The following is a 57671-nucleotide window of genomic DNA, read 5'->3' as shown; positions in this document are numbered from 1 at the left end:
CAGGGCGGGAGTCATGTCGGTTGGGTCTTCGGCGATCTTCCACAGGTAGCTCGTGCGGGCGATCGTCACTGCCGCGAGCATGTGGTCCAACACGAAACAGGCATATATGATCGGCAATCCGAGAACGACTCCTGCCAGTGTTACGTTCGCGCCCAGAGCGTACCCAAGACAGATCAGGATGAGGAGCGCGGCCTCACCCATCAAGACCTTCCGTTCTCCAAGTGTGTCCACGAGCCGTCCGAGAACGGGGCGGAACCCGATTCCCAGGAACGAGGAGATCATCCAGAGCATAGCAATGGTAGAAGCAGGCTGTCCGAACACGCGAACGATCACCCAGGGACCGAAGGTTAGAAAGACCTGTTTGCGTGCTCCGAATAGGATGTTCAGTAAGTAGAAGAGGCGGTACTGCCTCTTGGAAGCCACTCTGCGCGGACTGGCGGCTGCACGTGGCGCAGGGGCGACTCTCATGGGCAGAAAACACAGGGCCCCTAGGAACGCGAAGCCTGCAGCGGCTGTGAAAATCACGGAGTATCCCACGCCCAGAAACCTGGTGCCGAACCAGACGAACGCGGCCCCCAGGATGGTTGCAGCGGTGGTTGCCCCTGCAAGCTGCCCGAGCCTCCGACCCACCCGTTCATTTCCGGACACCGCCACCCCCAGGGACTGAGTGAGTGGCAGGTAAACGTGGCTGCCGACTGATACGGCGATCATCCACACGACCATGGCCCCGAGGGTCGGAGAGAATAGTGCCATTCCAAGCAGGCCGAGACCCCAGACGACCACTGCGAGTGATGCGACGCGTGTATCGGGCAGGAATGCAAGTGCTCCGGACAGAAGGGCGATCACGCACCCCGGGCCCTCCCTTGGGAACTCCAGGAGCCCGCGGATTGTCGGCGAGACATGATGCACTTCGCTCAGGTAGTTGTTGAAGGAAGGGTCGTGCAGCCCGACAGTGAGGCCGAGGAGCGCACTCCCCAGCAAGAACAGGTACCAGTTCCGACTCTTTGAGGTCACGTTGGATTGTCGCCTCCAAACCGGGACGGAATCAAGGCATGAATGGGATAGAGCAGTTCTTTCGAGGACGCTCGCCACATTCCTCCAAGTCAAGGATGGATTCCTGAGGTTTCGCCGGGGGTTGCAGGTGTGCTAACATGAACATATGACGTACGAATCGAACTACGGCAGCAATGATGGTTGAAGCTTTCGCGGAACAGCTGGTTCCGCGTGTGGAGGCGAAAGCAGGTTGAATCGAAGCACTAGGCTCGCCCTGATCGTGGCGGTGATCGCGGTCGTGGCAGTCGGCTGGGCAGTGGGAACGCGCCGGGACTCCAAGGCCGTCCTGGCGGAAGCCACACCGCAGGATCTCAGCCGCGCGGCGAAGAGCGGTCTTCCTTACGTGGTCAAGGTAGGTTCGAACACCTGCGCCCCCTGCAGGGCCATGAACCCGGTGATAGACGCGCTTGCCGAAGCGTACAGGGGGACGGTTGGGTTCTACAATGTCGATGTATACCAGTATCCGAATATAAGTACTGGTCACAACGTCAGGGTTATACCTACCTTATTGTTCTTCAGCCAGGGTGGGAAGCTCGTCCACAGAGTGGAGGGCTACATGAGCCAAGCACAGGTTACTTCGGCCATGAAGTCCCTGGGTATGATAGAATAGTCACGTAGAGTTAGGCCCCGCGGGAGGCCAGGATTCATGGAGGAACTCGACCTACACGGGCTGAGAATGGCGGAGGCCCTCGAGGCCTTCGTCGCGCACCACAACTCACTCGCAGCCTCGGGAGGCGGAACCGGGTTCAAGGTGATCCACGGATACGGCTCGTCCGGTTCCGGAGGAGAGATCCGGGCAGGTATCAGGTCCTTGCTCCATTCGAACCCGGGATGCGCAGACTATGTGCCGGGGGAGGATATGGACGGGAACCCCGGGTACACGGTTGTGTACCCTCGCAGGCGGCTCCCGACTGGATCGCAGAGGTTATGGGATGCCATGGTCGAGTTCTGTGCGACCCCGAAGACTCAGGCAGATGTGGTGCACCGGTTTGTGAGGCGAAACGCTGAACCCGAGATAGTCCAGGGCCTCCGGGAACTTGAGAGGCGAGGCAGGCTCCGGTCGTTTGTGAAGAACGGGAAGAAGCACCTCGTGGACGCAAGAATCCGGCCGCGGGTATAGTCAGAGAAAGGGCGGGTCATATCCATGGCTGATCTGGAGAAACTCACCGGGACTTGGGATCACGAGGGCAGACTTTCCTTTGTCACCCCGGACGGGGAACATCGGGATGGCATAATGCGTCCTCTGGAGTATCTTCTCGCCTCGATCATAGAATGTGCTGGGCTCACAATCATCGCTATGCTTGACAAGATGAAGATCTCCAGGCAGGGCGTCACGATCGAGGGAACGGCTGCAACAGCAGGTGAGAAGCCGAACTACGTAAAATCCATGGCCTTGAGCGTGAGTATTGCCGGGGCTGAACTCACCGGTGAGCAGCTTGCCAGGCTCTCCGAACTCACCGAGAAATACTGTGTGGTGGCCCAGACCCTCAGGCGAACGCCGGAGGTTGCCATAGAAGTGAGGACGGCCGACAAGTAAAGCTGGATCACGAGGCGCAGGTGCGAGGAACAGCGAGGGGAGAGCGGTGCGACCCGACAAAGAGACGGTACTCCGCAGGCTGAGACGGATAGAAGGGCAGGTCAAAGGCCTCCAGCGTATGGTGGCAGAGGAGAGGCCTTGTGCCGAGGTCCTCGACCAGTTTGCTGCTGTGAAGACCGCCCTCTACAGTGCTGGCATTCTGATGCTAGAGAACCACACACGCGAGTGCATCCGGAATGCCCGCGAGGGGGATGGCGGGGAGGACGCTTTGGATGACCTCGTGAGGGTAGTACGGAAGTTCGCCCGGTAGGGAGAGCCTGGTGAGCGGGACCCGGGCGCCAGCCCCACACAACGTGGAGCGGATAGGTGCGTGAAACAAAGGTTTCCTTCCGGAAACAACGGGAGCTTCACGTCTTACCCTATCCGCCGCGACTAGTGTAACCGGAGCCGCTGTGCGTATTCGCACAACGTGATGGTGAATCATGGGAACATGCGGCTAGGTTTCCTGCCTCGGGCGCGAATTGCGGCGGGCTCGCTTGTAGATGGTGTGGACCGCGATCCCGAGTAGCGTTATCCCGAACGTGATCCATCCGAAGTACTCGCCGATGAAGTCGACGACTTGCGGGCCGAAGAGAGCTATGAGCCAGGCCTCCAAGAAGAACCTGGCCCCACGGCTTACGAACGACGCGAAGACGAACCGGCGGAGTGGGAGTCTGAGGACGCCGCTTATGACAGTGACCAGCTTGAACGGGATGGGGGTGAACCCTGCGACCCCGACTGCCCACATGTCGTACCTGGCAAACAGGGCACGCGCTGCGGCTATTCGGTCGCGAGAAGCAAGCCTTGCAAGAATAGGCCTTCCGCCTTTCAGCCCCAGGGTGTAGCCGAGGACCGCCCCGATGACCGACCCCACCGTCGTGACTGCCGCATAGACCAGAGCAAGGGCTGGGCGGGCCGCAGACATCGGGATCAGCAGTGTGTCGGGCGGAACGGGGAAGATTACGGCTTCGACCACTGACAATGCAAAGAGGCTAGCGATGCCGGCACGAGTGAGCAGGAAGTCCACGCGCCCACCTCCAGACCAATTCTAACACGGAACGCGCGTGTGGAGCAGGCAGGGTACTCAAACGAGATGAATGTTGGAGGCAGCAGCCGCCATGGCCGGGACGATCATGAGACGCATGCGCACCTATCTCTTGGCTGGACTTATCGTCCTCATCCCCGCCGTGGGCACATTATACATAGCTTACCTGATATTCCGAGTGGTCGATGGGTGGCTCGGAAGCCATCTGATAGGAGTCTTCGGCCTGTTCATCCCGGGAGCAGGCCTAATCGCCACGCTCGCGATCATCATGTTCGTCGGCCTTGTGGCCACGAACTTCATCGGAAAGCGGCTGATCGGGTTCGGGGACCGGATCATGTCGCGGATCCCGATCATCCGTGGGTTGTACGGGACGATCAAGCAACTCACCGACGCCATGTTCATGCAGAACAGCTCGCTGTTTAAGAAGGTCGTCCTAGTAGAGTACCCGCGGAAAGGCATCTACTCGGTGGGACTGCTCACCGGCAACGGGGCCTACTCGCCGGTGAGACGAGAATTCGATTCTCCAATGGTTCCGGTCTTTCTGCCATCTACACCCAACCCCACCACTGGATGGCTCATCTACGTTCCGCGGGAGGACCTGGTCGAGCTGGACATATCAGTGGAAGACGGCCTCAAGCTCATCATATCCGGCGGGGTAGTTGCTCCTAACAACGTGGGCAGGGCAAGCGAAGCCAAGGCCACATTGCGGGACACAGCCAAGTGAACGCGTATGACCAAACTAGAAGCCCTGGGCAATTGAGAGCCCAGGGCTTTTATATGAGCGGGGGACCCCGCGTTTCTGGCTCGCGACACCCATTGGCACCGGCCGGAGGGTCCCGCGCTGCGTTTGTCCGTCATTCTGAAGGGGTCTCGCCCAGCTGGACAGAGACATACAGCCGCTGTGAGTCTCTCCACACCCAGAACATGACTCGGTCTCCGATGTTCATCTTGGCGATCTCGTCTGCCAGGGACAGTTCCGAGGTGACCTTCTTGCCGTTCATCTCCCGGATAACGTCCCCCCGGCGCAGACCGGCCCGGGCTGCGGGGCTGTCGTCCACCACGTCAGTGATGAGGATCCCGTCCGCGTCAGGCAGCTTGAGCTGCTTCGCAATATCCTCGGTCAGTTGCTGGTACCAGATGCCGATCCACGGTCTCTTGACCTTCCCGTAAGCCATTAGGTCGTTCAGGATGTCGCTAACAGAGTCAACCGCGATGGCGAAACCTATGCCCTGAGCGTACGGCAGGATTGCGGTGTTTATCCCTATGACCTTTCCATTCATGTCGATGAGGGGTCCGCCGGAGTTGCCCTGGTTGATTGCGGCGTCCGTCTGGATCAGGTTTCCAGTGGACAGGGTCCCGCCTGCGCCATCACCAAGCCTTCGATTGAGAGCGCTCACGATGCCTGCGGTCACGGTATGTTCAAATCCGTACGGGTTCCCGATGGCGATCACCCAGTCGCCCGGCCGGAGGTCGGATGACTTCCCTAGCTCGGCGACGTGAAGGTTCTTCGCCTCGATCTTGATGATGGCGACGTCCGATGCCTTGTGCGATCCGACGAGCTTCGCATCAAACTTACGCCCATCGGGCAGGGTGACCTGGATTTTCTGAGCGTTTTCAACTACGTGGTGGTTGGTGATAATGTGCCCCTCCGAGCTGATCACGAAGCCCGATCCGGTGCCGGGCTGCTCGTACTGTCCGCCGAACCCTTTGAAGAAGTCACGAAAGAGAGGCCCGAAGAAGGGATCCTGCGGAACACTAGGTCCGTAGCTCACTACCCTGGTCGTGTCCACCCGGACTACCGCTGGACCCACGGCCTCAGCCACGTCAGCGAGGGAGGGCAAGACCGCGGTCTTGCGGGGCTCAGACACGGGTGCCGCCGGGCTTACCGCCGCGGCAGCGTTCCCCTGGCGCTCGGGGAACACGTAAGAGACTACCACGACCGAGGTGACGATGCTGCTCAGAATCGCCACGGTGATCAGGGGTAGGTAGAACTTGCGAAAGCTCGAGGTGCTCATGTCTTTCTCCTCCTATCCTTGTAAGACTGGGATTCCTGTTATCTTGAACCTCGCATCGTGACGAAGGTTACTCGTGGGTGGTCCGATTCCAGCCTAACCCACCGGAGGAATTCCTCCGTCCGCATGAGGGGTTCGTCCTGCAACACTAGCTCCAAAGCTTCTCTCGACTTCAGAGCCCCTGTGGGCTGAACATACGCTGCTGCCGGGGGCGCGGAGCGAGTGACGGGCGGCGCTGCCCGGTTTGCGGTCACCCCCAATGGGCCGATTCCGAAGATCATCTGGACGAGGGGAACTGCGATCGCCGTTCCCGCCAGAGCCGCGGGAACCACTAGTTTCGCGAAAGAGAAAACGTGCGCGATAGAGTTGACCCTCTTTGCCGGCTGAAGCGGCAGTGCCCTAAGCCTCAGTTCCACGTTGTCCCATAGATCTTTCGGGCACTCAGGTTGGCTTGTGCACTCAAGAGCCGACTTGACTTCCTGCATCAGCTTGTAGATGGCGAAGCACTCAGAGCACATGGCCAGGTGCTGCCTTACGCGGTTTCTCTCTTCCTCGGAGAGCTCGCGGTCGATGTAGGCGGAGATCAGGCGCTCGACCTTGCTGCACGTCATTTTCGGCTCACCTCCCCAGCACGGGCCCCAAGATACGGCGCAAGGAGGTCCCTCAGCGCCCGCCTGGCCCGGTGGATCCGCGACCTTACAGTGCCGATGGAAGTGCGCATTATCTGGGAAATCTCCTCATAGGAGAACCCCTCGATGTCGCAGAGGATGATTGCCATTCGAAAATCGGGAGGCAGAGATGCCAGCGCGCGTTGGATGCTTTCATCGATGTGATGCCGGTCGAATACGACTTCGGGGCTGTCTGAGAGATCCGGCACCTCCCGCTCAAACTCGCCTTCGTCGGTGGCGATTCGCTGGTCCAACGACTCCACGTACGGGGTGCGCTTGCGCCGGCGAACTTCGTCGATGTACAGGTTGGTGATGATCCGGTAGAGCCACCTGTCGAAGGAGGTGCCCCGCCGGTAGCTGTCGAAAGACCGGTACGCCCGGACGAACGCCTCCTGAGCGAGGTCCTGCGCTTCCTCGGGGTTGCCGGTCATCCTGAGAGCTATACTGTACACAGGCTTCTGATACTGCCGGACGAGGGATTCGAACTCGCCTATCCTCGATGTGGGCTGCACTGCTCGCGTGAGAGCGTGTTCGTTGGCCAATTCAACCACCCGTTTCGGCACTGACTTCGCCGTCTCAATCCCTACTAACGAAGAGGCTGGGATTGGAGTTCCCTTTCGATTATACCTTTCCCCCCTTCGAGCCGCGAGTGTTCAACTGGCCCTGCACCGGCATGAACTGGGAGTTGGAGTGAGAGCGCATGCGAAGAGTCAGGGTTCCGCAACACGTCCTGGAGATTGTGGAGAAGCTCAAGAGCCTTGGCCACAGTGCTTACGTGACCGGGGGGGCCGTCAGGGACATGTTCATCGAAGGCAGAGAGCCAAGTGACTGGGACGTGGCAACCTCCGCGACTCCGAGAGAAGTGACGGACGCCTTCGACCGCGTGTATCCCTCCGGCATTACCCACGGCACCGTCACCGTAGTAACTGAAGACGGACATGTGGAGGTGACCACTTACCGGCAGGACGGGCCTTACCGGGATGGTAGACACCCAGAGTCAGTGGAATTTGTCAACGACATACGGGGCGATCTCTCGCGCCGTGATTTCACCGTCAACGCCATGGCCTACGACCCATCCACGGGGGAGCTGGTCGACCCCTACGGGGGCATGAACGACTTGGAGGCACGGATCATCCGGACTGTCGGACGCCCTCATTCCCGGTTCTCCGAGGACCACCTGAGGCTCCTGCGAGCGGTGAGGTTCGCGGCGCAACTGGGGTTTTCGGTGGATGCGTCCACCATGGCGGCCATCCGCGAACACGCCTGTGACATTGCCGATGTGTCGGCAGAGCGAATCACTGGGGAGTTCCTCAAGCTGCTCACGGCCCCGGCTCCATCGAGAGGGCTGAGGCTCCTAGTAGAGTCGGGATTGGTCCGATACGTCCTGCCAGAACTCGTCGAGCTTTCAGGATCTGACAGCGGAAGCGAAGGCGGTGTCCACGGCGGGAGTTCCGAACCCGGCCGGTCTGCCTGGCACAGATACGAATGGGCATCCGCTGTGTGTGATCTTGTTCCCGCAGATGAAGGACTGAGATTGGCGGCACTGTTCTGCGCTTCCCCCGGGCAGGACCCGGCGGACTCCGCGTCGCGCGCGCGGGAGGCTCTGACCCGGATGCGGTTGCCTCGGGCGGTTGTGGATAGAGCCGTATCCCTCGTGAGGCTGTCAGGGTCGTTGCCTGCGAACCCTGACGATGTGACCTTCCGGCGGTTTGCAGCCTATGTGGGCAAGCATAATATTCTGGACCTTCTCCAACTGGAGCGAGCCAAGCGACTTGCATCGGGGGATCAGGACAGTGCACTCGAGGTGGACAGCCTACTCAAAAGGGCTACGGGACTCCTTCAGTCGGACGCTCCTCTTGCCGTCTCCGACTTGGAGGTGAACGGGTCCGATGTCATCGAGCTCACCGGGATAGCCCCCGGACCTGCTGTGAGGGCTGTTCTCCTCAACCTGCTCGACCAGGTTATTGAATTGCCTTCCCGCAACCAGCGCGACACCCTTCGTGCGCTGATTCCCCGGGTCTGGGAGGAGCTTGGTATGCCCGGCAGGAGGGAATCGCACCGTGTGGAATAAGGGGACCGGGACTGGGTTCATCGGGTATCGGGCCGAGGATAGGACAATGGGATTGGAGGCCGGCAATTGGGACCGGAAGGGCAGCTCTCTGACTGCCAACGTTGCGTCGGACTCGCGAGCGCGTGGACCGCGTTCCTTTACAGCTATACAGTGCGTTTCGTCTGGTCTGTGATGATGGAAGGAGCCGGGGACGAGCTTGGACTCACCATGGCTCAGGCTGGAGCGATGATGAGCGCGTTCTACGCGGGCTATGTTCTTGCTCAGATCCCTTCAGGGATTGTCGCGGACAGGATGAACAGCAGGCTGCTTCTGGTGTCAGCTATCTTTCTTTCGAGCCTCTGCACCCTGGCAAACGGGGCGATGAGGACCTTCGGTTCCGGCCTCGCGTGGAGGTTCCTCTCCGGCCTTTCCGCTGGGGCGATATACCCGTCGAGCCTCAAAGTCATATCCTCCTCCTTCGGCCGGGAGCAACGTGCGACCGCCGTGGGCATCTTCATGACCGCAGTCTCCGCTGGGATGATGATCTCCAATGGGCTGGTGCCTGGAGTGGTGGCACGTCTGGGCTGGAGAAGCGGGTTTGTGGTGACTGGCTGGGCCGGGCTTGCCGCGGCCGGTGTGTTGCTTGTGATCGGTTGGCCCGCCATTTCCGCGTGGCCGGCATCAGAAGCCAAACGGTCGACGGGGAACTATGCCTCACCTTCAACGCAGCGTGTCGGCCCTAGGCCCTTGCGCGTGATGTTGAACCGGAATATGGTCCTTCTCTGCCTTGCGGGATTCTTCGGCATGTGGGGGACCACAGGGTCCATCCCATGGCTCTTCAGCTCACTTACCCGCGGCCGGGGCATCTCAGCGGCGAATGCCGGCATCATGCTGATGGTCTTTTCCGCCGCATCGGCTCTGGGTGGCCCCGCCGCCGGATGCATTTCCGACCGGGTCTTGCGATCCAGGAAGCCCGCGATCGCCTTAGGCCTATGGATCTTTGCTGCCCTGCTCACTGCGATGGCGCTCTTGCCCGGGACGGGCGTGACGCTGTGGGTCGTCTCTGCCGCACTCGGTTTCTTTGTCCTCTTTCCCGACACCCCCAGAAACACAATGGTCTCCGAGACCGTAGGGCCTGAACTGGGCGGCACTGCAATCGGCATCGCCAACACGCTGTGGCAGGGAGGGCTCATCATTTCACCTCTGGTGGCCGGGAAGATACTCGATGCCACCGGGGGCAGTTTCCGTCCAGCCCTTTTGTCGCTGTCCGCCACGGTCTCGGTGGGGGCGGTTTGTGCCGTTCTCCTGACCGAGGTGAGGTTGCGGCCGGCCGATGCTGCGCATGGGGAGTCTGTTCAAGGCTAGGACATTACTTCCACAGGGGGGATCTTCATGTCGAAGCCGTTGCGTGTGGTCGTCGCTCCGGACTCGTTCAAAGGCAGTCTTACAGCTGCTGAGGCGTGCGAGGCGATCGAGAAGGGAATCAAGAGAGTGTTTTGCGAAGCACGGGTTGTGTCTGTGCCCATGGCTGACGGGGGCGAGGGTACAGTCCGGTCCCTTGTGGACGCGACCGGGGGCAGAATCGTCGAACGGGAGGTCACTGGACCCCTGGGTGAGCCGGTCCGAGCGTTCTTCGGAATCCTGGGGGACGGAACCACGGGCGCGATCGAGATGGCCTCCGCCTCGGGTCTGCCACTTGTCCCGAAGGATAGACGGAACCCGCTCGTCACAACGACTTGGGGGACGGGGGAACTCATCCGGGCTGCGCTGGACGAGGGGTGTACCAGGATCATAATTGGAATCGGGGGCAGTGCCACCAACGACGGGGGTGCCGGCATGGCGCAGGCGCTTGGGGTGAAGCTTCTGGATGCCACAGGTAGCCCCATCGGTCCAGGAGGGGCGGAACTAGAGAGGCTCTCGAGAATGGACATGTCGGGAATGGATCCGAGGGTCGCACATACGGAGTTCATTGTCGCATGTGATGTAGACAACCCGCTTACTGGTCCAAAAGGGGCGTCGGCCGTCTACGGGCCGCAGAAAGGTGCAACTCCCGAGATGGTTGCCCGCCTCGACGCTGCCCTTGCGAAGTTTGCGGCAGTAATCCGGGAAGACTTAGGTCTGGATGTGAACGACATACCCGGGGCCGGTGCTGCCGGAGGGCTCGGCGCCGGTCTTGTAGCGTTTGCATCGGCCACCCTGAAGAGGGGCATAGAGATTGTTGTGGAAACCACTCGACTGCGCGAGAAGATGGCAGGTGCGGACCTGGTCATAACAGGCGAGGGCCGCATTGACTTCCAGACACTGTTTGGTAAGACCCCGATGGGCGTCGCCCGGGTCGCGCAGGAGCTGGGTATCCCAGTGGTGGTCATCGCTGGGTCGGTGTCAGAAGACGCACGGGGGCTATATGACCACGGAATAGACGTACTGATGACCATCGTCAAAGGCCCGTGCACCGTGGACGAGGCCATCGAGAATGCGAGCAGCCTGATGGCGGACGCCGCAGAAACCGCAGCGCGCCTTATTGTGCTGGGAACCAGGATGTAGGATGTGCTCCGGAGGTCTTGGGAATGCAGAGCGATAGGCAGCAAGAGGTGCTTTCACAGCTCAGAGGCCGGCGGGCTGCGGTCATTGGGCTTGGGGTGACGAACCTGCCTCTTATCAGGTTCCTTGTGAAGTGCGGCGTGCACGTGACCGCGTGTGACAAGAAGACCCGGGAGGAGCTGGGATCCGCGTTCGAAGCTCTGTCCGGACTCGGAGTCGACTTCTCCCTCGGCCCGGGCTACCTGGATGACCTGGTCGCACACGACCTCCTTTTCCTTTCCCCGGGTGTCAACCCCAATCAGCCAGAGTTCGTGGAAGCCCGGAACGGAGGAGTCGAGTTCAGCTCCGAGATCGCGCTCGTCCTGAGCCTCGCCCAGGCGCCCATCATCGGCATCACGGGGAGCAGTGGGAAGACCACTACCACGACTCTGACAGGCCTGATCATGCAGAAAGATTCCGGACGGTCGCATCCGGGCCGCCGGGTGCTGGTGGGCGGGAACATAGGAACGCCCCTCATCGAGAACATCCTGGACGTCCGCGCGGAGGATCTCATAGTCCTGGAGCTCTCCAGTTTCCAGCTGAAGCCGGTCCGGATGAGCCCGCACGTCGGCGCGGTGCTGAACATCACCCCGAACCATCTGGATTATCACCCAGACATGGACGACTACATCCTCTCCAAAGAGAACATCCTGAAGTACCAGAAAGAAGACGACTACGCAGTCCTCAATGCAGACAATGAACCCACAGCCTCGATGGCGGAGCGCGTGCCGGGCCTGGTGCTTCTCTTCAGCTCGCGGCACCCGGTGGCGAGGGGGGCGTTTCTTTCGGGAAACGCACTTACCTTCCGCTGGTCACCGGATGAGGACGGGGTTGTGGTCGTCCATCGCGCAGATCTCAAGATCCCCGGTCTGCACAATGTGGAGAACGCTCTCGCGGCCATCGCTATCTGCGCCGCCATGGAGGCCGACTTCGAGAGCATGAGGCAGGCCCTGCGGGTTTTCGAAGGTGTTGAGCACCGACTGGAGCCTGCCGGCGAGGTGGGGGGCGTGCTCTTCATCAACGACTCCATAGCCACATCCCCCGCGCGGACCATCGCCGCCTTGCTCGCGCTGGACCGGCCCATTGTGCTGATTGCGGGCGGGTACGACAAGCACCTGCCTTTTGACGAAATGGCTGAGGTCGCTGTTGACCGTGTGCGCGCTGCCGTGCTCATAGGCGTTACTGCCGGGAAGATCGAGGACTCGCTCCTGAAGGCTGCAGAGGCCAAAGGCGCGCCCGGGCCCCAGATACTGAGGCGTGGAACGTTCTACGAGGCCGTGGCAACCGCAGCGGAGGTCGCGGCCCCGGGTGACGTGGTGCTGCTTTCCCCGGCTTGCGCAAGCTACGACATGTTCAGGAACTTCGAGGAGAGGGGGAGACTGTTCAAGGAACTGGTGAAGAGGATGAGGGACAGCGAGAGCCCCAGCCCCCGGGCGGTATAGTCCATCCCCGGAATCTCGCCCCCGCGGCCTGCGTAGGATTGTGGTGAGCGCAGGTGGGGGGGGGTGCTTATGCACAGGCATGACAGGCGTCTCAAGCGTGTGCGAGGGAAGCGGTTCGCAGCCGGGTTGACCAGGCAGGCAGCCGCCGCAAGCCTCGTCTTAGTGTGCACCGCTGTTCTAGTTGTTGGAGTATGGGCAACCCGGTACGCAAGGCAGACCTGGTCGGTGCCATCGGGCGCCGGGGACCAGGCCACCGGCGGGGTGAGCCTGGAGATAGACATCACGCCTGACCCTGGGAACGAGATTGCCACGACGCGCACGGTGTCAAGGTATCAGGGTTACATTGAACTGCACACGAAAACGTCCCGTGGCTACAGACTCCTGGGCTCAGTGGAATCTGGACCGGTCACGCGACTCTCCGCCGTGCATATGCGCCCTGCACGCTCGACTGAAGGCGCGGCGCCAGGGGCGGAAGGAGGAGGGCAGGAACTGGGGCCTATCTGGGCCACCCTCATTCTCGCCGAGGCAGAGTATGATCAGAGTGTCGGTGCACTGTCGAAGGCGACTGTGTCCACCGCATATGCGTGGAACGGGCGGCAACTCGTCGAGGTGTGGTCGGCAACCACCCGCTCGGAGTCGGTCTGGAACACAGGTTGGAGTGAGGGCGGGGGTGATCTTGCTCGGTCTGCGTGGCGCGTCGCAGCCGCCAGGGCAAGACCTGCACGCGTGCCTGATGAGGCAACCGTGCCGGCCACCGCGGTCTCGGCCCCGGCGGAGTGGGTCAGGGTCGTGAGCAGAACCGAAGTGGAGTTCCAGGGGGCAGAAGTACCCTGTATCGTGACTAGGTCCGTGCAGGAGTACCAGAAGCACGTCGAGGAGGAAGACACTTTCGTGACCGTGGCCTCCCGAGAGGTCTCCCAGAGGTTCTGCTGGAGCGACCGGTGGACTGCTTTCGTATTGTCGGAAGGCAAAATATCACGGGAAGGCGCGGTGGCCTATGAGTATCCCGGTTCGGACGTCACCTGGACCCTCGCTCCCGGGCTGGACGTGGCGGTTCTGGAATCCGAACGGAATGCCGTCGAGGGCCTTGTGCACGACCCACCCTACCTTCTGCGTGTCAGAACCCCAGATGGGAAGGGTTGTTATGTGAACGAAACGTGCGTGCTGCCGCACGGCACAGGCGGGGCTTTGGGGAAGTTGAGCTGTGTGGAAAGTCAGAGGAGAGGCGCCACATAGTGGACCTCTCCCCCTAGAGTGTAAGTACTGGTGCCATCTTACAGGATCACGCCTCTCATGGCGAAATCGGCAATTGCCTTGTCCCGCTGCATTTCAGCCTCCGCAAGTGCCTTGTGGACGGCGTATTCCTGCTCGACGCGGTCTGTGCCCTTCCGAACCCGCTTGATCTCGACTTTGACGTTTCCGATCATCATGATCATTGCTGTACCTCCGTTCCGCGTTGCGCCCGCCGGTCGTCGATTCCTAGTATAGGGGGCGGGCTTAAGAATGTCAACAAGCAAATTAACAGAGTCAACATCGGGATTGAACATCACGATATTCCTCAGGGGTGTATATTAATGATCTCAATACCACCCTCCCCGCCCGTCCTATCTGGTGCTATCGGGAGCCTGTGATGGTATAATGTTGTTCGGCGGCCGGAACATGGACAAGAGGCGCCAATTCGGCAGACAGGAGTGGTTGGATGTCCGCGACGATCATTGACGGCAAGGCCGTTGCTGCCTCCATACGGCAGTCCGTGCATGAAGAGGTAGAGGCTTACCAGGCCGCACACGGCAGAGTCCCCGGGCTCGCCGTGGTCATTGTCGGCAACAACCCGGCGTCGAGGGTGTATGTCAACAGCAAGAAGAAGGCATGCGCGGAGGTTGGCATCTATTCGGAAGAGCATGCCCTGCCCGAGAAGGCGACACAGGAGGAACTGATGGGTTTGGTCCGCGCGCTCAACGAGGACCCGGCTATCGACGGCATACTTGTGCAGCTGCCCCTACCGGACCACCTCGATGAGGACCAAGTTATAGAGACCATAACCCCAGGGAAGGACGTTGATGGGTTCCACCCCGTCTCCGTAGGGAATCTTGTGATTGGGAAACCCGGTCTCCGCCCGTGCACTCCCGCGGGGATAATGGAGTTGATTCACCGCACAGGGATCGAGGTCCGGGGCAAACGCGCCGTGGTCGTTGGGCGTAGCAATATCGTGGGGAAGCCGGTGAGCCTCATGCTTCTCGCGGAGCACGCCACGGTCACCATCTGTCACTCCCGCACGCAGGACCTGCCCGCGGTGTGCCGCGAGGGAGATATCCTAGTTGCCGCGGTGGGCAGGCCGGAGATGATAAAGGGCGACTGGGTCAAGCCGGGTGCGGTTGTCATAGATGTGGGCGTGAACAGGCTCGAGGACAAGAGGCTGGTGGGCGATGTCGACTTCGCCCAGGCATCGGAGGTCGCGGGATACATAACCCCCGTTCCTGGCGGTGTTGGCCCCATGACCATAGCCATGCTCATGAAGAACACTCTCGAGGCAGCCTGCACCAGGAGGAGTTGAAGTTTCCATGGAAGGGCGCGCGTTCGACGTGGTGGTCGTGGGAAGCGGTCCTGCGGGACTCTCCGCCGCTCTGAACGCCCGGGTAAGGAACAAGTCCGTGGCCGTGCTCTCGCGCAGGCTTGGAAGCCAGAGCCTTGAGCGTGCGCCCGCTATTGAGAACTACCTCGGGGTCGAGAAGATTCCCGGGCGAGAACTCATCACGCGGTTTCTGGACCACGCAAGGAAGACAGGCGCGAACCTTATCGAGGAGGAAGTCATCGGCATATACAACCTCGGCGATTCGTTCTCGCTGCTCACCCCCTCGGGTGATTACTCTGCCAAGACACTGGTTCTTGCCACTGGTGCTGTACAGGCAGCAACGATCCGTGGTGAAGCAGATTACCTTGGCATGGGTGTGAGCTACTGTGCTACCTGTGACGGCCCGCTCTACCGCGGGAAGCGCGTCGTGGTGATCGCACTGGCGCCCCACGCGGAGGAGGAAGCGAACTTCCTCGTAGAGATATGCTCGGAGGTAACCTACGTGATGCTCCACCGGGCCGGCACGGAAGGGGCACCCAAGCTTAAGCCAGAGATCCGGGTCACAAGGAGCAAGGTTCGGGCGATCCTGGGAGAATCCACCGTGACTGGGGTGGAGCTCGAAGACGGGACCATCGAGGCAGATGGGGTCTTCATCATCAGGGAGTCAATCCCCGTTGAGAGGCTCCTCGACGGACTTGAGATGGCGGAGGGTGTGATACGCGTGGACCGTGACATGGCGACGTCGGTCCCGGGGGTCTTCGCGGCGGGCGACTGTGTAGGCAGGCCCTATCAGGTGGCAAAGGCTGTCGGCGAAGGGCAGGTCGCCGGACTGAGCGCTGCGAGATTCCTGGACCGGGAGGGGCGCTGAATGCAGCCGGAGGTGATGAGAGGCGCTGAAACTTTCACGATCCCGGCTGGGGACGGCAGGGTTGCGGCGCTCATCATCCATGGATTCGCAGGGTCGCCCTCGGAGGTCAGGCCCATCGGAGAGCATCTCGCATCGAGAGGGATTTTCGCGTACGCGCCCCGGTTGCCTGGCCATGGAACGTCGGTGGAGGATATGAGCCGGACGCGTTTCACCGATTGGGTCGGGTGCGCCGAGTCCGCTCTGGTTCGCATGAAGAGCGAGCACGACCTCGTCTTCGTAGTGGGGTTCTCCATGGGAGGGTTGATTGCCCTCTACCTCGCACAGAGGCATGAAGTGGACGGGATCGCGGTCATCAGCTCGCCCATGCGCATCCGAGACCCGAGAGTCGTGTTGCTCCCGATACTCAAGTTCTTCCAGAAGTATGACCCGCCCGCCCCGGTGCCTCCGGAGGTGTCGAGCGGCGTAAACAAGGTGGCGTATACTCAGAAACCTCTCGTATGTGCGGAGAGCCTGATCCGTTTGATGTCCATCGTGAGGCGAAACCTTGCCAAGGTCACCACCCCTGCACTCGTAGTGGCGGGGGCTCAGGACCGGACCGCGCCTCCCGAAGACGCTAGGTACATTGCCGACCACCTGGCCTCTGTGGACAAGCGGTTGGTACTCCTACCCAATTCCAGGCACATGTGCATGTTCGGTGAAGACCAGGAAAGGCTCTTCGAGGAACTCTCCAGCTTCGTCACCGCACGAAGTTCCACTCATCGCTGTTGTACTTAGCCACCAACTCCGCCGCTAGGGCCTTCTCGCCCCCTGTGAGTTCCCCTCGTTCACAGGCTCCGAGCACCTCACGGATGAGCCCGCCCGCGAGCGCTTCCCCGAGTTCACGCGGCTCGATTCCCCGGCCGAGCAGTTCACTGACAGTGACGACTCCTGAGCGGAGAGTCTCTTTCATTCTGGGCTCGAGCCCGAGCACCGCCGTCAGGAGCTGGAAATCCATGGAAATAGGGACTGAACCGTGCTGAAGGAGGACCCCACCCCGCCGGGTCTGGGCGGACCCCACGACCTTTCGACCTCCAGAGACCAATTCGTACGAGGACGGGGTGTCGAAGCATGCCGCGGACTTGGCATGCCCTGGACGGTCTCCTCCACGGGGCGCAAGCTCCACCTGTGCCCCAAGTGCGAGCAGGCCGGAGAGGAGCCCTCGGCTGATGGTGAGGTAGGTGTCGAGCACGCTGCTTGGGCCCGGAAGCAGGCTGACGGGCGCAACCACGCTATAGGTGAGTTCATCGTCGTGGAGTATCGCCCTGCCGCCGGTGGGACGGCGGACGAACCCCAGCCCGCGTCTTTTGATCTCCGCCATGTCTGTGGAGGCCGCGGCGCACTGGAAGTACCCGATCGAGACGCACGCTGGGCTCCAAGTGTAGAACCGGAGAGTGGGCGGCGCAAGCCCCTGCTTGACCGATTCCAGGATTGCCTCGTCGACTGCCATGTTCTCCGGCCCGGGCAACGCCGGGCTCCATACTATTCTCCAGACCGTCGTGTTCTCGTTCGACATTCTGCTCAGTCTCCCAATTCTACTCCGATGAGCGCGGTTTCTGCAGCGGTCTCGGCGTCACGCGCTTCAAGGGGTTCAGGGTAGTTGTACATGGTGCCACCAGGACGTTCATTGTAGAAAGGGCGGTTGCAGTCAGGACACCCTGATGTCCTGAACGGCTCACCTGATAGGGCCGCCTTCATTACGGTCTCAGCAGGGATCGCAATCCTCCGAACCGTCCCTCCACGGAAATCAAAGTCCCCAACCAGGGCCAACCCTTGTCTCATGAGGTAGAGGCATAGCTGGACACGACGGTAAGACCCGATGTCTGGAGGCGGCGCCCCGGCAAGCCTGGTGCCGGGAAGAGGCGTGAAGGCAAACAGGCCGACGCCGACGCCTGCGTCGAACATCCTGCTGGCAAGGCGGATCAGATCCTCTTCGCTTTCGCCTAGCCCCGCGATGAGATGAGTCCCAATCCTTCCCGGAAACGCCCGTGCGCACCGAAGGATCAATTCAAGTGCCCTGGACATATCGTGCCCCTTGACTTTCTGGTAGATGGAGGCCTCACACGCGTCCAACGGGAGAGCCACCCGGTCGGCCCCCGCTTCCAGAAGCGCCTCAACATCCTTCTCGCCAGAGGTGGCACTGAACGACACGCTCACCGGAAATCCTGCTCCGCCCGTTTGTCGGAGGAATCGGACTGCCTCAACCGCGGCCGCCAGGGCATCCAAGCCCCCTACTACCTGAGCACATGCCCTGTGGACCCGCCCCGAGCGCGCAGCCTGGGCAAGCGCGTTGGCGAAAGCGTCTCGCGGGACCTCGGGCCACGTCACTCGAGACAGCTTGCCCTCTCCATCCGTGCTGCTCCTGGCCTGTGCGCAGAAGGCGCAGTCCCTCGCGCACTTGTCGCCGACCATTACGTAGGCCGTTGTTGGGGCGGCGAGTGACTTGAGGGGAAGAAGCCCAAGGGCCGCCGCAGTCCCGGAGGATGCTCTGATCTTCAATACCCCGGGGGACCTTGTCGGCTCAAACACACAGCATTCATAGGTCTCGATAACACGTAGTCCCTGCAGCCGCGCCTCATCGAAAGCCCCGGCGCTGGGCTGTACGATCAGGTTGACTCCGCACCTGATGGCGAGGGTATCGACCTGGGTGCGGTAGTCACCCGTCGGACGCATGCACCCCAGGTTGATAGGGATGTCAGGGAAGACTTCGCGCGCCCTGGCGAGAACCGCACCAACTAGGGCGAGGGAAGGGGGCGGCTTGCTCTCGAACCTGGTGCCCCGGGTCGGGGTGAAAATGATGAAGACAAGCGCGGGCGGGAGCGGGGCCCGGCCGGAGTCCACAAGCCCTCGCAGAGCCTCCACAGCTCCTATCTCAGAATCAGGGTTACCACTATGCAGGGATCCACCTGTCTCCAGTGCTTCCGCGAGTCCAATGCAGATGTGTGGGACGGTGCGGACGCGGTTGGACAGGGCCATGTAGGTGTCGATGTAGTCCTCGGGCGACCGTGAAAGCCCGTATACCTCCTGGATCACACGAGGATCCGAAACGAAGTCGAAAGAGACAATATCTGCCCATCTCGCAATCTCCGCGGCCTCATCGGCTGAGACGAGCCCTGCGTGGCAGTTGAGCCTGACCCCGTCGGGGGAAGCCTCCCGCAACTGCCGGAGCCAAGTGCTGAGAGGAACGCGGCCCCCGGGGTCGCATCCGCCGCTTACGAGAAGGGATCGGGGAGTCCGCGCCCCAGACGTGAGAGCAGCCAGGGCCTCTGCCGCCGGGCGCATGCCCACCAGGTACCTGCCGCCACAGTGGGCGCAGCCGAGGGCGCACTCACTGCCTGTGACGGAGACTGTCAGCGTCTGGGATGGTCTTGCAAAAACTATCTCAGGTGCGAAATTTGCGGTCCGTATGGACCAGGCTCGATCCTCAGCTGTGCTCAATTCGCGTCCTCCTGGCTCCTTGGGCTGAATTGGTATCTCATGCCAGTCTCCGTCATGATAGAGAGGCGGGCGGCGCAATTGGAGCGCCGCCCGGGCAGCAACGGAGATAACCCCGTTCCTGCTTAGCTCTCTCGGCTGTACCTCAACACAGGTCTTCTTGCCGCTTGTGTTTCGTCCAACCGCCCCACCGGCGTTGTATGAGGCGCGTCGTGCAGGACATCCGGGCATTCCTCCGCCTCATGCGCGATTCTGGTCATGACCTCGATGAACGCGTCGAGTGTCTCCCGGCTTTCCGTCTCCGTAGGCTCGATCATCATTGCTTCGTCCACGATGAGGGGGAAGTAGACCGTGGGAGCATGGTACCCGAAATCCAGCAGGCGCTTGGCCATGTCGAGGGTGCGGACCCCGTGGGCTTTCTTCTGCTTTGTGCCTGAGAGGACGCACTCGTGCTTGCACGGGCGGTCGTAAGGCAGATCGAACAACGGCATCAGCTTGCGCATTACATAGTTGGCGTTGACCACGGCATGTTCGGACGCGGTTCTAAGCCCGTCGGGGCCCATGGATCGGATGTAGGCCCAAGCGCGAACCATGACCGCGAAGTTGCCGTTCCATGAGTGGACGCGCCCTATGGACTGGGGCCGCTCGTAATTCCACCGGTACATCCCGGATGCCTCATCGAACTCAACGAGGGGCGTGGGAAGGAATGGCTCGAGGAACTCCTTGACCCCGACCGGCCCGGAACCCGGCCCACCCCCTCCATGAGGCGTGGAGAACGTCTTGTGAAGGTTCAGGTGTATCACGTCGAACCCCATGTCCCCAGGCCTCGACTTACCGAGGATAGCGTTGGCGTTGGCCCCGTCATAGTAGAGGAGTGCTCCTGCCCCATGCACGATCTCATTGATCTCCTTGAGGTGCTCATCGAAGAGCCCCAAAGTGTTGGGGTTGGTGAGCATGAGGGCGGCGACCTCGCCAGAAATCTTCGCCCTGAGGTCGTCGATGTCGACATTGCCCGAAGAATCGGACTTCACCTGAACAACCTGCATTCCGGCGCCAGCAGCGCTTGCGGGGTTGGTGCCGTGAGCGGAGTCCGGCACCAGGATCTTCGTGCGGTGCTCTCCGCGGGACAGGTGATAGGCCCGGATGATGAAGAGCCCGGTGATCTCGCCGTGCGCCCCGGCCACGGGTTGGAGGGTGAACTTGTCCATTCCTGTGATCTCCGACAGATAGCGGCCGAGAGAGTAGAGCAACTCCAGAGCACCCTGCACCGAAGACTCGGGCTGCGCGGGGTGTAGACCGGTGAAGCCTGGCAGCCTTGCGGCGTCCTCGTTGACCTTGGGGTTGTACTTCATCGTACAGGACCCGAGAGGGTAGAACCCGGTGTCGACTGCATGGTTGAGTTGCGACAGGTTCACGAAGTGCCGGACCACGTCGACCTCGCTCACCTCAGGCAGGCCCGGCGGGTCAACTCTAAGTGATTTTGCAGGAAACAGCGTCGATAGATCAGAGGTGGGCACGTCCGGTTGGGGGAGATCCACCGCGGCACGCCCGGGGGCACTCAGTTCGAAAATGAGGGGTTGGGGGCCTTTCATCAGACCAACACCTCCAGTTCCCGGACGAGGGTGTCAAGTTGCTCGCGGGTGCGCTTCTCAGTGACCGCCCAGAGCGTGCACCCAGAAAGCTCAGGATAGTCCCCACGCAGAGGCTTGCCGCCGATGATGCTCTTTCGTAGGAGAGCCTGGTTGCGGTCGACAGGGCATCCGGGCGCCCTCACCACGAACTCATTGAAGAACGGACCGTTAAACGGGATCTCGTAGTTGGGGATTGCCGCGATCCGGTCCCTGACGTAATGGGCTTTCCAGGTGCAGAGTTCCGCGACACGCCTGAGCCCTCCCGGCCCCATGAGGCTCAAGTAGACTGCGGCGGCAAGGGCACACAGAGCCTCGTTGGAGCAGATGTTGGAGGTCGCGCTTTCGCGTCTTATGTGCTGCTCCCGCGCCTGAAGCGTCAGTACGAACCCGCGCCTGCCGGATGAGTCCTGAGTTTGCCCCACGAGGCGTCCTGGCATCCGCCTTATCAAGGCGTTAGTGGTGGCAAAGAAGCCGAGAAGTGGCCCGCCGAAGTTCATGGGGTTCCCGAGCGCCTGCCCTTCACCGAGGGCGATGTCGGCCCCGTAGGATCCGGGAGGGGCAAGAATGCCCAGTGAGATGGGGTTCACCACTGCGACGAACAACCCACCGGAGGAGTGGACGACCGAGCCCAAGGACTCCATGTCTTCTACACACCCGAAGTAGTTGGGGCTCTGTGCAACTAGACACGCCACGCCTGGCCCAGCATACTGGGCCACGGTCTCGGCCAGGGTCACACCCATCGCTGGGCAGTAGTCCACCAATACGATCTCTATACCCCTGGGCTTTGCGTAAGTGACGAGGACCTCTCGGTACCTTGGGTTGGTGGCGCGTGTCACCAGCACCTTCTTCCGCCCCGTGGCCGAGCACGCCATAATGGCAGCCTCCGCCACAGCGGTCCCCGCGTCGTAGAGAGATGCATTGGCGACATCCATACCCGTGAGTTCACAGACCATAGTCTGGTACTCGAAGATGACCTGGAGCGTCCCTTGACTCACTTCAGCCTGGTAGGGAGTATATGCGGTGTAGAACTCGCCACGTCTCAGGATGTGATCCACGACGCTCGGCACATAATGGTCGTAGATTCCAGCTCCGAGATAGGATGCATTGGCGTCTGAGGCTGAGTTCCTGGAAGCAAGCCTGGAAATTTCAGCCATCAGCTCCTGCTCAGACAGAGCGGAAGGCAGATCGAGAGGCCTGTCCAGCCTGAACTCGGGTGGGATGTCTGAGAACAGATCGTCCACACCGGACACGCCGATGTCCTGGAGCATCCCCTCGATGTCTTTCTCGGTATTGGGGATGTACCTGTGGGGAGATCCCATCAGTCTCCTTCCTCCTTCAGGAACGCCTCGTATTCATCAGCGTCCATGAGGCCGTCCAGTTCCCCCATATTGGCTATTTCGAGCTTTGCAATCCAGGCCTCGCCCATCGGATCCTCGTTGAGCAGATCGGGCTTGCCTGTCAGAGCATCGTTGACACCAGTTACAACTCCCCCTACCGGGGCGAAGACGTCAGCGACAGCCTTGACTGATTCGACCACCGCGAGCTTTTCGCCCTGATTAGCCGAAAGGCCAACTTCAGGCAACTCTACGAAGATGACATCTCCGAGTTCATGCACTGCGTGTTCGGTGATGCCGACGGCGGCAGTGTTACCTTCTACGCGCACCCACTCGTGATCCCGGGTAAACTTGACGACGCTGGCCATTCTGTCATTACTCCTTCCTGTACGCCTTCTTATAGAACGGGGTTTTCACTACCACGGCCTTGTGCGCACGGCCCCTTATGTCGATGGCGAGCTCAGTTCCTGCTCGAGCGTGTTCTACTGGCACCAGAGCGAGCGCCAGCCCGCGGTTGAACGTGGGCGAGTGGGCACCAGATGTGACGTGGCCCACGACGGTGTCTCCCGCGAGCACCGGATACCCCTGTCTCGGAATCCCTCGCTCTAGTATCTCCAACCCCACCTGCTTGCGGGCGAGCCCCCTCTCCTTCTGGGTCAAGAGTGCATCGCGGCCGATGAAACTGTCCTTGCCGAGCTTGACGAAGAACCCGAGGTTCGCCTCGAGAGGCGAGATGTCGGGCGAAAGCTCGTGCCCGTAGAGGGGAAGACATGCTTCGAATCGAAGCGTATCGCGCGCACCCAGGCCAGCGGGAGAAAGGCCTAGAGGTTTCCCGGCATCCAACAGCGCGTTCCAGATATGCTCGGCGTCCGCAGGAGCACAGTAGATTTCGAAACCGTCTTCACCGGTGTAGCCTGTCCGCGACACGAGGCACTTTCTATCGGCAATCGGGCAGTCGGGCACAGCGAAGAAGAACTTAATCGAGCGCAGGTCGACCCGGGTAAGGGCCCCGAGTATCTCTTCGGCTCTCGGGCCTTGCAGCGCGAGCTGCGCGGTCTCCGCAGATATGTTCCTCACGTGTACGTTGAGAGAACCCAGGTTCTCCTGAACCCACGCGAAGTCTTTCTCCGTGTTGGACGCGTTTACGACGAGTAGGTAGTGGTCTTCCGCCAGCTTGTAGACGAGGAGGTCATCCACTACCCCACCGTCAGGATAACACATCGGGGTGTAGATGACCTGGTGTAGGGACATTCCGGAGCAGTCATTTGTCACCAGGTGATCGACAAGTCGGAGCGCGTCCGGACCTTCGACGTCGATCTCACCCATATGGGACACATCGAACAGGCCGGCGCGCTCTCTGACTGCTTTGTGTTCATCTAGGATCCCGGTGTACTGCACCGGCAAGGCCCATCCTCCGAAATCGATCAGCCTTGCTCCCAGTGCCGCGTGGGCGTCATAGAGAGGCGTCTTACGCAGTTCGGACATCTGTCCACCCCCCTGAAGATTGAGCGGAGCCTGGTCCGCGATGCCCCGCACCCAATTGTATTCAGCATACGCGCCGAAAGTCCTGCCCCCAGTCACGCGAGTAGCTGAGTTGACCGGCGTTTTTTGGTGGTATGGGAGGTGACAACCCATCTGAGGCATTGCCAGTCACCGAGGCTGCCCGGGCGACTGCCTGTTGACGTCGGGGAACGCGAGCCGTATAATAATGGTCAATACAGGAGCTAAATGCAATGATGGGGAAGAGTACCCCGGCCGGGCGCGGTTCAGAGAGCCTCCCGAATGGCTGTGAGGAAGGCACCGGGCACCCGGGAGAACCCACCCCGGAGCAGCAGGCGATGAGCCTGGCCGGCGCCCGCCCGTTAGCATGCGGGGCGGTATAACCCGTGCCCCCGGTTGGGGGCAGGGCGTACCGGGCAGAGGGCGCGCCGGCATGGCGTGCCGAGCAAGGTGGTACCACGGAAGCAACGCCTTTCGTCCTTACGGGCGAGGGGCGTTTTTGCTTTCCGGGGCGGAAAGGACGGAGTTGGGCACAGCATGAAGGGACTGAATATGAAGATCGGGTTCGTGGGGGCTGGGCGCATTACTTCGGCTCTGGTTCGAGGGCTTGTGAGCGGGGGATTCCTCGAGCCCGGCGATGTCATGGTGAACGGCCGGCGAAGGTCTGAGAAACTCCGGGAGGTCGTAGATAGGTGGGGGGTCCGCTCCACGATGTCCAAAGCGACCGTCTTCCGTTTCGCGGACGTTGTCATCATGGCTGTCAAGCCCCAGGACATGGGGATCGCGCTCGAGCAGTGTGCGCCCCACGTAAAACGACGCCACGTGATCATAAGCCTCGCCGCCGCGATCCCCACGACATACATCGCGGGCAAGCTTGGGCCGGATGTTCGAATAGTCAGGGCCATGACCAACACCTCATGCGTTGTGCGTGAGTCAGCGACTGCGATTTGCCTCGGCGCCGGGACAGATGACACAGCCAGAGATGTGGCGTGTTCCGTGTTCTCATCGGTGGGCAAGGTCTGGGAAGTGGACGAGGCATACTTCGACGCAGTCACTGGGTTGTCCGGGAGCGGCCCAGCCTTCATTTATTACATTGTCGATGCGATGCAGGCAGCGGGGTCGGCCGCGGGGTTGCCCCCGGATGTATCCAGACAGCTCGCAATACAGACGCTACTTGGTGCAGGCAGGATGATGGCGGAAACCGGCCAGGAACCCGGACACCTCGTGGACCAAGTGGCGTCGCCCCGGGGCACTACCCTCGAAGGCCTCCGCGTTCTCCGCTCATTTGACGTAGCTGCCACTTTCCAGGCTGCGATCCACGCTGCGGCGAAGCGATCAGCGGAGATCGAGCAGGAGGTGTGCGGTTCCGCCCGGAGCGTGACCCGGGGGTCTGCGCAGGCAGGAACCGCAGGGCGGTAGCTAGAATACCCAAAGGATGTAGAACGGGACAGGCAAGGGGGATATTGTGCATGTACGATCTGGTCATCCTCGGCGGTGGACCGGGTGGGTACGTCTGTGCTATCCGTGCAGCCCAGTATGGGCTCAGGTGTGCCCTGGTGGAGAAGGCAGATCTCGGCGGAACCTGTCTGAACTGGGGATGTATCCCCACCAAGGCGCTTGCTCATACTGCGGACATGGTGGCCGACGCCCGGCGCGGGGCCGAATTCGGCATATCCATCCCGGCTGTGGACATCGACTTCCCGAGAGTCATGTCCAGAAAGGACCGGGTGGTCGCGAGACTCAGGAACGGTGTGGGGTTTCTCCTCAAGAAGTGGAAGGTCGACGTGATCTCGGGGAGAGGAAGGATCGACACCCCTGGGGCAGTCCTGATAGAGGCGGCGGACGGCAGCCTGAGCCGGGTAGAGACCCGCAACATCGTGGTAGCTACTGGGTCTGTGCCCATCGCCCCCAAGATGCTCGGGCACGATGGTCGGAACGTCTTGACTTCCGAAGAAGTCCTATCGCTCACCTCGATCCCGTCGAGCATTCTGGTGGTAGGTGCAGGAGTCATCGGGTGCGAGTTCGCAAGCATCTTCCGGACGTTCGGGTCCGAGGTGACCATGGTTGACATAATGCCAACCATCTTGCCGATGGTAGATTCGGATGTCGCTAGTGTGATCGCAGCATCTTTCCAGAAACGCGGAATCAAGATTCACACCGCCACCAAGATCACAGAAGTCGACGTCTCCGATGGGCTGGTCCAGGCCAAGACCGACACGGGAGAGGTCTTCAGGGCCGAGAAGGTCATCCTGTCCATGGGACGAAAGCCATACATCGGGGGTTCCGGGGCCGTCGAGGCTGGGCTGGAACTCGGCCCGGCCGGAGAGATCGTGGTGGACTCGCGCCTGCGCACGTCCGAGCCGGGCATCTGGGCCATCGGTGACGTGACCAACAAGAACCCTCTCGCCCACGTTGCATCCGCGCAAGGGCTTGTGGTTGCGGCTAATATCGCCGGCCGAGACACCGAGATGGAGTACCACTCCGTCCCCTCCTGCATCTTCACAAGTCCCGAGGTGGGGACGGTCGGGTTCTCAGAGGTCGGTGCCAGGGCATCCGGCATCAGTTACGTCGTGGGCAAGTTCCCGTTCGCCGCCTCCGGGAAGGCAGTGGCCATGGGGGAAGTGGAAGGGTTCGTGAAGATACTTGCGGAACAGTCCGGACGGCGTGTCATCGGTGGACACATAGTGGGACCTCATGCGAGCGACCTCATAGCCGAGCTGGCCCTGGCGGTCCAAAACCGGCTCACCATCGAGGATGTCGCACACACCATACACGCCCACCCAACGCTCGCCGAGACCGTGATGGAATCGGCCGAGGCTGCGATGGGGCTTGCCGTTCACATCTGAGGTTGTGAGGTGAAAGGCGTGAGAGACAGAGTCTTCTTCGGTTTGGTGCTGTTGATCATAGGCGTGGTCTGGCTGGCCCGAAACCTTGGCATAACTCTCATCCGCCTCGGATTCCCATGCATACCTAACATCTTTCGGGGGCTCTACTTCTTCCGGGTCGGAACCGCCCACTTGATTCCCGTATTGTTGATAGTCGTCGGCATTCTTCTCTTCCTCGATGCCACTCGCAGGCGCGGATAGTCCCCTTCCGTGAGGTGGCTGCGCCGGTGCAAGATCTGGTGCAGTCACCCTGCTTTTTTGCAGGTCTTTTGCCGGGTTTTCTATGCATGGCGTCTAGATGAATCTACAAGGTTTGCGCGTCGCCCCATGCTACAATTGCTCTGAATCTTTGCTTCTTGCAGGCATGAGAGCAGAGGGGTGGAACGCGTGGCGTCGAGGGACGGCATACCCGCCTACAGCAGGAAGAGTGGGCAAGTCCGCTGGACTAACGGCGTGAGGCTCAAACCCAAGGGACCTCGACCCGTGCGCCGGCAGGGGACAGGCTACCGGGGCGCGGTCCGCTCGGCGCTGAATGTCATGTTGTCTCTCAGGCATCTCCTTTCCGCCAGATCCGCGCTGTTCGCCGGGGTCGGCTTCGCTGCTGCGTCGGCAGTCTTATTCGGTGCATATGTGCCTTTCGGGATTGTTGCAGTAGCCTCTTCGCTGGTGGCGTGGAGAATCCCGTCCGGGCTCTCCACCCTGTCCGGCGCGCTCGCCGCATCATGGGTGTTCCGGGGACGATCTGGTGTACTGGCTCTCGGAGTCTCCTCAGTGCTTTTCTTCCCCATGCGAAAACCGCTCAGGAATCAATTGGTGGAGGAACGAGCGCCACAGGCGTCGTGGGCGGTTGGGGCGTCCGTGCTCATCTGCTCGTTCGCAGGGACTGTACTGTCTGAACTCTTACTCGGTTCGGGGATCGATACCGCTACGTTTGCCCTGGTAGAATCGGCGGTGGCCGGGATTGCCTCTGCCTTCGTCATCCCGGCCACGCTAGCATACGCGAGACGGGGGATGTCGCGGGCTCAGACGGCGATGGAATCGACGTGCTTTCTGATAGGGCTCTCTGCAATCTGTGCCGGTCTGGACTCATTGTCGGTCTTCGGTGTATCCCCGGGCAGAATCGCGGCCCTATTCACGTCAGGCTTCGTCGGGTTCGTCGCCGGACCCGGAGCCGGCGCGGTGGGCGGCGCTGCGCTTGGGCTGGTTCTCTCCATGTCACGGACTGGGTCCGTGTTGTCAATGGGAGCTCTGGCTCTTGCAGGCCTCATGGTTGGCTCCGTCCGTGGGCAGGGGCGGGCAGTGGCCGGCTTCATTCTTGTCCTGTCGGCGGTGGTGGTAGGGTTTCAATTCTCCTCTGAGGCAGCCTTCTCGTGCTCACTCATTGAGGCGGCCGGGGCCATGATCCTGTTCTTGGCTATACCCAGACGGTTGTTTTCGAGTGCAGCGCGGTTCGTTCCTGACACAGTCGAGGCTGCACGGCGAGAGAGAGCGTACACCCAGCGTGTTCACTACATCATCTCCCAGCGCCTGGCTGAACTGGGGAACGCCTTTGGAGAGCTGGCTGAGGCATTCGCGGTCGGAGTAAGCCGTGCTGGCAGCGGAGAGGCCGCGCACGAGATATCCCGCGGACAGCAAGGACGGGTTCACAGCGGGGCAGCTGCGAATACTGGGGAACCCGATTCAGAGCGGAGTCGTTGGCTGCTGGAGGTCGAGGGCTCTGGGCCCACAGGCTCGATGCCCATGAGGGTGGCACAGATCGTGTCTTCGGTGCGCGAGAGGGCGTGCAGTGGTTGCCCTCGTTACTCCACGTGCTGGGGCGATCTGTTCTTCAAGACCTGCCGCGACCTGGTGGACGTTCTTGCCCTGTTCGAGTTGAATGGGGAAGTGAAGCCCGAGGATCTTCCCGCGGCCTTGACAGGTCGGTGTGCGAGGACAGGCCCGCTGGTGGAGGCCGCAAACGAGGTGGCCGGATGCACTCTGCGCGCCGGATCGAGGGTTCATGTGGGGCAAGAAGCAGGAAGCGGCGCCGGGTTCAGCCTCAGCGCGGCGGCGGAGGTCTTTTCGCTTCAGATGGACGGAGTCTCGCGGGCTCTCAACAGTATGTCTGAAGACATCGGAGTGGGAGTTCGGTTCGAGGAGGACATTGAGAGGGAGATAAAGGAGAGGCTTGGCAGGCTCGGCATCAGTGTCAGCAGGGTGAGCGTGTCCCGTTCTGGCGGAGAGGCACTCGAAGTGCGGATGTGGAAGAGGCCCTGCCAACGAGATGGTGAGTGCGTCAAGTCCATCGCGCCCATCGTGGCGCGGGTGGTGGGGCGCCCACTCTCAGTCTGGAGCGCTTGCTGTCCCCACGCCGTTGGGGGTGCTGGCGAACTCACCGAGTGCTCGATCAGGCTTCTTCCCACTCGCAAGTACGATCTGGAAACAGAGGTGGTCAAGATCGCCCGCCACAACCTGGAGGTATCGGGCGACACCCACCTTCTGAGGAATCTCGGAGACGGCAGAATGGCCATCATCCTGGCTGACGGGATGGGGGTGGGCACTCGAGCGTCCCAGGAGAGCGGGGCTGCCGCCGCGACTCTGGCCAGGCTGCTCGAGACCGGTCTCGAGGTGGATTTCGCGGTCCAGGCGGTGAACATGTTGATGCTCCTCCGGTCGCGGGATGAGAGTTTCACCACCCTCGATCTCGCAGTAGTCGACTTGTACACCGGGGAAGTCGAGATGGTCAAGGCCGGCGCACCCCCCAGCCTCATAAAGCACGGCAAAGAAGTGGTCCAGGTGGGCGCCCCGTCGCTTCCAGCGGGAGTGAAGGCCCCCATGCCGGTCAACAGGTTCAAGCGGGCCCTTCGTGCGGGCGATGTCCTGATAATGGTCACCGATGGGGTGATCGAGGCCAGGAGAGACATGGCCGACCGAGACCAGAGGTTGATCCGGGCGGTTCAACAGTCGAAGGGGAACAAGGCTTCCGACGCCGCGAAGGCGATCCTGGATTGGGCTCAGGGTTCGAAGAAGGCGAGGGTGAACCCAGCAGACGACATGACCGTGCTGACAGCCAGGCTCATTCCGGTTGGCGGTGAGAGTAGCATACCCGGACTCCATCTCTCGATGGCAGGATAGACAGAGTCTGTGTTGAAAGGTCCACCCTGTATGCGGCATGCTAATACCGGAGGTGCTGGCAGTGGGGGACCTCGTCAGGAAAGTGAGGGAGACTTTGGGCCGCCACAGGATGGTGGAACGGGGCGATGGCGTGGTCGTAGGAGTGTCGGGCGGCCCGGATTCCGTTGCTCTCCTCGTGTGTCTCGCGGATCTCCGTGAGATGCTGGCGCTCCGTCTGCATGTCGCTCACCTCGACCACATGCTTCGCGGGGCCGATGCCGAGCAGGACGCACAGTATGTCCGAAACCTTGCCGAGAGTCTTAAGATCCCCTCCACAGTTGACCAGGTGGATGTAGCGGCACTGTCCCGATCCCTCGGAACATCGGTAGAGGAAGCGGGCAGGTCAGCGCGGTACGCCTTTTTCGCCCAGGTTGCCAGGTCCCTGGGATTCACCCGAGTCGCGGTCGCACATCACCTGGATGACCAGGCAGAGACTGTGCTCATGCGGATTGTGAGAGGGACCGGGGTCCGTGGGCTCGCCGGGATTCCCCCTGTTCGCCCTCTGCAGGGCGGCTTTTCCGTGATTCGGCCGCTTGCCCACGTGACCCGTGCTGAGATCGAGGAGTTCCTTCGCGAGCGGGGGCTCTCACCCCGGCAGGACGTATCCAACCAGGAGACTGTATACACCCGGAACCGGATCAGGCGTGAACTCCTCCCGCTTCTTGAGGCACGCTACAACTCCGGTATCAGAGAGGCCCTGGAACGGCTGGCATGTTCGGCTGCGGAGGATGACGCTTTTCTCACCTCTCTTGCCCGGGAGAAACTGGCCCATCTCCGGTCGCTTTTACCGCCTGGGTCTCTTCCCAGAGACCTCGCCTCCGCGCTCCCCGCATCCTTACTCGCCCGAGTGTTGAACCTTTGCTTCGCTGAGGTGGCTGGGGACAGGCGCGACCTCTACCACGTCCACATCGGCAACCTCATCCGCCTGCTCAGTCTGGGCACCGCAGGAGATTCCGTGGACCTGCCCCGAGGGGTCCAGGCTACCCTGACCTATGACCGGCTGGTGTTCGAGTTGAGGGAACCGCCGGAAGGCGCAGAGGAGGTGGGCTCAAGTCCCGGCGCGCCGCTTCCCAGGGTCCGGCTTGCTGTGCCTGGAATCACGGTCCTCTCCGACCTTGGTTGGGCGATCCTCGCGGCAGTGGATGAGACAGATGGGGAAGAGCGACGGGAAAAAGACCTTGATGCCCAAGGGGTTCAGGGTCTGGCCGCGGTTGCCCGCGCTGCTTTCGCCCGGTGCGGGCTGGGGGACATTCGGTGTGACCCCGATGATATCGGAACAGAATGGGCCGTATTCGATCAAGACGAACTTCCGGGCGAGTTGAGCGCAAGGCCCTGGAGCTCGGGAGATCGGATGGCCCCGTTCGGCATGGCAGGGACCAAGAAACTCTCGGACCTCTTCTCCGATCTCAAGATCCCCAGACGCGACCGGTCGTCATACCCTGTGGTTCTGTCGGGGGACCGGGTGATCTGGGTCGCGGGCCTGCGCGCAGGCCGAGACGCGCCTGTCGTCGGACAGACGAGGCGTGTCCTGGCGCTCGCCCGCGAGCGCGCGTGCGAGCGCGTGGCAGATGGGTAATCTCAAATCGCGTCGCACGCCTGACGCCGGGTGCCCCGGGGCGCAGGCGCCCGGATTCCCGCGGCGTCAAGGGTGTTTCAGGCACCCGGGCCACGCGCCGGGGGGTTCCGTGTCAGCGCAGCGCCATTATCTCCTCAACCGCCCGTTCGAGCGCGGGGTCTCTGCCTGCCACTACATCAGCGATGGTCGGATACACCACTATGTCGGGCTGAATGCCGTTGCCAGACAGCGGCCTGCCGTCAGGCAGGAGGTCTCTCGTGACGACGATTCTGGCCGAACCGCCGCCCGGAAGCGGGAACCCCAAGGGTTGGCCTGTGCTGCCCCCGGTCGGGGATCCCACTAGGGTTGCGCGTCCTGCTTCTTGAGGGCCGAGACGAAGTCTTCAGCCGCGCTGAACGTGTCCTCCCCCACGATGAGGACCAGGGGCCCATGATACTGCCCGAACAGCCCGGCGGGGAAGACGACATCCCCTCTGCCCTTTATCCAGGTTTCTTCACGCCTCCAGGCGCGGTAGACTGGAACGTAGCTTCTGGCCGTCCAATTGGACGAGCCCCAGACCGGCACCGCGATCGGTCTTGCGAGGATCTTGTTTGCGATCGGGGTGTCGCCTCCGCCGTTCTTACGGAGGTCGATGATGAGCCCTCGCACTCCTCGGAAGCCCGGAAAGGCCCTGTTAAACTCCTGCGCTACGCTCATGTCGCCGAACGTGGACAGCTCAACCAGGACTATGCCTCCCCCGAGATCCCTCTTGGACAACTTCGGCCCTGGAACCGGGCGCAGGTCCGGCGGCACCTGGGAGCTGCGCGTCAGGTTGACCTGGCGGACCTGCCCCGCCGTGTCGGAGATCGTCAGAGCGACGGAGGTCCCGGCCCGTCCCACCAGGAGTTCGCGGCAGCTTCTCTTGAAGAGATCGCGGTCTGTGGAGGCGCTGATGTAGGGGGCCACCTAGTCCCGCATGTATTCGACTGCGTCTCTGCCGTCTGCTTCAAGAATCCTGTCTCCTACTTCGATCCCGGCCTTGATGATCTCGGGGACCGCTGCAGCCCACACCACAACGACTTGGTCCTCGATCCAATCCAACCCGAGCGGAGGCCGATCTAGGCCCTGCATAGCGCCTGGAGGGGGAAACACGTTTGAGTGGCCGTCGCGCAACAGGGCGACGAACCTCTGCAGGGTTCTGTAATAGTCGATCTCGTCTTGAGCTGAAGCGACCTTGGGAATATACTCGCGGAAAGCCTCGTCCCAGTCGAGATCGGGGACCTGATCCCAAAACGGAAAGGCGAAACGGGCCTCAGCCCAGATCGTGGCGAGCGCCGCCATGCGATGTGATTCAGAAGGGAGCGCGGCTGATGCGGGGGCAGCCAATGAAATGATGATCGCCGACATGACTGCGGCCGCGAACCATCCGCGTCCCCTATTTCGATTGGACATGCGGGTACCTCCTTGAATGCTTGGGGATCCTGGCGATAGACGAGCGCCCCCGGGCGTCCGTTCGTCGGTTAGCCCCATAGTTTGCCAATTTGGGGGCATACTAGTATATGAGCGTTCGCTTGCAGCGTCCGCCAGTCCTGCTCGGCCCATCCGGAGGATCTTACCCGGGTTCAAACGCGGAGATACAGGCCTCGGAGGAACGCCCTGACCGGTCCGTTCGTTTGTCTTGTATAGGGGGCTGTGCTATAATGAGTTGGCGCATTGAGGGTATTGCCTTTGTTAGGTTTCACATAGCACTGGTTATGCCCAGGCGGGAGGAGGTTTGCCGTTGAACAAACTCATGAAAAACCTTGCCCTCTGGCTCTTACTCGGGTTGATAACCGTTTCTATCACACAGTCTCTGTTCATGAATAGGGCGCGTCCCGATGAGATAACCGCCAGCCAATTCATGAAGTACTGGCAGGAGCGCAAGGTCACTGAGCTTCAGATTGTCGGAGAGAATTCAATACGGGGAACCCTCTCTGACGGCCGGCAGTTCAAGCTGTTCTACCCTGACGTCAAAGGCCTGATCGAAGACATCCGCAATGACCCTGACCTCGCGTCCAGGATTGAGTTGTCGATGGAGCCTGAGGGTCCGGCGCCGTGGTGGGTGGCCTTGGTGCCCAATCTCATCTCCATTGTGCTTCTGGTTGCAGTGTTCTTCTTCATCATGAACCAGATCCAGGGCGGCGGGAATAAGGCGATGCAGTTCGGCCGGAGCCGCGCGAAGCTGCATACAGACGAACGGGGCAGGGCAACGTTTCAGGATGTCGCCGGGGTCGAAGAGGTGAAAGAGGAACTTCAGGAGATTGTCGACTACCTCAAGCACCCAAAGCGCTACATCGAGCTGGGGGCACGTATCCCCAAGGGGATCCTGCTTGTCGGGCCACCGGGGACAGGGAAGACCCTCCTTGCCAGGGCAGTAGCCGGCGAGGCCGATGTGCCCTTCTTCAGCGTGAGCGGGTCTGACTTCGTCGAGATGTTTGTGGGTGTGGGCGCGAGCCGCGTGCGGGACATGTTTGAGCAGGCCAAGCGGAATGCGCCGTGCATCGTATTCATCGACGAGATCGACGCGGTAGGGCGGCAGCGTGGCGCGGGCCTCGGTGGAGGGCATGATGAGCGTGAGCAGACCCTCAACCAGCTGCTCTTCGAGATGGACGGGTTCGATCCGAACTCCGGGGTCATTGTACTCGCGGCCACGAACAGGCCCGATATCCTCGACCCGGCACTTCTGCGTCCCGGCCGGTTCGACAGGCATATTGTTGTGGACGCTCCAGACCAGGCCGGCCGCGAGGCTATCCTGAGAGTCCACAGCAAGAACAAGCCCCTTGCGGCGGACATCGACCTTCGGGCGCTCGCCCGCCGTACCCCTGGGTTCACTGGGGCGGACCTGGCGAACGTCCTGAACGAGGCTGCGCTGTTGGCCGCGCGTCGCAACAAGAAGAAAATCGGCGCCGAAGAGACCGCCGAGGCCATTGAACGGATCGTGGCCGGTCCAGCCAAGAAAGGCCGGATCCTGAGCGAGCGCGAGAAGACTCTCGTCGCCTTCCACGAGGCAGGGCATGCACTGGTTGCGCGGCTCATCCCCGGAGCGGACCCCGTAGTCAAGGTCTCAATCATCGGCCGCGGCAGGGCTGGTGGGTACACCCTGATGGTACCGGAGGACGACCGGAGGTACCGGTATGCCACGAAGACCGAGATAATGAACGAGATCATCGTGGCCCTGGGAGGCAGGGTCGCTGAGGAGCTCATGATAGGCGAGATAAGCACGGGCGCACAGAGCGATCTTGACCGTGCCAGCAAGACCGCCCGCAAGATGGTGACTGAGTACGGCATGAGCAACCTCGGCCCCCTCACCTACGGGCGGAGCCAAGAGGAGCAGGTGTTCCTCGGACGCGACATATCTCGTGACCGCAACTACAGTGAGGAAGTTGCCGCAAAGATCGACGAAGAGATCCACCGAATCGTCGAGGAAGCCTACGCCCGAGCGCATGAGCTTCTCTCTCAGAACGTCGACAAACTCACGAGGCTCGCGGAGGCTCTCAAGGCACAGGAGACTGTTGAGGGCGAGGATCTCGACCGGATTCTCGAAGGCCGGGACGCACCCGAGGATAAACGCTCAGAGGAGCAGCCCGACGGGGAATCTGGGCCCAGGACATCCCTTGCCGCCATCGATGAACGCCACGTGGGGGCCAAGCGCGACGTCACCAAGACGAACCCTGAAGGCGCGCCCGCGTAGGAGGGCACGGAAGGCCGGCCCGGCGTAGATAGGGCGAGATAAGTGAAAGAAACCCCGGCATCACAGACTGATGCCGGGGTTTGCTTTGTTGACTGAGATGTTCCTTTCATGGTAAATTATTGATACACGAATGCATAATCGTACCTCCAGCTTAACGCCAAACACGGGAAGAAAGGGGAGTGGACAGGTGAAACGGTTGCTCAGCATGTTCGGGATCTTTCTGCTCGTGGCCGTCTCGAGTTCGGTATCGTTCGGAGCGAAACCCATAATCATCGGCGTCAACGCCGAGCTGACCGGGAGCATCCCGGTGGTGGGAAGGTCCTGCAGGAACGCGGCGGAGATGGCGGTGGAGGAGATCAACAGATCTGGTGGCCCGGAAGTCGGCGGCGTGAAGTACGAAGTGAGGATCGTCATCGAGGACAACGAAGACAAGGCGGAGTCCGCCGCAGCAGCAGCCCAGAAGCTCATCACGCAGAACCAGGTCGTGGCGTTGATAGGCCCTAACGCCAGTCGCAACGCCATCCCTGCGGCCCAGATCGCTGAAGACGCGAAAGTCCCGATGATCAGCCCGTGGTCCACCAACGTCAAGACGACCCAGAACAAGCGGTACGTCTTCAGAGCATGCATGATCGATGACTTCCAGGGAGTCGTATGCGCGAAGTTCGCTCGTGAGAACCTCAAGGCGTCTCGGGCGGCAGTCCTCTATGATGTTGCCAGTGAGTACAACAAGGGCATCGCCGAGGTGTTCCGGAAGTCCTTCGAGGAGTACGGCGGCAAAGTGGTGGCGTACGAGAGCTACACCACCGGTGACCAGGACTTCTCTTCCCAGCTCACCAGGATCAGAAGGGCTGATCCCGAGGTGCTGTTCCTGCCGAACTACTACAGTGAAGTCCCGCTCCAGGCACAACAGGCGCACAGGCTCGGGTACAAAGGGGCCATCCTCGGAAGCGATTCATGGGGCTTCCCTGACATAATCAAGCTCGGTGGGCGTGACATGGAAGGCCATTTCTTCAGCACACATTACGCCCCGGACATCGCCACCCCCGTCGCCCAGAAGTTCATCACCTCATACGAAAAGCAGTACAGGGAGAAGCCCGACGACGTTGCTGCCCTTACATATGATGCGTTCGGCATGCTCTTCCTCGCCCTCAAGACCGCTGGCAGAGTGGACCGTGAGGCGGTGCGCGAGGGGCTTTCCAAGATGAAGCTGTACGAAGGTGTCACAGGGAACATGAGGTTCGAAGGTACCGGCGACCCCGTGAAGAGTGCCGTGATCCTCCAGATCAAAGACGGCAAGTTCCAGTACTTCGCGAACGTAGGGCCATAGGCTTACCCAGGCCGCTGGGTGAAGCATGACCGGCGAGGACCCGTGGCCGCCAATCAGCCGGGCTCAAGGCTCACGGACCGGACTATGACCCCGGACCCTGGTCCTACATGACACGGGGCCGGGGTCAACTTAAGACCATCGGGGGGATGGCGAGTTGGACCTCATTCTCCAGCAGATCCTGAACGGTATCCAGCTTGGGAGCGTATATGCTCTGATAGCATTGGGTTACACAATGGTCTATGGGATCCTACGGCTGATCAACTTCGCCCACGGCGACATATTCATGATTGCGTGCTACATAGGGTTCTTCAGCGCGGGGGTTCTCCTTTCGGGGACTCTCCCCGATTGGGCTGTGTTCACTGCCACCATGGCCGTGACCATGGTGCTCACCGCCTCTCTTGCTGTCCTGATAGAGCGAGTAGCCTACCGGCCGCTCCGCACAGCGCCCAGAGTGTCTGCGGTCATCACTGCCCTGGGCGTCGGGCTCTTCCTCGAGAACTTCACTCTGGCCACTTTGGGACCTGCTGCCCGTGGAATGCCCCCCCTCCTGCCGACAGACAGTCTCAGTGTCGGGCCGCTGACTACGTCAGGGCTTCAATTGCTCATAATCGCAATCTCAATCCTGCTCATGCTGATCCTTGATACAGTGGTTCGAAAGACCATGACCGGCATGGCGATGCGGGCGATCTCCTACGACAAGACCGTCGTACCTCTGATGGGGGTGCCGCTGGACAGGATAATCTCCATCACGTTTGCCATTGGGTCGGCGGTCGCGGCGGCGGGCGGGGTCCTGTACACGCAGGCCTACCCGATAATCAACCCCTACATGGGAGTGCGCATCGGGTGGTGGGCATTCATTGCGGCTGTGGTGGGAGGGATAGGTAACATTCGAGGCGCGATGCTCGGCGCATATATCCTTGGGATGATAGAGGTGTTCACTCCCACGGTTCTACCATCCTCCACATACCGAGACTTTGTGGCGTTCACCGTCCTTCTCATCGTCCTGATAGTGCGTCCAACCGGAATCCTGGGCAGAGTGACTGCCCAGAAGGTATGATCCAAGTGAACGCGGAAACGAGGTGCATCCGGTGGGGATCAAGTCCTGGCGCACATCTGTGCTGATTCTGGCGGGCCTTGCGTGCACCTACGGACTGGAGAAGTCCGGGCTTGTGAGCATGTACATTCTCCAAGTGCTCATGTATGTCGGGATCAACAGCATACTCACTCTCAGCCTGAACCTGGTAAACGGGTACATGGGAGAGTTCTCTGTGGGGCATGCAGGCTTCATGGCCATCGGGGCCTACACAGCCTCCATCGTGACGGTATGGTGGTTCCGAAACAGCCTCCCCCTCCTGGCTTTCCCCGTTGCCACTCTGGCAGGAGGGATCATGGCGGCTGCAGCTTCCCTCATCGTTGCGTTCCCGTCCTTCCGAACCCGCGGTGACTACCTTGCCATAGTCACCCTGGCCTTCAGCATGATAGTGAAGAGCCTTCTTGAGAATATCGAGGCGCTCGGGGGGCCCCGGGGGTTTCTGGGGATGAACCGGCTGACGAGTCTCACCTATGTCGCCTTTTGGACCGGGCTTTCGGTGTACTTGATCCGGAACTTGATCTACTCCAATTTCGGCAGGGCAGTTCTCTCAATCCGCGAGGACGAGGTGGCCTCCAACTTGGTGAGCGTGGACACGCGGAAGACCAAGATCATCGTGTTCGCTACAGCCGCGTTCTTCGCCGGAGTAGCGGGCGCCCTATTCGCACACCTCATTCAGTTCATCAACCCCAGGACCTTCGACATCCGCAAGTCCACTGACATATTGGTCATGGTCTATCTGGGCGGGATCGGAAGTATCGCCGGGTCTGTGCTGGGCGCTACTGTGTACACTGTGCTTCTTGAGCTCCTTCGCCCGCTCAACGTGTGGCGGTGGGTGGTCGGTCCGCTGATGCTAGTTGCACTCATGCTGGTAAGGCCAACTGGGATCATGGGTTTACGGGAGTTCAGGTGGTTCATCCCGCCCGAGGAGAGACAGCCTGCGCGGAAGGAGGGTGGGGCACTTGTCGGTGCTTCGCGTTAGCGGCCTCTCGCACAGGTTCGGGGGGCTTCGTGCTGTATCAGGTTTCAACTTGACCCTCCAGCAAGGGGAGATAGTGGGGCTGATCGGGCCGAACGGCGCCGGGAAGACCACCGTGTTCAACCTTATTACCGGCGTTTACCGGCCGGCTGAAGGGGAGATAGAGTTCCTCGGCAAGAGCCTCGTGGGAAGACCGTCCTCGGACATAGTATCCATGGGTGTCGCCCGGACCTTCCAGACCATCCGTCTTTTCCGGGACCTCTCGGTCCTCGACAACGTGAGGATAGGGCACTTCTCCCAGGCGCGGTATCGCATCATCGACGCGCTTCTCCGCACCAAGCGGTTCCGGGCAGAGGAGGACAGAATCCGCGAAAAGGCCTATTCGCTCCTGGAGACCTTCGGCCTCCTGCAGTATGCTTCCACCGTGGCCAGGGCGCTCCCATACGGAGAGCAGAGAAGGCTGGAGATCGCCCGGGCCCTCGCCTCCAATCCACAAGTGCTGCTCCTGGACGAGCCCGCGGCTGGGATGAACCCCGCGGAGGTTGATAGGCTGATCGAGACAATAGGCTGGATCAGGAAGGAGTTCAACCTCACGATCCTCCTGATCGAACACCAGATGCGCGTGGTGATGAGGATCTGTGAGCGGATACTCGTCCTGGACTTCGGCGAGACAATAGCTGAAGGTACCCCGGAGGAGATCCAGTCGAACCCCAGAGTGCTCGAGGCCTATCTCGGAAAGGAGGCGTCCTGATGGCTGACGTTCTCCTGTCCGTCCAGGGTCTTGAGGTCGCATACGGCGGCATCCGTGCGCTTCGTGGGATCTCGCTCGAGGTCAGACGCGGTCAGATAGTCACACTTATAGGCGCGAACGGGGCAGGGAAGTCCACAACGCTCAGGGCGATCTCGGGGATGGTGAGGCCGTCGGCAGGTACGGTCGTGTTCGACAACCGGTCACTCACCCAACTCCCCGCCCATAAGATTGTGGAGGCGGGGATTGCTCACGTACCGGAAGGTCGCGGGATATTCGCGAACCTGACTGTGGGCGAAAATCTCAAGCTGGCGACGTACGCGCGCCGTGACCGGGAGCGGATCCCCGAGGACCAGGAGAGAGTGTTCTCCATGTTCCCCAGGCTCCGCGAGAGACTGGGGCAGCTCGGAGGCTTGCTCTCCGGCGGGGAGCAACAGATGCTTGCAGTTGCCCGCGCCCTCATGACCCGTGGCAGACTGATGCTCCTGGATGAGCCGTCGATGGGCCTTTCCCCGATTCTCGTCAGGGAGATATTCCGGACCATAACTGAGATTAACCGCGCGGGCACCACCATACTCCTTGTGGAGCAGAACGCCAACATGGCCTTGGGGATAGCCGATTACTGTTACGTGCTTCAGACAGGAGAGATCGTGTTGCACGGCCCTGCTCGGGAACTGGCGGATGACCCAAGAGTCAGGGAGGCGTACTTAGGGGGGTAGCAGCGAAAACCCGTTGCCACCTGCAAGCGTTCGGTCGAGGAGGATTGCGGTTCCTTGAGGCGAATTGTCCCATATGGGGGAATTGGCCATGGGACCATTCGCTGAGCGGATGCCAGGTCGAGTCTATAGGGAGTTCGTGTCTCCCGGCAGGGACGGACTGAAGTTCCTCAGGTTCGGGCTGGTTTCGCTCCCCTCAGGGAGCGAACAGGTCATAGTCGGCACGCCTGAGGAGTTGGCCCTGGTCATAATGGGCGGGAAGTGCGACATCACTTGCCTTGGGTTCAAATGGGCGGGCCTTGGAGACAGGTCGACACCTTTCGACGGCAAGGCATCGGCCGCGTATATCCCGGCCGGTATCGGGTTCACCATTGCCGCCCAGACACCTCTCCTGATTGCCCTCGCGGCCGCGCCTGGGAGTCCCGGCGGTATCCCCCAGGTTGTCCATCCGAACGACGTGGAGGTCTCCACATCAGGCATGGGCAACTTTCGGCGGGAAGTGCACACCATAATCGGGCCGAACATAAGCGCGCGCCGGCTTTTCTTCGGCGAGGTCTTCGGTCCCGAGGGGAATTGGATCACCTACCCTCCACACAAACACGACACCACGAGCGAGCGAGAAGCTAACCTTGAGGAAGTTCGGTACTATTTGAGCCTCCCTGCCGGAGGCTTCGGATTCGAGCGCGTCTATGCGGCTGACGGGTCATTCGACCATGTCAAAGTGGTGGAGGACGGGTCGGTCTCGGCAATTCCCTGTGGGTACCACACTGCAGCGAGCGCTCCCGGGTACCAGTTTTACTACCTCTGGGCCATGGCCGGCCCGGTTCGGGACTGGAAGACCGTTGACGATCCAGATCACTCTTAAATCTAGAAGGGCGAGGCTGGGGCCAATGACTGGTGACGAAAGACGCCGGGGGATACTGGAGGTACTCACCAGACGGAACGGGCCCGTGACTGGACAGGACCTGGCCAGCATGTTCTCAGTGAGCCGGCAGATCATAGTCTCCGACATAGCCCTCCTCCGCGCATCAGGCGCCGACATAGTTGCGACTCCCCAGGGGTATTTGATACCCCGCGCCACCCGGGCCAGCCAGCGTTGCAGGACCTTGGTCGCGTGTTGTCACGGCCCGGAAGGGACGCAAGGAGAACTCGAGCTCATAGTCGATCTCGGCGGCACAGTTGAGGATGTCCTGGTGGACCACCCTCTCTATGGCGAGCTCAAGGGGACCCTTGCGCTATCATCCCGGGAGGACGTCAGGAAGTTCATGGCGAAGATGTCCGGCGCTGGAGCTAGGCCTCTCTCCGTCCTGACGGAAGGTGTCCATTTGCACACTATCACGGCGCGAGACGAGGAAACACTGCAGCGCATCGTTGGGGCCCTCGGCGAGGCGGGCTACCTGTGCCGCCACGGAGAATGACGGATGAAGCAGCGGTGGCTTCACAGAAGGCAGGGACCGGAGTGCAAGTCTGTGTAGATGGGAAGAGTCTGACTGTCGAGGACGTCCGGGCGGTGGCACGCCAGGGCGCCCCCGTATCTCTCGCGCCGGGTGCGGCGTCCAGAATGGCTGCATCCAGCTCGGTGGTGGACTCACTGCTCGGGGACGACCGGGCGGTCTATGGCATAACCACGGGGTTCGGCAAGTTCGCCGATGTGCGCATACCATCCGATGCCCGGGCCGCACTTCAGGTGAACCTTCTTCGGTCCCATGCCTGCGGGGTGGGCGAGCCTCTGCCAGATGAGGTGGTCCGAGCCGTCCTGCTGCTGCGGGCAAACGCGCTGGCATGTGGTTACTCCGGGGTCCGGCCCGAAGTAGTCGAGACCCTAATCTCAATGGTGAACGCCGGAGTCTGTCCCGTAGTCCCTTCGCAGGGGTCCGTCGGGGCAAGCGGGGACCTGGCGCCTCTTGCTCACGCCATGCTTGTGCTCATCGGCGAAGGGCAGGCAAGGTACCAGGGTGAGACCCTTTCCGGCGGTGATGCGATGGGGTGCGCTGGCATCACGCCGGTTTCACTCCGGGCCAAGGAAGGGCTAGCACTCATAAACGGCACCCAGGTGATGACGGCTGTTGGGGCCCTGTGTGTGTCGGACGCCACCACGCTGGCAAAGGTCGCTGACGTGGCTGCTGCCATGAGCCTGGAGGCGTTGCGCGGAACCACCGCCGCCTTCGACGAGCGAGTCGGCCGGGCGAGGCCTCACCCCGGGCAGACCGCGTCCGCTCGGAACCTCATCAGGCTGCTCCGGGGAAGCGGGATCCGGGAGTCCCACCGGGACTGCCCGAAGGTTCAGGATGCGTACTCTCTCAGGTGCGCCCCACAGGTACATGGGGCGGCCAGGGATGTAATAGCCTTCACCCGGGGGGTCATCGAGCGGGAGATGAACTCCGCGACCGATAATCCCCTCATTTTCGCCGAGACCGGCGAGGTCATATCCGGCGGTAACTTCCACGGTGAGCCCGTGGCAATGGCCCTGGACTTCCTCGGAATCGCCCTCGCCGAGATCGGAAGTATCTCCGAGCGCCGCACAGAACGGATGGTCAACCCGCATCTGTCCGGGCTCCCACCTTTCCTTACCGAGCACGGAGGGCTCAACTCGGGCCTTATGATCGCTCAGTACACTTCGGCCGCGCTGGTCTCTGAGAACAAGATACTGGCTTCCCCGGCTGTGGTGGACTCCATCCCCACCTCCGGGAACCAGGAGGACCACGTGAGCATGGGAACCATCGCAGCCCGCAAAGCCGCGCAGATCCGGAAGAACGTTGCGAACATCCTGGCGATTGAGATTCTCTGCGCCGCGCAGGGCATAGACTTCCTGGCGCCCCTCGAGCCGGGCGCCGGCACGGGCGCGGCGCACCGGACAGTCCGGTCCAAGGTGGAACACCTCGAGGACGATCGTCCCATAAGCCCGGACATTGAGACCGTCCGAAATATGATCGAATCCGGGGAGATCCTCGAGGCGGTCGAAAGTGCCGCCGGGCCACTGGAGTAGCTTGACACAGCTGGCCCGCAGGTATGACATGCCACACCAGGCTCAAGGAGGAAGGCAGATGTCCAGAGTTGTAAAGGCGCCAAGGGGGCGCGAAATCTCATGCCGCGGGTGGCAGCAGGAAGCCGCCCTCAGGATGCTTATGAACAACTTGGATCCAGAGGTCGCCGAGCGCCCGGACGATCTGATAGTGTACGGTGGCACCGGGAAGGCCGCGCGCAACTGGCCTGCTTTTGAGGCGATCGTCCGGTGCCTGAGGGAGCTCGAGAACGATGAGACGCTACTGGTGCAGTCCGGGAAGCCGGTCGGGATCTTCCGGACCCATGCGGATGCCCCCAGGGTCCTGATCTCCAACGCCATGCTCGTCCCCGCCTGGGCAACGTGGGAGAAGTTCTGGGAGCTTGAGGCGATGGGCCTGACCATGTACGGGCAGATGACTGCGGGAAGCTGGATATACATTGGCACACAGGGAATCCTCCAGGGGACCTACGAAACTTTCGCCGCCGCTGCCAAAAAACACTTCGGCGGCTCCCTTCGCGGCAGGCTAGTTCTCACGGCAGGGCTCGGGGGGATGGGCGGCGCTCAGCCTTTGGCAGCAACGTTCAACGAAGGTGTTGTGATCGCGGTCGAGGTCGACCGGGCCAGAATCGACCGGAGGCTCCGCACCGGTTACTGTGAGATGATGGCAGAGACCATGGACGAGGCCATTGCCATGGCCCGAGAAGCTCTGGAACGTCGCATCCCGAGGTCCATCGCCCTTTTGGGCAACGCGTCCGGAACTCACCCCGAGTTCGTGCGACGGGGGATCATCCCGGACCTCGTGACTGACCAGACGTCCGCACACGACCCCCTGGAGGGTTATGTCCCCTCAGGGTTGTCGCTGGCAGAGGCTCAGGATCTCAGGAAGTCGGACCCGGCACAGTACAAGCGCCGGTCCTACGAATCCATGGCGACGCAGGTCAGAGCCATGCTGGAGATGAAAGCGCGCGGGGCAGTGGTATTCGACTACGGAAACAACCTGCGCCAGCAGGCGAAGATTGCGGGGGTCTCCAACGCGTTCGACTACCCGGGATTCGTGCCGGCGTATGTCCGCCCGCTCTTCTGCGAGGGGAAAGGCCCGTTCCGCTGGGTGGCGCTGTCGGGGGATCCTGCAGACATCCATGTGACCGATGAGGTCGTGCTTAACGAGTTCCCCGAAGATGAGCACCTGGTCAGATGGATCAAGATGGCCCAAGACCACGTCCACTTCCAGGGGCTGCCCGCCCGCATATGCTGGCTGGGATACGGTGAGCGGGCCAAGTTCGGCAGGATCATAAACCGCCTGGTGCGCGAGGGCAAGATCAAGGCCCCCATCGTGATCGGCCGCGACCATCTGGACTGCGGATCAGTAGCATCTCCGAACCGAGAGACCGAGGGGATGGCCGACGGAAGCGACGCCATCGCCGACTGGCCCGTGCTGAACGCCCTTCTGAACGCCGTTTCCGGCGCGACCTGGGTTTCGTTCCATCATGGCGGAGGAGTAGGGATAGGGTACTCACTCCATGCAGGGATGGTTATCGTGGCGGATGGTACGGACGCTGCGGCGGAAAGGCTTGAGCGTGTGCTCACCTGCGATCCCGGAATCGGTGTCGTGAGGCACGCGGATGCCGGGTACGAACTCGCGCGCAAGACCGCGACGGAGCGCGGGATCAAGATCCCGAAGATCGATACGGACTGAGCTCGGCCTCGGCTTCGGCGGCGGTGAGCGGCGTGCCGACATCCCATCCTGCCCTCTGAAGCCGCTCGAACAGCTCAGTGATGGCCGGCAGGCCTATGTGAGAGGCACGTAGCGCGGGCGCCTGGGCGAAGACCTGCCTGGGCGTCCCCGACATGACGATCCCGTGACTCCCGAGCACATAGACGTAATCTGCGATGGCAGGGACGAAGTCGACCTCGTGAGTGGAGACGATGTAGCTCAACCCGTCCTCCACGTGTACCTGGTTCAGAAGGTCCACCAGTTCTTCCCGGGCCTTGGGGTCCAGTCCAGTGAATGGCTCATCCATTATGAGGAGCTCAGGGCGGCTTGCGAGCGCCCCGGCAAGGGCTACCTTCCGCTTTTCCCCGCCGCTCAGGTAGTGAGGGATCTTCTTGGCCAGGTGGGCTATGCCAAGCCTCCCCAGGATACGGTTGCCCGCAGCCTCGATGTCGGCCCGGGGCCAGTTCAGGTTGCGTATGGTGAATGTCACGTCGTCCCAGACTGTTGGGCCGATTATCTGGTCATCCACGTTCTGGAGCACGACTCCAACTCTGTGGCGTATGCGCCGGAAGGCCTGGGCGGGGTTCTCACCAAAGACCGCGACCTGCCCTTCCACAGGCGCGAGGAGGCCCAGTAGGTGATAGATCAGAGTGGACTTCCCGCTCCCGTTGGCGCCCAGGACTGCGACACGCTCCCCGCGCGAGACGGTGAAGTCCAGCCCGCACAGGTCCACTTGGGTGTGGTCGGGATAGACATGCCGGATGCAGTTTACTCGCACGATAGGGTCTCCATCGCCCCGAGCCCCGGGTTTGCGCGGCACGCCAGTTGAAGTCGTGATGGTGTCGCGGTCGGCCTTCATCTCAGAACCAGCACCCCCAGTAGAACACCGAGAGAGTACGTGACGATCGCCAGATCGGCCGGCCTGAACCGTCGGTCTCTCGGCTCGACACGGATCCGTCCGGAATACCCTCTCACCTGCATGACCCTGTAAGTCCTCTCCGTCATGTCCACAGAGTGCAGGATGAGCACACCCAGGATCTCCCCGTAGTTCCGAAGCGTGCGAAGCAAGGCCCGCGGCCCGCGTGCCCCGCTGTCTGCCCCTCGAAGCCTGATCGTGACCAGGAGATCGGAAAGCTCTCCCATGAGCACGAAAAACGCCTTGTACGCCATGAACATGGCGTCTGCCACCACGACGGGGAGGACAGAGCCCAGAAGCGCGAAGACATCCACAAACGAGGTGGTGGTCAGCAGAGTGATCATGATGAACCCCGCAGCGAACGCACGGATGACGACCAACAGGGCCAGGGACGGGTTGGACCTGGCCACGCTCACGGCGAAGATGGCAGCGAAGACCAAGGGATACAGTGCAAACGGGATCGTTTTCCGGATGGGCTGGCCGGCCAGCCACGCGGGGACCGCAACCGTCACCACCACAGCCACGGCGAGCCCTGGAGATCCCGCGAGGATCGTTGCAGCCAGAAGCGCCCCGGCCGCCACGACCTTCGCCGCCGGCGCAGACTCGTGTAGCGTGGTGTGACCGTTGCACGCCAGCTCGTCCAGGATCTGAATGTCCAACCAGGATTACCTCCTGCCTACAATGCCCCAATCAAGTCCGGGCGGGCCCGCGCGAGGAACTGTGCCACTGCTCCGATGATCGCGGCCTCGATTGCCCATCCAACCATGCCAGCGGAGTAGACAACAGCAGCGAACGTCCCAAGGGAAAGGGGGCCGTGAGCGTCCTCGTCCGGATGGTCATCCGGGTGGTTGTCCTCTGGGCCGTGATCCTCTCCAATGTGCTCTCCGATGAGCTGTTCCTCCAGATTCACTACTGCAGGTTTCTCGTGGGCGTGCCGAACCAGTCCAGGGTTGATCTGCGTCCCGGCGACGACGCCGAGCATGGCCGTGGTGGAGAGAGCAAGCGCGATGACCGTGGTCGCGGCGGCCAGGGCGAAGGGGCGCCTCACTACACGGCGAAGGCCGGTCCATACGGCCCACCCGACCAGGACCTCGATTCCCGTGACGACGGTGTTGATGCCCACCACAGTGATGCCTCCGTGGCCGGTGAGCGCAAGGATCACGTTGGCTATCAGGCACCCGATGAAGCCTTGGGCTGGGCCTGCGATAATTCCGGCCAAGACCGTGAGGTTCACATGGTAGTTCAGCACTGGGATCGGCAGGCTCATGGCTGCCAGCATCAGCGCTGCCAGCACGCCGATACGCGGGACCACTTTCACCGGATCCTGCCTTCTCAAAGCAAGCACTGAGAATGCCACCAGCACTGCAGTGGCCGCCAACCCCAGAACGATCCAGGGAAGAGGGATTATGCCGTCCGGTATGTGGAGATGGGACAATTCCGCTTCACCTCTGAAGAGTTGCTCCTATTTCTGGCATTCCTCGCACCGGCCAGTCACTTCGAGCCAGTGCTTCTCGATCTTGAACCCGGTGACCTGGGCGAGCCTCTGCTCAATGGAGCGAATCTGACATTCCCCGAATTCGATCACCTTGCCGCACCCCATGCACACAAGATGGTGATGGTGCCCTCGGGACCCCAGGCTCCGCTCGTATCTCACAGCGCCGTCGTTGAAGTTCACCCGTCGCAGAATGCCCACATCCGACAGGAGCTCAAGTGTACGGTAAACGGTTGTTAAGCCGATTTCGGGGTCACGTGACCGTACAGCGTCATGAACCTCAGCTGCGGTCAGGTGCTCCGAGCCCCGTTCAAAGAGTGCGAGGATGGATCTGCGCTGCTCCGTGAGTTTGTGCCCAGCCGCCTTGAGCATCCGCTCAGCGGGAGGTAGTTCCGCGCAGGGCATGGATCCGCCACCACCTAAATGAAAATCATTTGCAATTCCTGCGCTGATTATACATCCACCACCAGCCGGAAAGCAACTCCCGCAGATCCCCCGTGCAGGAATTGCCGGTAGGGCGACGAAGATTCAACCCACGTCAAGCTGAGAGAGATCCTCTCGCGCCGAGTGAGGCCGGAAAGGGAGTGAGCCCGCTTTCATGAGTGAGCAGCCCGTGGACCGGCGCGTCGTCGAGTGCGTGCCGAACTTCAGTGAAGGCAGGAGACCCGAGGTCGTCGCAGCCATAGTCGAGGCGATTGCCCAGACGCCGGGAGTCCGGATCCTGGACCATACCTCCGATCATGACCACAACAGAAGCGTGGTCACTTTCGTCGGCCCTCCTGAGGCCTGCACGGAAGGTGCATTCGCTGGGATATCCCGGGCAGCGGATCTCATAGACATGGAGGCGCACTGCGGCGGCCACCCCAGAATCGGGGCAGCGGATGTCGTGCCCTTCGTGCCGATCCGTGGAGTCACCATGGCAGAATGTGTCGAGCTCGCTCGCACACTGGGCAAGCGGGTTGCAGAGGAACTCGGGATTCCGGTGTACCTATACGGGGAAGCGGCGACGAGCCCGGACCGGCGGAACCTGGCGGACATCAGGCGAGGGGAGTATGAGGGACTCAAACAGACAATAGACACCCCGGAAAGACATCCGGACTTCGGCCCGCCCAGACTGCACCCTACCGCAGGCGCAACAGTGATCGGTGCGCGCATGCCTCTCATCGCATTCAACGTCAACCTCGGCACCGGAGACCTGGAGATCGCCAGGAAGATCGCCCGTGCAGTCAGGGGGAGCAGTGGAGGGCTCGTGCACGTCCGGGCAATTGGGGTAATGCTCTCTGAGAGGAACATCGCGCAGGTCTCGATGAACCTGGTAGACTACACGAGGACCCCTATCCACCGTGCAGTCGAGATGGTCCGCAGGGAGGCCCAGAGGTACGGCGTCCCGATCGTGGAGACCGAACTCATAGGCCTCATGCCCCTCGACGCGATTCTCGATTCAGCAGCATTCTACCTACAGCTTCCAAAGCTCTCCTCAGGACAGATTCTGGAGGCAAAGATATGGGATGAGGACTGAGCCTTCTGAGTTACTACTAATTCACGCTGCCGAGCTAGCAACGTGCGCTCCGGAGGGCGTGCCGCCCGGCCCCCGGCGCGGCACGGACCTCGGCCGGGTGGGCATCATTCCCGACGGCGCTATCGCGTGCGCCCACGGACGCATCGTAGACATCGGACCCACGCGCGAAGTGCTCTCCCGGGAACCACGTGGATGCCCCGAGATCATCGATGCGTCCGGTAAGACCGTCTTGCCCGGGTTTGTGGACGCCCACACCCACCTCGTATTCGCTGGCACGCGCCACGAAGAACACATAATGCGCATACAAGGGGCCAAGTACCTCGACATCCTGTCCGCAGGAGGCGGGATCATCAGCACTGTCGAGGCGACCCGCAAGGCCAGTTTTGAAGACCTGCAGGCCACTGCCACCAAGAGACTCGACACCGTGCTTCTCCACGGGACTACGACTCTCGAGGCGAAGAGCGGGTATGGCCTGGATCTCACGTCTGAACTCAAGCAACTCGAGGTCCTCCGAGCGGCCTCCTGCAAGCATCCAGTTGAGGTAGTGAGCACTCTCCTCGCTGCCCACGCCGTGCCCCCGGAGTTCGAAGGAGATGTCGAAGGGTATCTGGACTTTATCATCAGAGAGGTTCTCCCGGCAGTGGCATCAAGGCGCCTCGCGGAGTTCTGCGACGTCTTCTGTGAGGAGGGGGTGTTCTCCACCCAGCAGGCGGAACGTCTGCTCCTCGCTGCTCAGCGTCTGGGCCTCCGTTCGAAACTCCACGCAGACGAGATAAACCCCATCGGCGGGGCGGAACTGGCCGCCTCCCTGGGAGCCGTGTCCGCGGACCACCTCGCCGCAGCATCCCGGACCGGGATGGACCGCCTTGCGGAAGCAGGCGTAGTTGCGGTGCTGCTCCCAGCGACCATGTTCACTCTCATGTCTGACAGGTACGCTGATGCCAGAGGAATGATAGATCGAGGGGTTGCAGTAGCTCTGGCCACTGATTTCAACCCCGGGACGTCCCCTGTGCCATCCATGCAGTTCGTCTTGACTCTGGCGTGTCTGGAGATGAAGATGACCCCAGCCGAGGCTGTATCCGCAGCCACAGTGAACGCCGCCTGGGCGATCGGGCGAGGGGATAGAGCGGGAAGCCTTAGTCCAGGCCGGCCGGCAGACTTCATAGTTGTTGACGTCCCTGCACTCGATGCACTTCCATTCCAGATAGGTGTGAACTGTGTCACTGATGTTGTAAAGGGCGGGCGCGTAGTGGTGAAGGACGGAAGGCGAGTGGGGAGTGCCCCATCGGGCGACCGTGCTTTCTAGCCCACATCCGATAAGGTGCCGGGGCCGTGGCCCAGCAGGCTTGAGAACCAGATTGGGAGGGTACAGGAGATGTCGTTCGCGGGAATGGCACTTCGAGAGTTTCTCGGGGAACTGGGCGCCAGTACGCCCGCGCCTGGAGGTGGGAGTGCATCTGCCGTTGCAGGAGCGATGGGGTTGGCGCTCGTCTCAATGGTGGCGGGTCTTACTCCAAAGGAAGCGATCCAGCAGACCGAGGCAGCGAGACTCACAGACGTCAGAGAGAAGGCATGCGCCCTCAGGGAGCGCTTGCTCGCCTTGGCAGATGAGGACACCGCGGCTTTCAACTGTGTGATGCGGGCTTACAGGCTCCCTAAGTCCACTGACACGGAGAAACAGGCAAGGCGCGAGGCGATCCAGCTTGCTCTGAAAGGCGCGGTCAGGACACCCTTGGAGGTGTTGGAAGTCGCGGCGGAAGGTATGAGACTTGCCCGGGTGGTAGCGGAGCGAGGCAACTCCAACGCCGCCAGTGATGTTGGCGTTGCCGCTCTCCTGCTCGACACTGCCATGGGTGGGGCCATATTCAACATACAGATCAACCTCGCCGCCATAAAGGATACAGCTTTTGTGGCTGACATCCGGGCGATTGTGGAAGCGAGGATAGAGGACCGGGATGAGCTCCGGGAGACGATAATCGACCGGGTTCTCGAGAATATCGGAGGAGAGTAGGTCCCGTCTGGACACCAGGGCCGGGTGGGTGTCATGACACTTGACAAGACAGATCCCCGGGCCATAGTATGAGACTGCAGGACGCCTTTCAAGAAACGGAGGCTTTCCCATGAAAACCCGGGAGATCGTGCTCGGAGCTGTCCTTACAGCTTTCGCCCTACTCATTCCTCTGGCTTTCGGGACTTATCTCAGAATCCTCATCCCGCCTTTTTCAGCGACCCTCGCTTCCCACGTGCCTGTCATGCTCGCCATGCTTGTCAGTCCATCCGTGGCCGCGCTCGTAGGGGTCGGCTCAGGGCTGGGGTTCCTGATGACCTATGGCCTCAACCCACTCGGGTTGATGATCGGCGCGAGAGCGCTGATGCATGCAGTCTGGGGGTGGATCGGGGGAGCGGTCGTCGCCCGCGGCCGGAGTTTCTCGTTCGCACTCACCCTCACAGCGCCCGTTCATGCGCTGGCTGAGGCGGTTGCGGTGGTTGTTGTCGCCGTAGTGCTCGGTATTCCTCTCAACCAGATGAGGGGAGCGGGCGTTGCTGGAGAGTCCTTGGCTGCTGGGACGATCCTTGCAGTAGTCGTGGTGGGCACTTTCCTCCACCATGTGGTGGACTCAGGCATCTCATTTGCCATTGCCCGCGCGGCGGGCTGGGCGCACACTGATGGCCGAAGAGCTGGCAGATAGACCCGGGCTGGGTCTGGAGTCCCGCCCTGGGTATAGCATGAGGAGTCAGCTACCCCACGGCTGAAGCCGGAGGCTTGCGGTAAGCAAGCCTGGAGCTGACCAGCCTCAGCTCATCGGCCGAAAGGCCATCGGGCTGCGTTATTCAGGTCATGACACCCTGGGATGCGTGCCAGTTCCAGGCCCTGTCGCCCGGCATTAGACAGCCGTACCGGTCGGATAGCCGTCCGGCATAGGCCGAGCTTCAAGTTGAACGGCTTCGACGTGCATCCAAAGTACCTGCGGCTGCTTCAAAAAGCCGATGGATACGAGTATACCCAGAAAGGGGGAAGCGGCGTCTCCTCCTCACGCCTGAAGGCGGGGGCTCCCGACGCCGCGTAGTCTGGTGGGCGTCTCCGCGCGGGTGCTCGCACTGAACTCGCGAGAGGCACTAGAGGCCGAGATGCGCTCGATCGGCGCCGGACGCGAGGGAATCCGCATCATGCTGGACAAAGGCATCTTCCGAGTTGTCCGCCTCTACGAGGTGCCTATCAGAGCTGCGCTCATCATCAAGCAGGAGATGCTCTCCAAAGGCGGCGAGGCCGCTCTGCCCCTCAGAGCGGCGGACCTTGCTGTTGAGTCGTGTGACATCCTAATGATTGGGACCGAGCGGCAGTTTCGTGAGGTAATAGCAACTCTCAAACGGCAGCCGTTCGGCCTCCCTGCGATTGCATCCGAGATCGAGTCCGTCCTTGAAAAGCTGGACTCTCCTCTCCCCTCGGTCACCGTGGGGGGAAGGACGTTCACCTTCGGGCAGCGAACATACATCATGGGCGTCCTCAATGTGACCCCTGACTCATTCTCAGACGGCGGCCGCTACCAGGACCCTGCAGTTGCTGTCCGCCACGCCCTATCCATGCTCGAGAACGGTGCCGACATAATCGACGTCGGCGGTGAGTCCTCACGCCCTGGTGCGGAGTCCGTGTCTTCTGAAGAGGAGTTTGCGCGTGTGGCCCCGGCCGTCGAGGCGCTCACCTCTGAGACCCACGCAGTGGTTTCCGTTGACACCTACAAGGCAGAGGTTGCAAGAAGATGCCTCGACCTCGGCGCGCACATGATCAATGACATCACGGCACTCGCTGGCGAAGGCGACATGGCATCAGTCATCTCTCGGTACGGTGTCCCGGTCGTCCTGATGCACATGAAAGGCCGGCCAAGGGACATGCAGATCAACCCCCATTATGACTCGGTCGTCCACGAGATCCACGAATTCCTGGATCAGAGGATCAAGTACGCCCAAGAGCAAGGCATTCCGCCATGTAACATCATCATTGATCCGGGAATAGGCTTTGGTAAGACGCCCGAACACAACCTTGAGATCCTCGCGCGTCTTGCCGAGTTTCGGAGCCTGGGCCGTCCCATCCTGGTGGGGACGTCCCGCAAGTCCACCATTGGGAAGGTACTGGGTCTTCCAGTCTCAGAAAGGCTCTTCGGGACAGCGGCCACAGTGGCCTGCGCCATTGCTTCCGGCGCGGACATCGTTCGGGTGCACGATGTCCGGGAGATGGCGAGGGTGGCGCGGATGACGGACGCGATCGTCAGGGGATGGCAGGAAAAGGGGGATGACAATGCCGTCTGACAGACTCACACTCAAGAACCTGATCTTCTACGCGTACCACGGGGCGTTTGCCGCCGAGAAGGAACTCGGGCAGAGGTTCGAGGTGGATGTCGACATGCGCGGGGATTTTCAGGCCTGTTCGAACACTGACGACCTCGATTTGGCCATCAACTATGTGGATGTCTACACCCTCGTGCGCGAGATTGTGGAGGAACGCGAGTTCAACCTCATCGAGACGGCGGCCCGTACGGTGGCGGACGAAATTGCCTCCGCTTATCCTGTAAAGGAGGTCACGGTGAGAGTTCGCAAACCCCACGCCCCTATCGGCGGACCCATGGACTACGTTGAAGTCGAGGTGACCAGAAGAGGCGCCTCCGGGACCCAGCCGGGGCAAGAAATCGAGCATGCTGGAGAAGCTTGACATCAGGTATTTCGACGAGGTTGACTCAACAAACACTGTTGCACGCGACATGGCCAGATCCGGGGCCCCCGACGGTGCAGTCATTGTCGCACGCAGGCAGACCGCGGGCAGGGGCAGGCTCGGCAGGGTTTGGTTCTCCCACAGCGACTTCGGGCTCTGGTTCTCGGCAATCCTTAAGCCCGACTTCCCGGCCCAACAGGCTGGACTTCTGGGAATCGCTGCGTCCGTCGCGGTCGCCCGCGCGCTTCTGGACACGGCCGGGGTGGTCACCGCAGTCAAATGGCCTAATGACGTGCTCATAGCTGGCAAGAAAGTTGCCGGGATCCTTCCCGAAGCCGCAATCGAAGGCGGCCGCTTCCTCTGGGCAATTGTCGGGATGGGCGTGAACCTCTTTCCTCCAGACGGAGGGTTCCCTGATGAGCTTGAGGAAGTGGCAACCTACGTCTCTGCCCATGCGACCAAACCTGTGGAAAGAAATGCGGTCCTCTCTTGCGTCCTTCAGAATCTGGCCGAACTGTGCAGGTCAATACGCGCCGACGGCGGCACCACGGTTACTCGGGAGGCAGCGTCCATGTCGTGTGTCCTCGGCCGGTCGGTCCGCGTGACGCAGCCTGGTGGCGCAGTGCCGGTGCAAGGGCGTGCCATCTCCATAAACAGACGAGGCGAACTACGGGTGAAGATGGCAAACGGGACGTTTGTGGACGTATCGGCGGGCGAGGTTTCGCTCAGGCTCTCGGGAAATACGGCAGACGGGGGCGTTTGCCCTTCCGGGGAGGTGGAGTAAGTGCGCAGAGCGATTGCGCTGGCCCTGGCGGCTTTCACTATTGGGGTGGCCATAACCGGGTCTGCTACATTCACATGCTCCGCTCAGGGACCAGTGGACCCTGCTCGGATCATCACCGAGCTTGGGGGGGCGGGAGTGACGGTCGCCCTCGGCGCGGGCCTGCTGGTGACTGACCCACCCACAGGCCTGACGTTCGTAAGCGCCACGGTCACTACCGCTCTTGCCGTTGAGGCCCTCAAGGTAACTCTGGGGAGAGCAAGACCTTACGTCCCAGGCGAGAATGGGCGGTTCACCGGGCCGAAGCTTTCCGGTGAGTACCACTCCATGCCGTCCGGGCACACTGCGAACGCCTTCGCGATGGCTACTGTCCTGGCGGACCGCTACCCGGAAGGAGCGGGCCTGTTCTATACGCTTGCAGGCCTGGTGGGAGCGAGCAGGATAGCCCTCGGGGTGCACTGGCCCAGCGATGTGGTGGCTGGCGCCGCAATTGGGAGCTACATCGGAAGTCGGGCAGTATCCGGTCACATCAAGATCCTCGATCTGTCTCAGTAGCAGTGCAACACGGGCGAACCGTGGCCGCCTGGCGTCCTCCTCGCGGCCACGGTTCGTTCTTGCACGGGCCCTGTCCGTTCCCACGTGAGTCTTACTCTTTGTCCGTGCCCTTGTTGTTCTCCTTATCCGCTGTGGACTTCGCCGGTCCGCACCCGAAACACGGCTTCTTGGGGGGGGCTGGCTTATGGTGCGGAGGCTGCGGCGGCGGAGGTTCCGGGAATTCCGGCATAGGGGGCATCGGCCCCGGAGAAGGTCCTGGGAACGTAGGAGGCTCCGGCATCGGAGGCACACTTGGCTGTGGCGGTGTGTAGTATGGCGGCACTGGCCCAGGCGTTGGCGTCGGCATTGGCCCTAGCCCAGGCGAAGGCCAAGGCGTAGGACCTGGCATTGTGTCGCACGGCGGCTGCGGGAAGACTGGAGGCCAGCAAGGCGGCATCGACGGTGGTGTTGGGTACGGAGGCCACGTCGGAGTGGGCGCCGGCATCGGCCCGGGCATTGGCCCGGGCATTGGATAGGGCATCGGCTCAGGCATTGGGGACGGCACGCCCGGGGTGAATGGCGCCTGGTACAGAGAGAGTATAGACTCGAAGAAGAAAGCGTGTCTTAACTCGTCCCGACTGATCTGTAGAATCGCCCTACGGATGGGTTCCGTGGGCGCAATCTGCGCCATACGGGTGTAGAAGTCGACCGCCTGCAGTTCGTCCGCCTGGGCCATCTGTGTCATTTCCAAGAACTCTCGGGATGGTATCACCCTCGATCACCTCATTTGCGGTTGTCGAACATCCAATGGCAGTATATTGCGAACGTCCTCAGTGAGTTCGCGTGCAGAAGGCACATCTATGTGCGCCTAGTGCTGGTGCGGGCTTTCCCCACTACGTGCAAATCGCTCCCACCCTCACCGACGCCGTGATGCGCCGCGCCCATTGTGCGCCGCCCGCAATTGACCGAAAGGCAGCCGCCGCAAGCTCCCCGCTTTAGCTGTGGAGATAAGGCAGGCGCGCATTGGTTGTACTATATGAGGACAAGGTATATAATAATGGCATGGCTAACCAGTACAGAAGCAACAGAAGTGTTGTCTATTCATGCAAGTACCATGTGGTCTGGTGTCCCAAGTATCGACGGTCCGTCTTAGTGAATGGGGTGGATGTCAGGTTGGTATGCGTACTGCGTGAAGTGGCCGCAGAACACGGAGCCGAGATACTTGAGCTGGAGGTTATGCCTGCCCATGTGCATTTGTTCCTCGAGGTCGATCCGCAGTTCAGGATTCATAGGCTGGCAAAACGTATGAAAAGCCGATCTTCGAGACTCTTGCGTGAGGAGTCTCCTTGGCTCCGGAGCCGTCTACCGACTCTTTGGACACACTCGTATTTCGTGGCGACGGTCGGGGGCGCTCCACTTGCCATGGTCAAGCAATACATTGAGAACCAAAAACACGTGTAAGCCACTGTACACGGTCAGGAAGCTGAAGTTGGGCACTTCGCCTCAGCTAGACTAGTTGGCCATGGCGGCCGGTCAGCTTTGCTCCCGCGCCTTGGCGAGTTTTTGGCGGACTGTCCGGAAGAGAAGCATCTGGCTTGAGCCATCGTCGATGATGCGTTGGCATAACTCCGACGGTCTTCACGCGCACACCGCCGACGCAGTGGTGCAGTCGTTCTATGGAGCTTTGGATTCTTGGCGCAGCAGGCGGGGAACCAACCCCAAGGCCAAGCCTCCAAGGTGTCGGAGACGGTACTACAAGATCCAGTGGAAGTCGAGCGCCATAAGGGTGAGGGGTGAGTATTTGCTGTTGTCTAACGGGCGTGGGAACGAGCCGCTTCGTATCCCCTGGCGCTGGGATACTCCTGCGCTCGTTGAGGTCGGTTGGGATGGGCGCGAATAGAACTGCGGGCTACATACAAGATTGACCCGGTTGCCGGTATTGGGGAAGGTCTTACAGCCGGCGTTGATCTAGGTGAGGTGCACATAGCCGTCGCCCACGACGGGGCAAAGTGCGTCATTGCAAATGGCAGGGAGCTTCACTCGAAATGGAGGTATCAGAACAGACTTAAAGCTAGACTAACGTCCAAGATTGATGCCAAGGTGAGGGGATCGCGCAGGTGGTGTAGGCTCGTCGCGTCAAAGAGAAAGCAACTCCGTGCAATCGAAAACCAGGTTAGAGATGTCCTGCATAAGCAGACCACCAGGCTTGTCTCCACTCTTTGGGCAAACGGAGTGCAGACGGTGGTAATTGGCGACGTCAGGGACATACGGGAAGGGCTAGACTGTGGGCATGCGGCAAACCAAAGGATCCACCAAATGTGTCACGGTATGGCGCGGCACATGATCACGCATAAGGCTGCGCGGTTGGGGTTGAGTATGCGGCTGCAGGATGAGTCGTACACCTCGCAAACCTGCCCTGCATGCGGCAAGAGGCACAAGCCCGCCGACAGGCAGTACTGCTGTGCCTGCGGTTTTAGCTATCACCGTGACGGAGTCGGCGCATTCAACATTCGGCAAAAGTATCTGGGCTTCGGCCCAGTAGCTGGGGCGATGGCGTCCCCCGACGGTGTGAGGTATGCCCCTCACATGCGGTGTAGCTCAGCGCAATGAAGGGCGAAGAGCCTGGAGCGTTGAGAAAGAATCTCCCGGCGTTAGTCGTGGAGAGAACGTCAAAAAGACTACTCGAAGATGTATGGCAAACGCATGATCTACCCCTGGGGGGTATATCTCTTCTGAGTACATGGGCCGAGGAAGGCGGAGATGTACACTTGAGCCAAATCGGTGAGAACGATTCGGAGAATCGCGTCGAAGACCAGGCTGAATCGAGGCGTCTAGACCTCTCTATCACTGGGATGACGTGCGCTGCGTGCGCGGCGCGCATAGAGGGGGCCCTGAGGCGCAAATCGGGGATCAAGGACGCTGCCGTCAACCTCGCAGCCGAGACTGCCAGAGTTGACTACGACCCCGCCCTCATAAGGCCGTCGGAGATTCGCAAGGCGGTCGAGGAGGCAGGCTACGGCG

The 57671-nt window shown here is 61.3% G+C and carries 55 protein-coding genes and 3 pseudogenes (1 of these 58 cut by a window edge); 40 read left to right on the top strand and 18 right to left on the bottom strand.

Annotated elements, in window-relative coordinates; translation table 11 throughout:
• Positions 1–1014, bottom strand: part of the annotated coding region (locus tag NUW23_01245) for an MFS transporter (protein MCR4424804.1) (this coding region is incomplete at its 3' end). 231 nt of the annotated region lie to the left of the window's left edge; 1014 of its 1245 annotated nt are in view.
• Between the two features lie 229 nt (positions 1015–1243).
• Here NUW23_01245 and NUW23_01240 point away from each other — a divergent pair.
• Genes NUW23_01240 through NUW23_01225 form a run of 4 tightly spaced genes read left to right on the top strand, consistent with a single transcriptional unit; the run spans position 1244 to position 2900 of the window.
• Entirely contained in the window at positions 1244–1663 is a 420-nt protein-coding gene (locus NUW23_01240) for a thioredoxin family protein (GenBank protein MCR4424803.1), read from the top strand.
• 36 nt (positions 1664–1699) lie between these two features.
• Positions 1700–2173, top strand: a complete 474-nt coding sequence (locus NUW23_01235; GenBank protein MCR4424802.1) for a Smr/MutS family protein — start codon at positions 1700–1702, stop codon at positions 2171–2173.
• A gap of 24 nt (positions 2174–2197) precedes the next feature.
• Entirely contained in the window at positions 2198–2590 is a 393-nt protein-coding gene (locus tag NUW23_01230) for an OsmC family protein (GenBank protein ID MCR4424801.1), read from the top strand.
• A gap of 46 nt (positions 2591–2636) precedes the next feature.
• A complete protein-coding gene (locus tag NUW23_01225) occupies positions 2637–2900 on the top strand; it encodes a metal-sensitive transcriptional regulator (GenBank protein ID MCR4424800.1) in 264 nt (87 codons plus the stop codon).
• A gap of 186 nt (positions 2901–3086) precedes the next feature.
• On the opposite strand, the gene NUW23_01220 is transcribed toward NUW23_01225, so the two are convergent.
• The gene (locus tag NUW23_01220) at positions 3087–3656 is read right to left on the bottom strand and encodes a DedA family protein (GenBank protein ID MCR4424799.1); all 570 of its coding nucleotides are present in this window, start codon (positions 3654–3656) and stop codon (positions 3087–3089) included.
• Between the two features lie 91 nt (positions 3657–3747).
• On the opposite strand from NUW23_01220, the gene NUW23_01215 reads away from it, so the two are divergent.
• On the top strand, positions 3748–4398 hold the full coding sequence (locus NUW23_01215; protein MCR4424798.1) for a DUF502 domain-containing protein: 651 nt from the start codon (positions 3748–3750) through the stop codon (positions 4396–4398).
• 130 nt (positions 4399–4528) lie between these two features.
• Here NUW23_01215 and NUW23_01210 read toward each other — a convergent pair whose 3' ends face one another.
• From NUW23_01210 to NUW23_01200, 3 genes are read right to left on the bottom strand one after another with little or no spacing between them, the layout of a single operon-like run.
• Positions 4529–5689 (bottom strand): trypsin-like peptidase domain-containing protein, encoded by a 1161-nt coding sequence (locus NUW23_01210; protein MCR4424797.1) that lies wholly within the window; start codon positions 5687–5689, stop codon positions 4529–4531.
• A gap of 38 nt (positions 5690–5727) precedes the next feature.
• Positions 5728–6297, bottom strand: coding sequence for an anti-sigma factor (locus tag NUW23_01205; GenBank protein ID MCR4424796.1), 570 nt, complete (start codon positions 6295–6297; stop codon positions 5728–5730).
• Entirely contained in the window at positions 6294–6917 is a 624-nt protein-coding gene (locus NUW23_01200) for a sigma-70 family RNA polymerase sigma factor (protein ID MCR4424795.1), read from the bottom strand. Before NUW23_01200 ends, NUW23_01205 begins: the two co-directional genes overlap by 4 nt.
• Positions 6918–7054: 137 nt before the next feature.
• Here NUW23_01200 and NUW23_01195 point away from each other — a divergent pair, with 137 nt between their 5' ends.
• The 5 genes from NUW23_01195 (at position 7055) to NUW23_01175 (ending at position 13662) form a co-directional block, all read left to right on the top strand.
• Positions 7055–8425 carry a [cytidine(C)-cytidine(C)-adenosine (A)]-adding enzyme gene (locus NUW23_01195; protein ID MCR4424794.1) on the top strand — a complete coding sequence of 457 codons (1371 nt, stop codon included), beginning with the start codon at positions 7055–7057 and terminating at the stop codon, positions 8423–8425.
• A gap of 66 nt (positions 8426–8491) precedes the next feature.
• Positions 8492–9769 carry an MFS transporter gene (locus NUW23_01190; GenBank protein ID MCR4424793.1) on the top strand — a complete coding sequence of 426 codons (1278 nt, stop codon included), beginning with the start codon at positions 8492–8494 and terminating at the stop codon, positions 9767–9769.
• 39 nt (positions 9770–9808) lie between these two features.
• Complete coding sequence (locus tag NUW23_01185) at positions 9809–10948, top strand: glycerate kinase (protein MCR4424792.1); 1140 nt, start codon at positions 9809–9811, stop codon at positions 10946–10948.
• Positions 10949–10971: 23 nt separating this feature from the next.
• Positions 10972–12426, top strand: a complete 1455-nt coding sequence (gene murD / locus NUW23_01180) for a UDP-N-acetylmuramoyl-L-alanine--D-glutamate ligase (protein ID MCR4424791.1) — start codon at positions 10972–10974, stop codon at positions 12424–12426.
• Between the two features lie 69 nt (positions 12427–12495).
• A complete protein-coding gene (locus NUW23_01175; protein MCR4424790.1) occupies positions 12496–13662 on the top strand; it encodes a hypothetical protein in 1167 nt (388 codons plus the stop codon).
• A gap of 38 nt (positions 13663–13700) precedes the next feature.
• Here the strand turns inward: NUW23_01175 and NUW23_01170 are convergent, their stop codons facing one another.
• A complete protein-coding gene (locus NUW23_01170) occupies positions 13701–13862 on the bottom strand; it encodes a hypothetical protein (GenBank protein MCR4424789.1) in 162 nt (53 codons plus the stop codon).
• Positions 13863–14125: 263 nt separating this feature from the next.
• On the opposite strand from NUW23_01170, the gene folD reads away from it, so the two are divergent.
• From folD to NUW23_01155, 3 genes are read left to right on the top strand one after another with little or no spacing between them, the layout of a single operon-like run.
• Positions 14126–14980 (top strand): bifunctional methylenetetrahydrofolate dehydrogenase/methenyltetrahydrofolate cyclohydrolase FolD, encoded by an 855-nt coding sequence (gene folD / locus NUW23_01165; protein ID MCR4424788.1) that lies wholly within the window; start codon positions 14126–14128, stop codon positions 14978–14980.
• A gap of 7 nt (positions 14981–14987) precedes the next feature.
• Positions 14988–15866: an NAD(P)/FAD-dependent oxidoreductase gene (locus NUW23_01160; GenBank protein ID MCR4424787.1), complete on the top strand. Its 879-nt coding sequence runs from the start codon at positions 14988–14990 to the stop codon at positions 15864–15866.
• The gene (locus NUW23_01155; protein MCR4424786.1) at positions 15867–16640 is read left to right on the top strand and encodes an alpha/beta fold hydrolase; all 774 of its coding nucleotides are present in this window, start codon (positions 15867–15869) and stop codon (positions 16638–16640) included.
• On the opposite strand, the gene NUW23_01150 is transcribed toward NUW23_01155, so the two are convergent.
• The 6 genes from NUW23_01150 to gcvT form a co-directional block, all read right to left on the bottom strand.
• Positions 16603–17418, bottom strand: coding sequence for a lipoate--protein ligase family protein (locus NUW23_01150; protein MCR4424785.1), 816 nt, complete (start codon positions 17416–17418; stop codon positions 16603–16605). The two genes, NUW23_01155 and NUW23_01150, sit on opposite strands and share 38 nt — an antisense overlap.
• 5 nt (positions 17419–17423) lie before the next feature.
• Positions 17424–19340, bottom strand: coding sequence for a radical SAM protein (locus tag NUW23_01145; GenBank protein MCR4424784.1), 1917 nt, complete (start codon positions 19338–19340; stop codon positions 17424–17426).
• A 122-nt stretch (positions 19341–19462) separates the two neighbouring features.
• Complete coding sequence (gcvPB, locus tag NUW23_01140) at positions 19463–20929, bottom strand: aminomethyl-transferring glycine dehydrogenase subunit GcvPB (protein MCR4424783.1); 1467 nt, start codon at positions 20927–20929, stop codon at positions 19463–19465.
• Positions 20929–22287, bottom strand: a complete 1359-nt coding sequence (gene gcvPA / locus NUW23_01135; protein ID MCR4424782.1) for an aminomethyl-transferring glycine dehydrogenase subunit GcvPA — start codon at positions 22285–22287, stop codon at positions 20929–20931. Before gcvPA ends, gcvPB begins: the two co-directional genes overlap by 1 nt.
• Entirely contained in the window at positions 22287–22670 is a 384-nt protein-coding gene (gcvH, locus tag NUW23_01130; protein MCR4424781.1) for a glycine cleavage system protein GcvH, read from the bottom strand. The genes gcvPA and gcvH overlap by 1 nt, the downstream gene beginning before the upstream one ends.
• Before the next feature lie 7 nt (positions 22671–22677).
• A complete protein-coding gene (gcvT, locus tag NUW23_01125) occupies positions 22678–23787 on the bottom strand; it encodes a glycine cleavage system aminomethyltransferase GcvT (GenBank protein MCR4424780.1) in 1110 nt (369 codons plus the stop codon).
• 552 nt (positions 23788–24339) lie between these two features.
• On the opposite strand from gcvT, the gene proC reads away from it, so the two are divergent.
• From proC to tilS, 5 genes are all read left to right on the top strand, one after another.
• On the top strand, positions 24340–25221 hold the full coding sequence (proC, locus tag NUW23_01120) for a pyrroline-5-carboxylate reductase (protein MCR4424779.1): 882 nt from the start codon (positions 24340–24342) through the stop codon (positions 25219–25221).
• Between the two features lie 50 nt (positions 25222–25271).
• A complete protein-coding gene (gene lpdA, locus NUW23_01115; protein MCR4424778.1) occupies positions 25272–26648 on the top strand; it encodes a dihydrolipoyl dehydrogenase in 1377 nt (458 codons plus the stop codon).
• An 18-nt stretch (positions 26649–26666) separates the two neighbouring features.
• Positions 26667–26888, top strand: a complete 222-nt coding sequence (locus NUW23_01110) for a hypothetical protein (GenBank protein MCR4424777.1) — start codon at positions 26667–26669, stop codon at positions 26886–26888.
• Positions 26889–27074: 186 nt separating this feature from the next.
• Complete coding sequence (locus NUW23_01105; protein ID MCR4424776.1) at positions 27075–29801, top strand: SpoIIE family protein phosphatase; 2727 nt, start codon at positions 27075–27077, stop codon at positions 29799–29801.
• Between the two features lie 61 nt (positions 29802–29862).
• The gene (gene tilS / locus NUW23_01100) at positions 29863–31416 is read left to right on the top strand and encodes a tRNA lysidine(34) synthetase TilS (GenBank protein ID MCR4424775.1); all 1554 of its coding nucleotides are present in this window, start codon (positions 29863–29865) and stop codon (positions 31414–31416) included.
• A 112-nt stretch (positions 31417–31528) separates the two neighbouring features.
• On the opposite strand, the pseudogene NUW23_01095 reads toward tilS, so the two are convergent.
• Positions 31529–32112: pseudogene (locus NUW23_01095) on the bottom strand (S41 family peptidase).
• Positions 32113–32361: 249 nt separating this feature from the next.
• Entirely contained in the window at positions 32362–32847 is a 486-nt protein-coding gene (locus NUW23_01090) for a hypothetical protein (GenBank protein MCR4424774.1), read from the bottom strand.
• Between the two features lie 340 nt (positions 32848–33187).
• On the opposite strand from NUW23_01090, the gene ftsH reads away from it, so the two are divergent.
• The 10 genes from ftsH (at position 33188) to hutU (ending at position 44685) form a co-directional block, all read left to right on the top strand.
• Complete coding sequence (ftsH, locus tag NUW23_01085; GenBank protein MCR4424773.1) at positions 33188–35125, top strand: ATP-dependent zinc metalloprotease FtsH; 1938 nt, start codon at positions 33188–33190, stop codon at positions 35123–35125.
• Positions 35126–35312: 187 nt separating this feature from the next.
• Positions 35313–36452, top strand: a complete 1140-nt coding sequence (locus NUW23_01080) for an ABC transporter substrate-binding protein (GenBank protein ID MCR4424772.1) — start codon at positions 35313–35315, stop codon at positions 36450–36452.
• Between the two features lie 154 nt (positions 36453–36606).
• On the top strand, positions 36607–37509 hold the full coding sequence (locus NUW23_01075; protein MCR4424771.1) for a branched-chain amino acid ABC transporter permease: 903 nt from the start codon (positions 36607–36609) through the stop codon (positions 37507–37509).
• 37 nt (positions 37510–37546) lie between these two features.
• Positions 37547–38524 (top strand): branched-chain amino acid ABC transporter permease, encoded by a 978-nt coding sequence (locus NUW23_01070; protein MCR4424770.1) that lies wholly within the window; start codon positions 37547–37549, stop codon positions 38522–38524.
• Positions 38505–39272 (top strand): ABC transporter ATP-binding protein, encoded by a 768-nt coding sequence (locus NUW23_01065; protein MCR4424769.1) that lies wholly within the window; start codon positions 38505–38507, stop codon positions 39270–39272. The genes NUW23_01070 and NUW23_01065 overlap by 20 nt, the downstream gene beginning before the upstream one ends.
• The gene (locus tag NUW23_01060; GenBank protein ID MCR4424768.1) at positions 39272–39988 is read left to right on the top strand and encodes an ABC transporter ATP-binding protein; all 717 of its coding nucleotides are present in this window, start codon (positions 39272–39274) and stop codon (positions 39986–39988) included. The genes NUW23_01065 and NUW23_01060 overlap by 1 nt, the downstream gene beginning before the upstream one ends.
• 88 nt (positions 39989–40076) lie before the next feature.
• A complete protein-coding gene (iolB, locus tag NUW23_01055; protein ID MCR4424767.1) occupies positions 40077–40850 on the top strand; it encodes a 5-deoxy-glucuronate isomerase in 774 nt (257 codons plus the stop codon).
• Positions 40851–40875: 25 nt separating this feature from the next.
• Positions 40876–41403: a transcription repressor NadR gene (locus tag NUW23_01050; protein ID MCR4424766.1), complete on the top strand. Its 528-nt coding sequence runs from the start codon at positions 40876–40878 to the stop codon at positions 41401–41403.
• Between the two features lie 14 nt (positions 41404–41417).
• A complete protein-coding gene (gene hutH, locus NUW23_01045) occupies positions 41418–42971 on the top strand; it encodes a histidine ammonia-lyase (protein ID MCR4424765.1) in 1554 nt (517 codons plus the stop codon).
• A gap of 58 nt (positions 42972–43029) precedes the next feature.
• Positions 43030–44685 (top strand): urocanate hydratase, encoded by a 1656-nt coding sequence (hutU, locus tag NUW23_01040; protein MCR4424764.1) that lies wholly within the window; start codon positions 43030–43032, stop codon positions 44683–44685.
• Here the strand turns inward: hutU and NUW23_01035 are convergent.
• The 4 genes from NUW23_01035 to NUW23_01020 are packed head-to-tail and all read right to left on the bottom strand — an operon-like array spanning position 44657 to position 47516.
• Positions 44657–45562: an energy-coupling factor ABC transporter ATP-binding protein gene (locus NUW23_01035; GenBank protein MCR4424763.1), complete on the bottom strand. Its 906-nt coding sequence runs from the start codon at positions 45560–45562 to the stop codon at positions 44657–44659. The two genes, hutU and NUW23_01035, sit on opposite strands and share 29 nt — an antisense overlap.
• On the bottom strand, positions 45559–46278 hold the full coding sequence (locus NUW23_01030; protein MCR4424762.1) for an energy-coupling factor transporter transmembrane protein EcfT: 720 nt from the start codon (positions 46276–46278) through the stop codon (positions 45559–45561). Before NUW23_01030 ends, NUW23_01035 begins: the two co-directional genes overlap by 4 nt.
• A gap of 17 nt (positions 46279–46295) precedes the next feature.
• The gene (locus NUW23_01025) at positions 46296–47054 is read right to left on the bottom strand and encodes an energy-coupling factor ABC transporter permease (protein ID MCR4424761.1); all 759 of its coding nucleotides are present in this window, start codon (positions 47052–47054) and stop codon (positions 46296–46298) included.
• 27 nt (positions 47055–47081) lie between these two features.
• Positions 47082–47516, bottom strand: a complete 435-nt coding sequence (locus NUW23_01020) for a transcriptional repressor (protein MCR4424760.1) — start codon at positions 47514–47516, stop codon at positions 47082–47084.
• A 193-nt stretch (positions 47517–47709) separates the two neighbouring features.
• On the opposite strand from NUW23_01020, the gene ftcD reads away from it, so the two are divergent.
• From ftcD to NUW23_00960, 12 genes and pseudogenes are all read left to right on the top strand, one after another.
• Complete coding sequence (gene ftcD / locus NUW23_01015) at positions 47710–48630, top strand: glutamate formimidoyltransferase (protein MCR4424759.1); 921 nt, start codon at positions 47710–47712, stop codon at positions 48628–48630.
• Positions 48620–49936: an imidazolonepropionase gene (gene hutI / locus NUW23_01010; protein MCR4424758.1), complete on the top strand. Its 1317-nt coding sequence runs from the start codon at positions 48620–48622 to the stop codon at positions 49934–49936. Before ftcD ends, hutI begins: the two co-directional genes overlap by 11 nt.
• A 69-nt stretch (positions 49937–50005) precedes the next feature.
• Positions 50006–50641: a cyclodeaminase/cyclohydrolase family protein gene (locus NUW23_01005; GenBank protein ID MCR4424757.1), complete on the top strand. Its 636-nt coding sequence runs from the start codon at positions 50006–50008 to the stop codon at positions 50639–50641.
• A gap of 109 nt (positions 50642–50750) precedes the next feature.
• Positions 50751–51320: an ECF transporter S component gene (locus tag NUW23_01000; protein ID MCR4424756.1), complete on the top strand. Its 570-nt coding sequence runs from the start codon at positions 50751–50753 to the stop codon at positions 51318–51320.
• A 210-nt stretch (positions 51321–51530) separates the two neighbouring features.
• Positions 51531–51698: pseudogene (locus NUW23_00995) on the top strand (HNH endonuclease).
• A gap of 22 nt (positions 51699–51720) precedes the next feature.
• On the top strand, positions 51721–52935 hold the full coding sequence (folP, locus tag NUW23_00990) for a dihydropteroate synthase (GenBank protein MCR4424755.1): 1215 nt from the start codon (positions 51721–51723) through the stop codon (positions 52933–52935).
• Positions 52925–53335: a dihydroneopterin aldolase gene (folB, locus tag NUW23_00985; protein MCR4424754.1), complete on the top strand. Its 411-nt coding sequence runs from the start codon at positions 52925–52927 to the stop codon at positions 53333–53335. The genes folP and folB overlap by 11 nt, the downstream gene beginning before the upstream one ends.
• Positions 53319–54119, top strand: coding sequence for a biotin--[acetyl-CoA-carboxylase] ligase (locus NUW23_00980; GenBank protein MCR4424753.1), 801 nt, complete (start codon positions 53319–53321; stop codon positions 54117–54119). Before folB ends, NUW23_00980 begins: the two co-directional genes overlap by 17 nt.
• Positions 54120–54671, top strand: coding sequence for a phosphatase PAP2 family protein (locus NUW23_00975; GenBank protein ID MCR4424752.1), 552 nt, complete (start codon positions 54120–54122; stop codon positions 54669–54671). It abuts the gene before it with no gap.
• A gap of 1041 nt (positions 54672–55712) precedes the next feature.
• Positions 55713–56111, top strand: coding sequence for an IS200/IS605 family transposase (tnpA, locus tag NUW23_00970; GenBank protein ID MCR4424751.1), 399 nt, complete (start codon positions 55713–55715; stop codon positions 56109–56111).
• 61 nt (positions 56112–56172) lie between these two features.
• Positions 56173–57260, top strand: a pseudogene (locus NUW23_00965) (transposase).
• 158 nt (positions 57261–57418) lie between these two features.
• The coding region (locus NUW23_00960) for a heavy-metal-associated domain-containing protein (GenBank protein ID MCR4424750.1) at positions 57419–57671 on the top strand (253 nt) is incomplete at its 3' end.

The organism is Bacillota bacterium (genome assembly GCA_024655925.1).
Taxonomy (GTDB): domain Bacteria; phylum Bacillota; class DTU025; order DTU025; family JANLFS01; genus JANLFS01.
The sequence above is the reverse complement of the archived record's forward strand: the minus strand, read 5'-3'. Positions and strand labels throughout refer to the sequence as shown.

What these genes read in the sequence shown, in the direction of transcription:
- NUW23_01235 (MCR4424802.1), top strand. Translation starts at nt 1,700, where the DNA reads ATGGAGGAACTCGACCTACACGGGCTGAGAATGGCGGAGGCCCTCGAG.
- NUW23_01230 (MCR4424801.1), top strand. Translation starts at nt 2,198, where the DNA reads ATGGCTGATCTGGAGAAACTCACCGGGACTTGGGATCACGAGGGCAGA.
- NUW23_01215 (MCR4424798.1), top strand. Translation starts at nt 3,748, where the DNA reads ATGGCCGGGACGATCATGAGACGCATGCGCACCTATCTCTTGGCTGGA.
- NUW23_01210 (MCR4424797.1), bottom strand. Translation starts at nt 5,689, where the DNA reads ATGAGCACCTCGAGCTTTCGCAAGTTCTACCTACCCCTGATCACCGTG.
- NUW23_01205 (MCR4424796.1), bottom strand. Translation starts at nt 6,297, where the DNA reads ATGACGTGCAGCAAGGTCGAGCGCCTGATCTCCGCCTACATCGACCGC.
- NUW23_01195 (MCR4424794.1), top strand. Translation starts at nt 7,055, where the DNA reads ATGCGAAGAGTCAGGGTTCCGCAACACGTCCTGGAGATTGTGGAGAAG.
- murD (MCR4424791.1), top strand. Translation starts at nt 10,972, where the DNA reads ATGCAGAGCGATAGGCAGCAAGAGGTGCTTTCACAGCTCAGAGGCCGG.
- NUW23_01175 (MCR4424790.1), top strand. Translation starts at nt 12,496, where the DNA reads ATGCACAGGCATGACAGGCGTCTCAAGCGTGTGCGAGGGAAGCGGTTC.
- NUW23_01170 (MCR4424789.1), bottom strand. Translation starts at nt 13,862, where the DNA reads ATGATCATGATGATCGGAAACGTCAAAGTCGAGATCAAGCGGGTTCGG.
- folD (MCR4424788.1), top strand. Translation starts at nt 14,126, where the DNA reads ATGTCCGCGACGATCATTGACGGCAAGGCCGTTGCTGCCTCCATACGG.
- NUW23_01160 (MCR4424787.1), top strand. Translation starts at nt 14,988, where the DNA reads ATGGAAGGGCGCGCGTTCGACGTGGTGGTCGTGGGAAGCGGTCCTGCG.
- NUW23_01155 (MCR4424786.1), top strand. Translation starts at nt 15,867, where the DNA reads ATGCAGCCGGAGGTGATGAGAGGCGCTGAAACTTTCACGATCCCGGCT.
- NUW23_01150 (MCR4424785.1), bottom strand. Translation starts at nt 17,418, where the DNA reads ATGTCGAACGAGAACACGACGGTCTGGAGAATAGTATGGAGCCCGGCG.
- gcvPB (MCR4424783.1), bottom strand. Translation starts at nt 20,929, where the DNA reads ATGAAAGGCCCCCAACCCCTCATTTTCGAACTGAGTGCCCCCGGGCGT.
- gcvPA (MCR4424782.1), bottom strand. Translation starts at nt 22,287, where the DNA reads ATGGGATCTCCCCACAGGTACATCCCCAATACCGAGAAAGACATCGAG.
- gcvH (MCR4424781.1), bottom strand. Translation starts at nt 22,670, where the DNA reads ATGGCCAGCGTCGTCAAGTTTACCCGGGATCACGAGTGGGTGCGCGTA.
- gcvT (MCR4424780.1), bottom strand. Translation starts at nt 23,787, where the DNA reads ATGTCCGAACTGCGTAAGACGCCTCTCTATGACGCCCACGCGGCACTG.
- proC (MCR4424779.1), top strand. Translation starts at nt 24,340, where the DNA reads ATGAAGGGACTGAATATGAAGATCGGGTTCGTGGGGGCTGGGCGCATT.
- lpdA (MCR4424778.1), top strand. Translation starts at nt 25,272, where the DNA reads ATGTACGATCTGGTCATCCTCGGCGGTGGACCGGGTGGGTACGTCTGT.
- NUW23_01090 (MCR4424774.1), bottom strand. Translation starts at nt 32,847, where the DNA reads ATGTCCAATCGAAATAGGGGACGCGGATGGTTCGCGGCCGCAGTCATG.
- ftsH (MCR4424773.1), top strand. Translation starts at nt 33,188, where the DNA reads ATGAAAAACCTTGCCCTCTGGCTCTTACTCGGGTTGATAACCGTTTCT.
- NUW23_01060 (MCR4424768.1), top strand. Translation starts at nt 39,272, where the DNA reads ATGGCTGACGTTCTCCTGTCCGTCCAGGGTCTTGAGGTCGCATACGGC.
- iolB (MCR4424767.1), top strand. Translation starts at nt 40,077, where the DNA reads ATGGGACCATTCGCTGAGCGGATGCCAGGTCGAGTCTATAGGGAGTTC.
- NUW23_01050 (MCR4424766.1), top strand. Translation starts at nt 40,876, where the DNA reads ATGACTGGTGACGAAAGACGCCGGGGGATACTGGAGGTACTCACCAGA.
- hutU (MCR4424764.1), top strand. Translation starts at nt 43,030, where the DNA reads ATGTCCAGAGTTGTAAAGGCGCCAAGGGGGCGCGAAATCTCATGCCGC.
- NUW23_01035 (MCR4424763.1), bottom strand. Translation starts at nt 45,562, where the DNA reads ATGAAGGCCGACCGCGACACCATCACGACTTCAACTGGCGTGCCGCGC.
- NUW23_01020 (MCR4424760.1), bottom strand. Translation starts at nt 47,516, where the DNA reads ATGCCCTGCGCGGAACTACCTCCCGCTGAGCGGATGCTCAAGGCGGCT.
- ftcD (MCR4424759.1), top strand. Translation starts at nt 47,710, where the DNA reads ATGAGTGAGCAGCCCGTGGACCGGCGCGTCGTCGAGTGCGTGCCGAAC.
- hutI (MCR4424758.1), top strand. Translation starts at nt 48,620, where the DNA reads ATGAGGACTGAGCCTTCTGAGTTACTACTAATTCACGCTGCCGAGCTA.
- NUW23_01005 (MCR4424757.1), top strand. Translation starts at nt 50,006, where the DNA reads ATGTCGTTCGCGGGAATGGCACTTCGAGAGTTTCTCGGGGAACTGGGC.
- NUW23_01000 (MCR4424756.1), top strand. Translation starts at nt 50,751, where the DNA reads ATGAAAACCCGGGAGATCGTGCTCGGAGCTGTCCTTACAGCTTTCGCC.
- folB (MCR4424754.1), top strand. Translation starts at nt 52,925, where the DNA reads ATGCCGTCTGACAGACTCACACTCAAGAACCTGATCTTCTACGCGTAC.
- NUW23_00980 (MCR4424753.1), top strand. Translation starts at nt 53,319, where the DNA reads ATGCTGGAGAAGCTTGACATCAGGTATTTCGACGAGGTTGACTCAACA.
- tnpA (MCR4424751.1), top strand. Translation starts at nt 55,713, where the DNA reads ATGGCTAACCAGTACAGAAGCAACAGAAGTGTTGTCTATTCATGCAAG.